Genomic DNA, 52,380 nt, shown 5'->3' on the forward strand with positions numbered 1-52,380 from the left:
CCCGGTGAGCACGAGCGGCAGACTCGGCTTACCTGCCATACCTCCATGACACCGCAGGTCCCATGAGATCGCAGATCTCCGGAACGGGACACTAGTTCTGGAACATCATGATCAACCGTGGCCCGCGGTGGCCGCGTCATCGACCCGACCCCGAACCCCTGCCCCGGGCCTGTCCCGGCGGGTGTCGTCGGGACGACGTCATCGTGTCCGTGTGGCCCGCTACGGGTGTCAAGCCGCGCCTACAGTGGACCAATGGCCGTTCGTGTAGTCCTCGCTGAGGACAACGCCCTGCTCCGGCATGGTCTGGCAACGCTGATCGAGCGTGCGGACGGCCTGGAGCTCGTCGGCACGGCGACCGATCGGCCGTCCCTGGAACAGGCGGTGCGCGACCACGATCCGGACGTGGTGGTGACCGACATCAGGATGCCGCCGTCCCGTTCGGACGAGGGCATCAAGGTCGCCGGGTGGCTGCGGCGGGAGCGCCCGGCGGTCGGCGTCGTCGTCCTCAGTCAGCACGCCGAGGCCACCTACGCCCTCGCGTTGCTCGAGGGCGGCTCGTCCGGGCGGGCGTACCTGCTCAAGGAGCGGGTGGCCGGCGTGGACGACCTGCTGCGGGCCATCCGCGCGGTCGCGGCCGGGGAGTCGGTGATCGACCCGGCGGTGGTGGAGGGGCTGGTCGCGGCGAACGCGCGCCGCCAGCACACCGAGCTGGACCGGCTGACCCCGCGCGAGCGGGAGGTGCTGAGCCACATGGCCCAGGGCTGGAGCAACGCGGCGATCGCCGGGACGCTCGTCCTGTCCGAACGGGCGGTGGAGAAGCACAGCAACTCGATCTTCGCGAAGCTCGGCCTGACCGACGAGCCCGACCTGAACCGGCGGGTGAAGGCCGTCCTGCTCTACCTGCACTCGGGGCATCGCCCCGCAAGCGGGTCGACGGGGAAGGTAGCCACACCGACCTGATGACATGGTCGCACCCTTGGGCACCGTGAGCCGCACGGCGAGACTGTGTCCATGAGCTCCCCTCCGGCGGTCTCCGTGCTGGTCGTTGACGACCAGCGGCCCTTCCGGCTCGCCGTGCGCGCGGTCCTGCGCCGTGCCGCCGGTTTCGTCCTCGCCGGTGAGGCCGAGACGGGCGAGGACGCGCTTACCGCCGCCGCCGAGCTGCGCCCTGACCTGGTGCTCATGGACGTCAACCTGCCCGGTATCGACGGCGTGGTCGCCGGCGCGCGCATCCGCGAGGACGCGCCCGACACGGTCGTCGTCCTGTGCTCGACGTACGGGCGGACGGACCTGCCGGCGGCCGTCGCGGCCAGCGGGCTGGACTACCTGTGCAAGGAGGACCTGGCGCCGAGCGTCCTACGCGAGATCTGGAGCCGGCGCACGCCGCCGTCCGATCCGCCCCGATAGCCGGGGCTGGCCCGTGCGGGGGGTGGTCACTCCCCGCGCAGGACGGCCCCCGGCAGCAGCCGCCACGCGCGCCAGGCGGGCAGGGCGGCGACGAGCAGGCCGACGGCGATCGCGGCCGGCGGGAGCACAGCGAGCACCCGCACGGGTATCGCCAGGTCGGCGGACACCCCGGTCGCGGTCGCGATCTCCCACCAGACCAGACGTCCGATCAACATGCCGGCCGGGATACCGACGGCGACGGCCAGCGCCGCGCTCACGCACGAGGTCGTCAGCGGGATGCGGGCCGTCTGGGACGGTGTGAAGCCGAGGGTGCGCAGGATCGCGAGCTCGCCGTGGCGGCGCCGCCAGGTGGTTCCGGCGGCGTGACCCGCGGCGGCCACGGCCAGCGCGGCGAGCACGGTCTGGAGCAGGGCCGGGAGCCGGCCGATGCCGCCCAGGTTGGCGATCTCGGTCGGCGGGCGGCCGACGTCCAGCTCGTACTCGGTGCCCAGCGCGGCGGCGAGGTTCACCGGGTTCACCGGGTCGACGGCGCGGACGAGCGCGCTGCGCAGCGGCTGCGTCCGCTGGACCCGGGCGAGCGTGGCCGGCTCGACGAGCATGCTCTCGCCGAGCCGCTCCCCGCCGGGGACGGGGCCGATCCCGATGCCGACGACGGTGAGCACGGCGTGCCCGCCGTCGTTCGCCGCCACGCTCACCGTGTTGCCCACCCCGAGGTCGAACCGCTGGGCGGCCCGCGGGCCGAGGACGACCTCGTTCGGGCCCCGCGGCACCACACCCTCGAAGATCGTCCATCCCACCGCCCCGGTGGACGTCACCGGGCCGGCGCGCGTGGTCGCCTTCGGCGCGAGGGAGTAGACGGCGACGTCCTCGCCGGGGCTGGTGTCCCCCCGCCCGATCGCCCCGGGGCCGGCGTCGCCCGGGCCGTCGCCCTGGATGGGGTCCGGCGCCCGCAACGCCCGGCCCTCGGCGTCGACCTCGATGGTCGCGGTCGATGCGTCGAGCATGCTGACGGCGGCGACCCGGGGGTCGGCCGCGAGCCGGTTGACGATCTCCGGGCGCGCGTCGGTGATCTCCAGATCCGCGTTCCATCCGTACCGCTGCGGCTCGTCGACCAGGCGGTTCATGCCGGCGGCGATCGTCGCGGCGGCGACCAGCCCGGTCACCCCGATGGCCGCGCCCGCGACGGCGGGCCGGCGGGTGGCCGGCGAGCGGTCCCGGCGGCGCCCGAGCGCGAACGCGGTTCCGATCCACAGCCAGACCGGGCCGCGCATGCAGGCCGCGCCGCGGGCCAGCGGGGATCCGGCCCCACCCTGGCCCGTCGCCGCCGATGCCGCCGCCGAGCCGACCGGTGACAGGGACGACGCGGCCGGCAGGGGTGACACGGCCGACGAGCCGAACCGGGCCGCCGGCCCGAAGGCCCCGGCCGCCAGGGCGGCCATGCCCAGGCGGGGCACGAGAGGTCCCGGGTCTGTCGGGCGACGTCCGGTTCGGGCCGCGGTGCCGCCGGCGAGCAGGAGGGTGATGAGCAGGCCCGCCGCTCCGGCGCCGCACACCAGCGCGACGTGCGGCGCGTAGCCCGGGTGGGGCTCCACCCAGGCGAGCGGCCCGAGCGGTTCCAGCAGGCCCGCGATGAGGGGGCCCGCGGCGGCGGTCACCCCGGCCAGCCCGGCGGCGGGCAGCGCCGCCAGCGTCCGCGCGCCGGCGCGGCCCAGCCCGGTCAGGCCGAGCACCGCCTCGATGCGCTGGGCGTGCGCGCTCGCCGCGTGGTGGCGGTAGAACGCCTGCCCGGCGGCGGCGAGGCCGGCGACGCCGACGACGGCGGCGAAGACGACCAGCCCGGTGACGAGGACGCGCTGGGTCGCGGCGATGCGGGCGTCGCCGTCGGTCGCCGGCCGGGACACCTGCAGCGCGGGGAACTCCCCGGCCAGCGGGTCGCGCGCCAGGCCGTCTCCCAGCCGCCACAGCGCCGTGCTGACGGCCGAGACGGTCCGCGGGCCGGGCTCGAGCCGCAGCATGACCGCGGTGGAGACGGGATCGAGCCGGCTTGCCAGCGCTGGGCTGACAGCCAGCGGCATCTGCCGGGCGTTCTCGCCGGCCATCCTGGTCAGGCCGGTGATCGTCAGTTTCAGGACGGGCCCGCCCGGGGTGCCGAAACCGGTGTCGAAGCTGAGGAAGTCCGACGGCGTCAGCAGCCGCAGCCGCAGCGTGTCGCCGACGCCCACCCCCCACCGGGCGGCCGCCCGCTCGTCGAGGACGGCCTCGTCCGGCTCGGCCGGGTCATACCCGTGCCCACGGACCACCACGGGCTCGTACAGGCCGCGGTGATCGGCCGGGCCGCCGATGATGCCGATGTAGGCCAGCGACGGCTGGTCCTCCAGCCGCCCGACCATCCCGACGCCCGCCCACGCCTGCGCGACCCCCGGGATGGCGGCCACCCTGCGGGCCAGCTCCGGGTCGTCGCTGAAGTAGCTCACCTGGAGGTCCGCGACCGAGGAGGCACGCTCGAGTCGGTCGTGCGCCGTGGCGGTGCGCCGGACGAGCGCCGCCGTCCCGGCGACCACGGCGACGACCATGCCGATGAGCACGCCGAGGGCGACCAGCGCCGCCCACCGCCGCCGCAGCTCACTGCGCGCGATCATCCCGATCGCGCCGAGGACGGCCATCAGCCGCCACCCACGGGCACGACGCCGATGACGCCCGTCCCGGAGCCGGGGGACGACTCCCAGCGCAGCGTGCCGCCGATCGCGCCGATGCGGTCCGCCATGTTCGTCATGCCGTGGCCACGTGCGGAGCTCTCCGGTTCGAAGCCGGCGCCGTCGTCCCACACGGCGAAGGTGAGCGACCCCTCCCGCTCGCCGAGCGTCACCTCCACCGAGCTGCCGGGGGCGTGCTTGGCCGCGTTCTGCAACGCCTCCAGGCAGCAGAAGTAGACGGCGGCCTCGACGTCCGGGGGGTAGCGGCCGATGTCGTCGGCCCGCACGGTCACGCCCACCGTGGAACGCTGCCCGGCGGCCCGCAGCGCCTCGGTCAGGCCCGAGGACCGCAGCAGCGGCGGGTAGATGCCGTGCGCGAGGTTGCGGACCTCGGTGATCGTCTCGGTCACCTGCTCGGCCATGGCGGTGAGCAGCTCGTCGGCGGCGGCCAGGTCCTCGTCGCGTTCCGGCGCGCCGGGCCCGGACCCGTCGCCGTCGTTCGAGCCGCTGTCGTGCGAGCTGCTGCCGTCCGAGTCACCGTCCGAGATGAGGTCGCGGACCAGCCGGAGGCCGACGGCGAGCGAGACCAGCTGCTGCTGCGCCCCGTCGTGGAGATCACGCTCGATCCGGCGCCGCTCGGCGTCCGCGGTGGCGACCAGGCGGGCCCTGGAGCCGCGCAGCTCTTCGTTGGCGTGCCGCAGGTCGGTGAGCGCGTCGCGCAGGTTGGCGTCGAGCTGGCGGTTGTGCAGGACGGTGCCGACCCGTGTCCCGAGTTCGGCGAGCATCCGGTCCTCGGCCTCGGAGAACCGGGGGGCCTCCGGTGGCCGCTGGGCGACGAGCATCCCGAGCAGGGCGCCGCCGGCGCGGGCGGGGACGACCCGTACCTGGGTGTCCAGGTACCGGCGGGCGAGCTGGGGGACCCACAGCGACAGCCACCCGGGCCCCGCCACCCTGGTCCGCGCGAGCACGATGAGATCACCGGCGGTGAGGGCGATCGTCGAGCCGACCTCGGCGGGCCCGTCGGCGGTGGCACCGGGACCGCCCGCAGTACCGGAACCGCCCGCAGTGGGCCTACCGGCGTCCTGCCCACCGGCGTCCGGAGCGGCCGGGGGTGGGCTCTCCGGCGTCACGACGGCGGCGGTGAGGCGCCCGGCCGCGCCGGTCCAGATCTCCACCCGCTGCAGGGAGAGGCTGCGCCGCAGGGCGTCACCCAGCCCGGCCAGCGCCTCGTCCAGGCTGGTCCCGCGGCTCGCGTCCTCGCCGAAGGTCCGCAGGACGTCGTCGGGCGCGTACCGGGCGCCCCGCACGGCGTGCCGGACGAGCGCCGCCGTCCGGGCCCGCGCCCCGGCGGCCAGGACGGCGGCGAGGGCCGCCGCGATCAGGACCGGGCCGGTGAAGCTCTCGCCGCCGTCCGGCGGGCGGTGCCCGAGGGTGGCCAGCGCGCCCGCGAGGCCCACCGCCGCGATCGCGGCGAGGCAGGCGAGGTCGGCGGCGATGGTCAGAACGCGTTCGGAACGGCGCCGCGCGCGGGGCGCCCAGCCGGCGGCCACCCCGGCGGTGAGCAGGACGGCGTCCACGGCCAGCGGGGCGGACCACGGCGGCGTTCCGGCGCCGAGCAGCCGTGGGGCGGCGCACGCGGCGGTCACCGCGGCCCCGGCCAGGGCCGCCGCGGTGAGGAGCTGGCGCCGCGGGTGGGTCACGCCGACACCTCGGCCCGCCCACGGCCGGCGCCGCCGCCCGCAACCGTGGCGCCGCCCGCACCGGCGACGCCGGCCGCAACCGTGGCGCCGCCGGCACCGGCGACGCCGGCCGCACCTGTGCCGGCACCGGCACCGCCGCTCGCGCTGGTGGAGACGCGACCGTCGCGCATGGTGACGATCCGCTGCGCGCCGGCCGCGACCTGCGGGTCGTGGGTGACCATCAGGATGGTCTGCCCGCGCTCGTGTAGCCGGGTGAACAGATCGAGGACCTCGGCGGCGCCGGCGGAGTCGAGCGCTCCGGTCGGCTCGTCGGCGAGCAGCACGGTCGGCTCGTTCGCGAGCGCGCGGGCGATCGCCAGGCGCTGGCGCTGGCCTCCGGAGAGCGTGCCCGGCATCGAGTCAGCCCGCTCGAGCAGCCCGAGCAGGTCGAGCAGGTCATGCCCACGCCGGACGGCGGCCCGCCGGCCCGCCCCCGACAGCCGGGCCGCCAGCACGACGTTGTCCGCCACGGACATCGCCTCGAGCAGGTGGAAGAACTGGAACACCATCCCGACGTGGTGGCGGCGCAGCCGGGCGAGGTCGGCCTCGGACAGCGCGGTCAGCGCGATGCCGGCGACGGTGACCGACCCGTCGTCGACCCGCTCGAGCCCGGCGACGACGTTCAGCAGAGTCGACTTGCCGCTGCCGGACGGCCCCATCACCGCGACGAACTCACCGCGGGCCACGGTCAGGCTGGCGCCCCGCAGCGCGTGCACCGGGGCGGTCTCGGCATCGAAGGTGCGGTACACCGACCGTAACCGGACGGCGGGCTCCTCCGAACCCGTGCCCGGCGACCCCGGCAACTCCGGCAACTCCGACGACCGGGGCGGTTCTGACGACCTGGACGGCTCCGGCGACCCCGGCGATTCCGACACGGCAACCGCGCTCCTTCACACCCCGCGCCCCGTGATCCGGACGCCCCGCCCCTGCTGCCCCGATGGCCCGGGGAACTGACCATTTCACCCGACGGCTGCGCCGCGCGGTAGGCGGGCACCCAGCCGGTGCGGGTGGTGGTGGCCTCACCCGTTCCCGCAGGGTGCCAGGCTCGCCGCGCGACGCTCCGCTCCCGGATCGTGACCGCGACCATCTGCCCCGTCTCGCGGCATTCCTGGCGAATGTGCCGCGGCCACGGGCGGTGCGGACCGACCGAGGAGCAGGAGACCCACGAATGCACACCTGGAACCCGTCCGATGTCGACCGGGACCGTGCCGACATCGAGGCCGCTGAGCCGCGTCGCTGAGTCGGGCGGCGGGTGGGCCGGATGGTGTCCTCACCCCGGTCCACCAGGTGGCATGTCGCATCTGGTGGTACTGGCATCCCTTGCACCGCAACGTGATCATATGCGTGCAGTGGGTGGGATGTGGTCTGTCGGCAGCCTGACCGGTAACTCGCTCGATTTGGTGGATTCATCTGCGCAGACTGGGTACGTGCACCCCATGGCCCGCCACCGCAGTCCTGCCTCGCCGCGCCGGTCCACCCGCCCCGGTGGCCACCGGCGTGCCGTGCGTCCCGCTGTCACCGCCGCCACGGTCGTGGCCGCCGGCGCCGTCACGGTCGGCACGGCGTTCGCGGTGTCGGGGTCCACCTCGGTCGCGCCGCCGGTGCCCGCGCAGCGGGTCGGCGTGGTCACGGCGAGCGTCGGCGGGCCCGGCACCGTGGTGCCCTCGGCGCAGGAGTCGTCGGTGATCGTGAACGCGGTCCGGAGCAGCGCCCTCACGTCCGCCGTCCCGCCGGAGAGCTACCGGGTCACGGGCACCGTCCTCGCCCGCAGCGACCAGAGCTGGGCCTGGGTCGAGCTCGTGCCCGTCACGGACGAGGTCGACCGGGCCGAGGGCGTCCTGCACCGTGGCGACTCGGGGTGGGAGCTGATCCAGATCGGCAGCTACGAGGTCGGCTGTGGCATCGTCCCGAGCGCCGTCGCCGCGGATCTCGACCTGGAGTGCCCGAGCGACCAGCCCGGCTTCGACGCCTGACCGGCGCCTTGGCTGAGGCGCCCGTCCGGCGCGTGGCGCCCGGGGTTCGAGTGACCGGCGACTGGAGCCCCGGGTCCGAGGCCGCCGGGCTGGGCCCACGGCGAGCCCGGCCCGGCGGGTCGACCGTCCGACCGCTGTCCGTCAGCCGTACTGCGGCGGCTGGCCGGCCAGCGGCGCGGCGGCGGGGTTGTTGTTCGCCGCGAGCAGGTCGCGGATCTCGGTGAGCAGCTTCGCCTCGTCGCTGATCGCCGGCTCCTCCTGCGGCTCCGGTTCCTCGCCACGCTGGCGCATCTCGTTCGCCTTGGCGAGCGGCAGGACGATCACGAAGTAGATCACCGCCGCGACAACGATGAACGCGATCACATCGTTGATGAACGTCCCGTACCCGAACTTGCTGCCGTTGATGGTGAACGTCAGGCTGGAGAAGTCCGGCTCGCCGCCGATCGCGGCGATCAACGGCGTGAGGATGTTCTTCACCAGCGACTGGACGACGGCCGTGAACGCCGTGCCGACGACCACCGCGATGGCCAGGTCGACGATGTTGCCCCGCATCAGGAACTGCTTGAAGCCCCGCAGCCCCGGAGTGATCAGCCGCGTCGGGGGCTCGACGACACCGCGACCACTACTGACGACCTTCCGCCACCCGAACACGCCTGTTCCTCCACAACCTCGGACCAAAACTGCCGAGGGGAGGCTATAGCCGGATGATCGGGAGTAAAACCCCAGGTCATCGGATGCGTGAGATCCGGGTGCGCAGCCCGGTCAGCGCGCCGAGTCCGGCGTGTAGGTGATGTCCCACAGCCGGGCGGTCTTGTCCGTGCTGGTGGTGGCCAGCAGCAGGCCGTAGGGCGCGAACGCGCAGGCCATGACGGTGCTGCTGTGACCGGTCAGCGTCGCCACCGCCGTCCCGGTGGCGACGTCCCACAGCCGGGCGGTGTCGTCGGTGCTCGCCGTCGCCAGCAGGACGCCGTCCGGGGAGAACGCGCAGCTCTGCGCCGAGCCGGGCAGGGTGAGTGTGGTCGTCCCGGTCGGGGTGTCGGTGAGACGGGTGCCGTCGTTGCTGGTCGTGGCCAGCAGCAGGCCGTCGGKGGAGAACGAGCAGCCGTTCGCGAAGTTGGTGTGCCCGGCCAGGCTCGTGATCGTCTCACCGATCGTGACGTCCCAGAGCAGGGTCGACTCGGCGCCCGCGGTGACGAGGAGCCGGCCGTCCGGGGAGAACGCGCACCCGTACACCGAGCCGCKGTGCCCGGTCAGCGTGGCGATGTTGGTTCCGGTCGAGACCCCCCACAGCTTGACCGTGCGGTCCGTGCTGACCGTCGCGAGCAGGCGGCCGTCCGGGGAGAACGCGCAGCCGTAGACGGGGCCCTTGTGGCCGGCCAGGGTGAGGGCCAGCCGCTCGGTCGCGATCTCCCAGATCCGCGCGGTCTTGTCGCTGCCGGTGGTCGCGAGCAGGTCGCCGTCCGGGGAGAACGCACAGCCGTGCACTGCGGAGATCTTGCGCCCGCTCAGCCGCCCGACGGTGCGGCCGGTGGTCGTGTCCCACAGCCGGGTGCCGTCCTTGCTGGTGGTGGCGAGCAGCCGGCCGTCGGGGGAGAACGCGGCGGAGGTGACGTCGCGTTCGTGGCCGGTCAGCGTCACCCGCGTCGTCACCTCGACGTTGCGGGACGGTCGGTTGCTGCGCTCGAATCCGCGCAGGTCGGCGGGCCGGGCCGAGCCGGCCGGCGCGGGGCCGGACGGCAGCGTCGTGGCCAGCCAGTCGACGTCGCGCACGGCCGAACCCGGCTCGGCGTGGGTCTCCACGAGGCTGCCCGGACCCTCGGCGGCCAGGTCGAACAGCGCGCCGTCGGTCAGCCGGACGCGGGCGAGCACCGCCCCGGCGTCGAAGCGGGCCCCGGGTTCGACCAGCCAGCGGACCATCGTGGCCCGCCCGCCGGGAATGTCCCAGCGGGCCGGGCGCACCACCGGGTCGGGCCGCGCGGCGACGGTGCGCCGGGTCGAGACCGTCGCCGCCCAGGAGGCCGCGCCGAGCACGACGGCCTGGTCCGGCTCCGGGGCGGTGAACACGTGCTGGTGCGGCCAGTCGGTGCCGACGCCGAGCCGGCCGGCGAGGATCTCGGTGACCACCGGCATCCGCGACGAGCCGCCGACCGGCAGCACGCCGTCGAGCTGCCCCTGGCTGATGCCGGTGCTCTCCAGCAGGTGCTGGCAGCAGGCCATCGTCCGGGCCAGGGTCGGGGAGGCGAGCTTGTCGAACCGGTCCCGTTCCAGACTGACGAGCAGGCCGGCGGGGCTGAAGACGTCCTCGACGAAGGCGACATCCGTGAGCTGGTGCTTCACCGCGCGGGCGAAGTCGAGCAGCTCGTGGCGGGTCCGGCTGGCGGCGGTCTGGAACACCTCGCCGACGCCGGTCGGGTTGAGCAGCGGCTCGAGGCCCGGCCCGTAGTGGCCGAGGATCTCGTCGAAAAGCAGCTGGTCGAAGTCGCGCCCGCCGCAGTCGTGCAGGCTGGCGTGCCCGAGCAGCTCGTGGCGGCCGTCCTCGCCGACCACCACCAGGGCCGCCTCGAACGTCCCGCCGCCGAGGTCGTAGACGAGGACGAGGTTGCCGGGCTGCGGGCCGGCGGGGCCCATCGGCGCCCAGGCTGCGGCGACTGGTTCGGCGAGCAGGTCGACGTCGACGAAGCCGGCCTCCTCGGCGGCCCGGATCATCGTCCGCCGCAGCGGCCCGGCCGGGTCGTAGCTGGCCGGCACGGTCACGACCGCCCGGCGCAGCGCCTCCCCGGCGAGCTGGACCTCGGCCTCGGCGCGCAGCGCCGCCAGCACCGCGGTGACCAGCGCGGCCGGCTGGTGGGCGCGGCCGTCCAGGGTGACGGCGGCGTTCCTGGTCAGGTCACGTTTGACCCCGCCGCGGTAGGCCGCGGGCCAGATCCGCTTGCGGCGCTCGGCGAGGGTGCCGACCACCAGCAGCTCGCCGTCGGCGAACACGGAGGCCGGCCAGCCGGCGGCGCCGCTCGCGGGTTCCCGGACCGTGGCCACCTTGCCGTCGACGACCAGCGCCGCGGACGCGCTGTAGGTGCCGTAGTCGATCGCGAGGATCGGCTCCACCACCGGCACCCTCCCCGTCGACGTCGCAGGCCTACGTAACCGGACAGAGGTGATCCCTCACCGCCGGTCGGGCGTCCGACCTGTTGATCAAGGTGAGTTGTCCGGAGATGGCCGAAGCATCCCGGGAATCGTAGCGACGGTCGCCCACGGGCCGCCGGGCGCGTCCCACCAGGGATGTCCGTGACCGCTGGGCGTGGCCGTCCGACGTCATGGCGCGACCGGTCGGGCCGGGGGAAGCCGCGGTGGCCGACCGGTGGCCGACCGGTGGCCGACGGGTGGCCGACGGGTGGCCGCGCGATCACGGACCGGCAGCGCGGGGGTGTGCCCCGCGGTGACGCGGGTAGGCGACGAGAGAGATCACCAGACGCCGGCGCACGGCGAGCGGGTCTGGGCCATGCGGAGACGAGGAGGTTCCGGCCATGTGGACCAGGAGCATGGGGTTGATCAACAGGGTGGACGTCGGACCGGATGACGGCGGGGGCGTAGCCGCGGGCGGAGCCCAAGGCGGCGCCGCCGGAGCCGCCACGGGTGGTGCCGGGGGTGGTGCCGTGGCAGCGGGTCCGGGGTTGATCTGGCGCGCGGTGACGCCGCCCGGCCCGGGGCCCGACCCCGTCCCGCCCAGCCCGGTTCCCGATCCGGTGCCGCCCGGCCCGGGCCCGGACCCGGTGCCGCCGGGCCCGGGGCCCGATCCGGTGCCGCCCGGCCCCGACCCGGATCCCGTCCCGCCCAGCCCGCTGCCCGATTCCGTCCCACCGGTGCCGGGGCCGGACCTGTTGCCCGGTGGTGCCCCGGCGTGAGCGCGAAGCGCGTCGGGGGAGTGGGAGATGCATCCGCACGGGGTAGTGGTCCTTCATGACCCACCGCCCCGAGGGAATTCCCGCGCCCGAACTCTCCGACTCCGACCTCGTCCGTGAAGTACGGCATCTGCACCTGACCAGGCACGACACGTTCCTGGCCGGGAGCGAGGACGCCTTCGAGACCCACACCCAGCGGATGCTGGAACTGGAGCGCGAGTACCTGCGCCGGTTCCCCGACGCGGGCAGCCCGGACCCGCGGCGGACGCGGGCCGGCCGCCGCCGCGCCGCGGGCGTCGCGGGTTAGTACCGCGACCACCGCCGCGATCCGGAGGCGTCACGCGGGGGAGAGGAGCCCGCGGACCTCGTCGTCCGTGGTGGCGCCGAAGTCGCGGTAGTACGGGCCGACGGCCATGAAGCCGTCGGGGACGGCCAGGCAGACGAGGGCGTCGACCTCTGGCCGCAGGGTCTGCGCCCCCTGACCCGAGGCGACCGGTACGGCGGCGGTCACCCGCGCCGCGCCGGCCGAGCGCATCGCCCGCACGGCCGCGACCATGGTCGCGCCGGTCGCGAGGCCGTCGTCGACGACGATCACCTCGCGGCCGGCGACCGCGGGTGGCGGCCGGTCACCGCGGTACGCGTGCTCGAGGCGCGCGAGCTCGTGCCCCTCACTGTCCGCGATGGCGTCGACGACGTCGGGGGCCAGCCCGAGCCGGAGCACCGCGGGCTCGTTCACGATGCGGATCCCGCCGCTCGCGATCGCCCCGATGGCGTACTCGGGCTGGCCGGGCGCGCCGAGCTTGCGCACGGTCAGCGCGTCCAGTTCGGCGCCGAGCCGGCTCGCGACCTCGGCGGCGACCGGCACGCCGCCCCGGGGCAGGCCCAGGACGAGTACGCCCGCGGCGGAGCCGGCGAGCCGGTCCGCCAGCAGCGCGCCGGCCTCGCGCCGGTCGGCGAACAGGTACACGGGGGTGGGCCTACCCCGCCGTGCCCGCCATGACCCGGGTGGTGCGATCCGTCGTCCGGTCCGTGGCGCGGCCCGCTCGGCGGCCGCGGCTCGGGTGGTCGCGGGTCAGGCGGTCGCGGGTCAGGACGCCGGCGTCGTGGATGCCGGCTTGTTCGGGCGCCACGAGGTCACAAGGAGGCCAGCCGAGCCGCCGACTCCCAGCACGAGGGCGATGATCGCGCCCACCCAGCCGTTGAGGTCGTCGTCGATCCCGATCGCGTGGTCGAGCGAGGCCTTGCCTGGGCCGAGGATGGCGATTCCCAGGCACAGGACCGCGATCATGAGCACGTACTCGTAGCCCTGGCCCGGCTTGAAGATGAAGAAGCCGTTCTTGCGGTGCGCGGTGATCCCGGCGACCACCATCGTCCCCATGATCGCACCGGCGCTGAACGAGTTCAGGAAGCCGAAGGCGAGCCCGAAGCCGGCCGCGATCTCCACCAGGCCGGACGTCCAGGCATGCACGATGCCGGGCCGCAGGCCCATGCTCGAGAACCAGCCCGCGGTGCCCTGGATCCCGCCGGGCCCGAAGACGTGGTTGTAGCCGTGGGCGACCAGCGTGAGGCCGACGATGATTCTGAATATGAGCGCCGCGGTGTCGGGCGAGGTCACGGGTACTGCCTCCCAGGAGGGGACCGGCCGGTCCGGACCGGTTCGGACCATCGGGTGTAGGTGATCGGTTGTGGGTGCCCGGCTTCGGGTGCCTGTGGAACCGGCGCCGTCGTGGGTCAGGTGGACGATGAGATCAGACGGTAGCGGTACTGCGGTCCAGATTCGACAGCTTGGAGGTCAAAGTAACTGCTCACTCCGATGTCGGGCCGGATGCGGAGGAAGTCGATCGACACCGGGCGTCAGGCACCGGCCCCGGGCTGGCGCGGCACCCGTTCCGGACGGACCCCGTCGACCTGTCCCAGCGAGGTCAGCGCGGCCACGGTGCGCAGCCAGGACACCGTCAGTTCGGCCCGTGCCGCCTCGGACGTGCCCGGGTCGTCGAGGGCGTCCGCTACCGGGCGGACGACGCCGTCCGGCCCCGTCCAGGTCGGGCTGTAGGTGAGACCGACGACCACCCAGCCGAGCGCCGTGCGCCGTACCCGGGCGTGCAGGAGCGCGCCGTCCCGCTCCCGGTCCCGCCCGGCGGCGTCCACGCCCGGTTCGGCGCCTGCTTCCCTGCCAGGGCCGCCGCCGGGGACGCCACCGGCACCGCCGCTGGGGCCGCCCGCTGCCGGGACGGTGATCGAGCCCGTCCCGTAGGCGACGTACTTGCCGTCGACGCGTTCGACCGGCCGCACCGTGCCGGTGCCGGTGCCCACGACCAGGTCAACGAGTGGGGAGTGGAGCAGCTCGCGCGCGGTCATCCGCTGCCGCTGCGTCGGCGCCGTTTCCGTCGGCGCGCTCCGCGCGGATTCGGCCTGGTCGGGGGCCCAGGACAGCGCGACCACGACGAGGTCGGCGCCGGCCTGGCGGGCGCGGGCGGCGTCCCGCAGGATCCGCGCCGGGTCCAGCTCGTTGACCGTCCAGCCGGGCGGGTCCGCTCCGGGCGAGCCGGGAGCGGGGTCGGTGCCGGCGTCCTCGGTGTAGGACAGCAGCGAGATCTGCGCGCCGCGCACGGGCAGCAGCGACAGGGTGGCGGCGTCCAGCGGCTCGCGGGCCGTGCCGCTGTGGTCGATCGCCGCGCCGTCGAGGGCGTCCAGCAGGCCGCGCACCCCGGCGCCGCCCAGCCGGGCCGCCCGGCCGGACGCGGTGGCGCACGCGCCGAAGCCCACCCGCCGCAGGGCCTCGGCGATGACCTCCGGGTGGGCGGTGGGAGCCGGCCCGCGGCAGATCGCGAGGTCGGCGGAGGACAACAGGCTGCCGAGCGGTGCCAGCGCCGCGCGGGCGCTGGACGGGCCGAGGACCAGGTCGCCGCTGAAGGTCAGGGTGAGTTCGGTCGTGTCCCCGGCATCGGACGGGCTGCCGGCCCGCGGTGGCCACACCGGCCCCGGCCGCTGACCGGCCGCAGCGCCCCAGGGGGGCTGTTCCGCCTCTTCCGCCGTGGCGCCCCGCGTGGGTGGTCCCCCGGCGCTGCCCGCGGGCGGCGGGCCACCGGCCCGGCCAGCGCCGAGGGTCAGGACGTGCCGGGTCAGGACATCGGAGAAGAGCCCGAGGCCCAGCGCCGCCATCGCCAGAACGCAGACCGCCGCCACCAGGAGCCGCGCCTGCGGCGGGTCGTGCCGTGCCTGAGGCGGGTCGTGCCGCGCCGACGGCGGGTCGTTGTGACCCGCCGCCGGCGGTGACTCGTGGCGTTCCGCGGCTCCCGCCGGCCCGGAACGGCCCGCCGGGCGAGGCGGGCCGCGGCGCGGGCCGCGTGCGGAGCGTCTGCGGGACATCATTCCCATCGCCTGGGCCTGATCGGAGGGGTGGACCCCTCTCAACCTAGGCGACGGGTGTTGGCCTCACTACTTTTAGTAGCTGGATCCGGTGCTGATCGGATCTTGTCGGTGGTGAGGCCGATCCTGCCGTCAGACGGCGGTGTTCCCCTCGGCCGCCGAGATCGCCGGCACGGACTCGACGATCCGCGTCAGCATGGAGAGCAGGGCGGTGCGTTCGTCCGCCGAGAGCGGGGAGAGCAGGAGGTCGTTCATCCGCTCCACCCGCCCAGCGACGTGGCTGTGCGTCGATTCGCCGCGCTGCGTGAGCCGCAGTACGTTGCGGCGGCCGTCACGGGGATCGCGCACGCGGCGGATCAGCCCCCGCTGCACCAGTCGCGCGACCACGTCGGCGACGGTGGAGCGGTCCAGCGACGCCCGTTCGCCCAGCGTGCGCTGGTCGATGTCGGGGTCGGCGAGCAGGCTGTTGAGAACCACGAACTGTGGCGGGGTTGTCTCGGTGGACACAGTGGCGGTCCACAGTTGATATGTGACCTGCTGCAGACGGCGGGCAAGCTGTCCGGGGTGTGTCGACAGGTCTGCTACGGGCCGCGCGCGGCCGGGGTCGGTCTCCTCGGCCGGCCGTCTCGGTCCCGGGTATCGCTGGTTCACGGCGTCCTCACCGGTTTCGATGGTCACATGCTCGGTTCGTGCGGGCGGGGTCAGGGCTTCGTTCCATTCCGGGCTGGAGGGCGGGGACGTTCGAGCGCGCGACGGCAGGGCTTCGCGTTGGTCATCATCTCGCATCTCTACGCCCGTTGCCGGCAAGCCGGAGGAATCGAGCCAGGACGACCCCCCGGAACGGGTAACTCATCCGGCATGCGTCAAAACATCACTACTCGCCGAAAGATATCCGCCGACCGGTCATCGGTCGCCGCGCCGCGTGTCTCTCGTGGTGTCCGTGGGGTCTCACCGCCCGCGTCGACCGCGCCGTCGCACGGGCCGAGCTATGCCGGATGGACAGTTTCCACTGGCCCGACAGTGTCATCGCCGACAGCTCGGCGTAGCCCGTCAGGGCCGTTGCCGAAGCGCGGGACCAGCGGCTTCAAAGCACGCTCCGGCGCAGCACGGCGGCGTGTGGCGACTGCGGGAGTGCATATGTCCGCGGGACCTATGTCGGGAAATGTCGTCGGCGGCTACCGGATGGTGCGTACACTCCTCGCTCTGAGGGATGCGTACGTCACGCCCGTCCCGCGCGGGAACAACAAGGCGCACTTCTTCGTCTCGGCCGTGAACAACGGCCCGGACGCGGGCGCCGGAGTGCCTTCCGACCGGCGTTCCGCGGAAGCGGTAGGCGGTGGAACGGCGTCGGCCGTGTGCAGTTGCCGCCGCCGGAAGACCGTGTGCGTACGTGTCGTGAACACGACATGGGGCCGGCTCTGTCACTGAGGTGCTGCCGCGCTGTTGTGTCCGAATTGGCGGTGATGCGCCCGCGCGCCGCCCGATGCGGGGGTCCCGGCACCGGATGCGGCCTTCGGGGAGTCAGGACGATCGGCGCGGGTACCCCGATGGTCATGGATGATGCGCCCCGCGGTCTGCGGGAAAGTCTCAAACGTGTCGCCGTGACGCTGAAAGAGGCGGAGATCCCCTTCGCGCTCGGCGGCAGCTACGCGTGCTGGGCCCGCGGCGGGCCGGAGCCCGTGCACGACGTGGACTTCATGCTCCGCGAGGCGGACGTCCCGCGTGCCGTGGAGGTTCTCTGCGCCGGTGGGCTGCGCCCGGTGGACCCGCCCGAGGACTGGCTGACCAAGGTCTTCGACGGTGACGTCCTGGTCGACCTGATCCATCACCCGGTCGGGCGGGCGGTCACCGACGAGATGCTGGCCCGCTCGAGCGAGATGTCCGTCGACTCGGTCCGGATGCCCGTCCTCGACGCCACCGACTGGTTCGAGATGACCCTGCTCGCCCTCGACGAGCGGTACTGCGACCTCGGTCGCGTGATCCCCATGATCCGCGCGATGCGCGAGCAGGTCGACTGGGAGCAGGTTCGCCGGGCCACCGCCGAGTCGCCGTTCGCCGAGGCCGCRCTGCTGGTCGCCACCCGGCTGAAGCTGATCCCACCGCACGTCGTCACCCCGCCGCGCGCCGCACGCGCCGTGGATGCCGTGGACGGGGTGGGTGCCGTGGGCGCCGCCGCGCCGGTCGCCGTCCTGGACGTCACCGAGCCGGCGGAGTACCTGGCCGGTGACCTGCACGAGCGCCTGGCGGAGGATCCGCGGGTCGCCGAGCTCGGCCTGGACGTCGCCGTCGGCCCGGAGGGGATCACCGTGCGCGGGGAGGTGGCCACCGAGGCCCGCCGCCGCGCGGTCGACGCGGTGCTGGCCGACGCCGTGCCCGGCCGGCCCGTCCGCAACGACGTCGTCGTGTCGAAGCGCGATTCACCATCGACGATGGAGAGTGTGTCGTGATCCGGATCGCCGCGGTCGGGGACATCCACCTGGGCACCGACTCGCGTGGGTCCTTCGCGCCCTGTCTGGCCGGGATCGGCGACCTGGCCGACGTCCTCCTCGTCGCCGGTGACCTGACCCAGCACGGACGGGTGTCCGAGGCCGAGGTCGCCGCGGGCGAGCTCGCGACGTCGGAGATCCCGGTGATCGCCGTCCTCGGCAACCACGACCACCACAGCGATCAGGCCGACGAGGTGGCCGCCGTACTGGGGCAGGCCGGTGTCGAGGTGCTCGAGGGCTCCGTGGCGCTGGTTCGGGCCGGCGGGTGCTGCCTCGGCGTCGCCGGGGTCAAGGGCTTCGGTGGAGGCTTCGCGGGCGCCAGCGGCAGCGACTTCGGGGAGCCGCAGATGAAGGCGTTCGTCCGGCACACCAAGGAGGTGAGCGCGGGTCTGCGAGCCGCCCTGGAGGGCCTGGAGTGCGACGTGCGGGTAGCTCTCACTCATTACGCGCCCGTCCCCGACACCCTCGCGGGCGAGCGGCCGGAGATCTTCCCCTTCCTCGGCAGCTACCACCTGGCGGAGGCGGTGGACGCCGGCGGCGCCCAGCTGGCACTGCACGGGCACGCCCACGGGGGGACGGAGAAGGGACGGACGGCCGGTGGTGTCCCGGTGCGCAACGTGGCCCGTCCGGTGATCGGGAAGGCGTTCGCGCTGTACGAGGTGAGCGCCCGGCTCGACCCGGCCGCGGCGGTTCCGGCCTCCGTCTAGGCACCTTCCCTCGCGTTTCGGGTACTAGGGGCCTGAGGGCTTCACGAGGAACGCGACGAAGGCATCACGAGGAAAGAGGACGCCGCATGTCGATGGATCGTGGCAGCGCCAAGCACGGGCCCAAGCGCGACGAGCTGATGGCCCACGAGGTCGCGGGCATCGTCCGCGCGCGCAGGGACACCCGAGCAGAGGAATGGAGGTCACCGGAACCGCCTGGCGAGGACGCCCCCGCGCTCGCTTCCCGCCCGGACAGCGCCGGCGTCCTCGGCAGTGCTCCGCCCGGGATGACGACGGTGGACGTCGAGGAACGTTCGGAGCTGGCCCGCTGGCTCGGGCGTGCGGTCTTCCCCGCCGAGCGGAACGAGGTGATGGACCACCTGCGCCACCAGCACGCGCCGGACCGGGTGGTCGACGAGGTCCGCGCGGCGCCCGAGGGGGTCCAGTTCACCTCGCTGGGCCAGCTCTGGCGCGCGTTGCGCGACGACGCACACGTCGAGTCGCACCGGTACTGAGCCCGCGCCGGACGGGGCACGCGGGCGAGCCGCGGGTGCGGGGCGCTGGTGCCGTAAACCGGGAACCGGGGTGAGGAACGTCGCGGGTGAGGGGGCACATCGGTGGGCGAGGCAGGCATGACGCTCCGGAGCACGGGCACAGACGCTGGCATGGATGGTCCTGTCCTGGAACGACGCTCCCGCCAGCGGCGCCGGCCCTTCGGCGGCCCGCAGGTACCCAGCCCGATCGGCGTGCGCCCCGACCCCGTCGACGCGGAGGGCGCGCGTGCGCCCGCACCGGCCCGTCAGGCTCCGGCTCGCCCCGCTTCGGCTGGTGGGGCACCGGTCCGTCAGGCACCGGCCCGACAAGCTTCGGCTCGCCCGGTCACGGCTCGCCCGGTCACGGCTGGCGCGGCTTCGGCTCGCCGGGTTTCGGGTCGCCCGGCTCCGGCCCGGTCCGCGGCCGTGCGGCGCGGGAACGGGGTGTCCGGGTGGGTGGGCGCGCATCCGATTGCCTTCGGGCTTGTCGGCGCGGGTGTTCTGCTCGTCGCCTCGGCACTGGTCGGCGCGCTGGACCTGTTCGCGGTGGGGGCCGTCTTCGGATTCTGGACGCTGATCGCCGCGACGGGGCTGGTGCTCGGCCGTCCAGGCGTCGACTGGCGGGTCCCGACCGAGGAGATCCGGGCCGGTGCCCGCCGCGCCGCCGCCGTCGGCCGACGGGAGGCCGCCCGGGCAGCCCGCGGGCTGGCACGGACGGGCGGTACGACAGCCCGCCGCGTCCAGCGCCGGGCACGGCGCGACCGGCCGGCCGGCGACTAGTGGGCCGCTGGCGGCTGGTCAGCGACCAGTGGCGAGCCGGTGACCAGCCGCCAGTGGCTGGCCATGGTCCACTCACCGGCGGGGCTGTTAATTACTTTCCGTAGTTGGGGTGGCGCGCAAACCGTCATGCCAAGGCGTGCCGGACCGCAGAGGTGGGTAGGGGACAGCCATGGCTGGGACCTTGGGCGGTGTGTGCGGGCCGGGATCCTCCGACCTGCTGGCAACATTGGCGGACGGCCTCGACGAGCGGGAGCGCGACGAGACCCTGCAGATCATCACCAGGCGGCTCAACGCGGAGCGCGCGGCCGCCGTCGGTGGTCAACGCGACCGCCAGGTGGATGTCGGCACCCGTAGCCGAGCCGCACGCACGCGCCGCGGCCCGCGGCCCGCCGTCCGCACGACCCGCCCGCGCGACGACGCTCATCCTTAGCCGGGACGGCGCTCACCCCTGGCGTGAGCGCCACCCACGGCCCTTCCAGCACAACCGTGGCGGCTGAGTGAGTCCATGAACACTCTCAGCCGCCACACATTGTTTCGGTCGGCCCGATCGGGGCCTGGCTCGCCTGCCGGGCCCCGATCCTGCTTGCGGTGGTGTGGCTGTCAGCCGCAGCAGCCGCCGCCGCAGCATGCTCCGCCGCCCCCGGTGGCCGGCGCCGTGGCCATCGCGGGCGCGGATGCGCCGCGGCTCACCGCGACCGCGGAGAAGACCCGTGAAGTCTCGGCGTGGCCGGCAGGGCAGGGCGCCGGTGCGGTCGTGTCACTGTTCATTCCGCGGCGGACCTCGAAGGACGCGTCGCAGACACGGCATCGGTACTCGTATGCGGGCACCGGCCAAGGATAGGCCGGCGATCGGCCGCGGCGCCGGCCGATCGCCCACCCGGAGCGTGCACCTGTCCGGGGTGCCTGATCAGAGGCGCTCGATGATGGTCGCGTTCGCGAGGCCGCCCGCCTCGCACATCGTCTGCAGCCCGAACCGGCCGCCGGTCTGGTGCAGCGCGTGCACGAGGGTCGTCATGATCCGGGCGCCGCTGGCGCCGAGCGGGTGGCCGAGCGCGATCGCGCCGCCCCGGGCGTTGACCTTATCCGCCGGTGCGCCGATCTCGGCGCGCCAGTCCAGCACGACCGCGGCGAAGGCCTCGTTCACCTCGAACAGGTCGATGTCGTCCAGGCTCAGGCCCGAGCGCTCCAGCACCCGGCGGGTGGCGGGGATGACGCCGCGCAGCATCAGGAACGGGTCGTCGCCGACGACGGCGAAGCTGTGCAGCCGGGCGAGCGGGCGCAGCCCCAGTTCGCGGGCCCGCTCCGAGGTGGTGATCAGCAGCGCGGCGGAGCCGTCGCTGATCTGCGAGGCGTTGCCGGCCGTCACGTTCCAGCCGATCTCCGGGAAACGCGCGGCGGTGGCCTCGTCGTAGAAGGCCGGGCGCAGACCCGCGAGGGCCTGCGTGCTCGATGCCGGGCGGATGCCCTCGTCGGCGGAGAACTCGACGACCGACCCATCCGGCCCGGTGACCTTCACCGGCGCGATCTCCGGGGCGAACAGGCCGTCCCGGGCCGCGGCGGCGGCGCGCTGGTGGCTGGCGAGGGCGAACTCGTCCATCTCGGCACGGCCGAGGCCCCGCCGCGCGCCGATCAGCTCGGCGCTGATGCCCTGTGAGATCAACCCGTCCGGGTAGCGGGCGTTGATCCGGGTGCCGTGGCTGTCTCCGGGGAGCGTCGCGGAGCCCATCGGGACCCGCCCCATCGACTCGACACCGCAGGCCAGAACCATGTCGTAGGCGCCGGCGATGACGCCCTGCGCGGCGAAGTGGACGGCCTGCTGGGACGAGCCGCACTGGCGGTCGACGGTGGTCCCGGGCACCGACTCGGGCAGTCCGGCGGCCAGGGTCGCCCAGCGGGCGATGTTCGCGGCCTGCTCCCCGCTCTGGGTCACGCAGCCGGCGATGACGTCGTCGATCAGCGCCGGATCGACGCCGGACCGCTCGACGGCCGCGGAGATGCTGTGCGCCAGCAGGTCGATGGGGTGGACGGGGGCGAGGCTGCCGCTGGCGCGTCCCCGCCCGATCGGGGACCGCACCGCTTCGACGACGACGGCGTCACGCATCGGAGGCTCCTTCTCCAGGAATGAGTTCGAAAACCAAACTCACTGGTGTTCCCAGTGTGCGCGTAGTTAGTTGGAAAAGGCAACTGATAGAGCTGTGACCGCCGGCCGGGTGGATCGCTCGGGTGCGGGTCCCGGGCGGCGGCGGGGAGCGCGCATACCCTGATGTGCATGACGGATTCGCGATCATGAACGATTTCGGATCATGAGCGAGTCCGGGGGAGGCGTGGCCCCGCCGGTGGTCGCGTGGATCGAGCGCGCCACCGCCACCGACCGCGACACCGACACCGGGATGACCACGGTTCTGGTCGAGAGCCGGATCAGGGGGACCGTCGTCGGGCTGGACCCGGCCGGCGCGGTGGTGCTGTCGGTCGGCGACCCGACCGCGGTGATCTCCCCGCGGTCCACGGTGAAGCCGATGCAGGCCGTCGGGATGCTGCTCGCCGGGCTCGACGCGGCGTTCGGCTCCGGTGCCGGCGCCGCTTCCCGCGCTGCCGCCGTTTCCGGTGCGGGCGATCCCGCCTCCGGCGTCGGCGATCCCGACTGCGGCGATCCCGACTGCGGGGCCGCCTCCGAGTGGGGCGGCGGAATCCCGTCCGAGCTGCTGGCGATCGTGTCCTCCTCGCACAGCGGTGAGCCCGAGCAGCTGGCGGCCGTGCGGGCCGTGCTCGCGGCGGCCGGGCACGGCGAGGACGCCCTGGCCTGCCCCGCCGACCTCCCCATCGGGCGGCTCGCCCACGAGCGGCACCTGGCCGCCGGCGGCGGGCCCGAACGGCTGTTGATGAACTGCTCCGGCAAGCACGCCGGGATGATCGCCACCTGCGTCGCGGCCGGGTGGCCGGTGGCCGGCTACACCGACCCGGCGCATCCGCTGCAGCGCCGGATCCGGGCCGTGATCGAGGAGCTCACCGGTGCCACGATCACGGCCACCGCGGTGGACGGCTGCGGTGCTCCGCTGTTCGGTATCCCGCTGCTCGGCCTCGCCCGCGGGATGCGCGAGATCGCGCTCGCCGCCGCCGGCCCGCGCTCGCCTCGGCAGCGCGTCGCGGCGGCGATGCGGGCCTTCCCGGCCCTCGTCGGCGGTCCGGGGCGACCGGACACGGAGCTGATGCTCGCCGCCCCGTGGATCATCGCGAAGGACGGCGCCGAGGGGGTCACCGTCGCGGCGACGGCGGCGGGGTACGCGGTGGCGGTCAAGATTGAGGACGGCTCCCAGCGCGCGGCTATGCCGGTCCTGGTCACCGCGCTGCGCCGCATCGGCGCGCTCGACCCCACCCCGGGCCCGGGCGCCGCCGTGGGCCTGGACGCCGGCAGGCTCGACGCCCTGGCCGCTCCCGCGGTGCTCGGTGGCGGGGTGCCGGTCGGTCGGCTGCGCCCGTTCCTGCCGTCCGCCTCCTGAGGCGTTCGGCCGTCCGGCTTGCCGGCCCCGGTCCCGTCGGGGCCCGGCCGTGGTGGTTCAGTGAATGCCGGTGAGCGCGGGCCGGTGAGCGGGTTTCGGGCCTCCGGCCGCGGTGCCCGTCCGGTGTTCGGGGGTTGGTGGGCGCTTGGTCGGGTGGTTTGACGTGCCTGAAAGCGGTGTCGCGTGCACGTGATGGCGTGGGTGTGCAATGCTGTCCGTCACATAAGCCTCACTCTGGGACATGGTCTGGGGGCGGGAGTAGCCCGGACGGTTCGTCCGGTGACACATCAGGCGACACGCGTGATCCGCTTTACAGGATGGGGATATGTCCGACAACTCGATGATCGCCGCCCAGGTCGCGACGCTCGTCGACGAACCGGGAGTCACCGAACGCCTGACCGTGACCGGCCCCCCGGACGTCCTGCCGAGCCTTTACCGGGTGACAACCATTGCGACGGCCAGCGTCGCCGCCGCGTCCGTCGGCGCGGGCCGGTTACTGGCCGCGCGCAACGGGAGCCCGTCCCAGCCGGCGGTCACCGTTGACACCCGGCACGCCAGCGCGGCCTTCCGTAGCGAGCGGTACCTGCGGCTCGACGGACGTCCGCTGCCCAACCCCTGGGACCCGATCTCGGGCTACTACCGGACGGCCGACGACCGGTGGATCCAGCTGCACTGCAACTTCCCGCATCATCGCAACGGCATTCTGGAACTGCTCGACACGCCGAACGACCGGGCGGCGGTCGAGCGGTCGGTGGCCCGTTTCGAGGCCGAGTCCCTCGAGCTCGAGCTCCAGGCGATGGGGATGTGCGCCACGATGGCGCGCGACGAGGACGAGTGGCGGGCGCACCGGCAGGCCAAGGCCGTCGCCGAGCTGCCCGTGCTGGAGACCGAGCGGATCGGGGACGCCCCCGCGCTGCGGCCCGAGCCGGCGGACCTGCCGGCCGAGGGCATCCGCGTGGTGGACATGACGCGGGTCATCGCCGGCCCGGTCTGCGGGCGGACGCTGGCCGCCCACGGCGCCGAGGTGTTGCGGGTCGGCGCCGCGCATCTGCCGGAGGTCCGGTCGGCGCTGATGGACACCGGGTTCGGCAAGCGCAACACCTTTCTGAACCTGCGCGTCGCCGCGGACGCCCGCCGACTGCAGGAGCTCGTCTCGACGGCGGACGTCGTGCTCCAGGCGTACCGCCCGCGCGCCCTGGACAGGCTGGGCTTCGGTCCGGACGCGCTGGCGCGCCTGCGCCCGGGGATCGTCGTCGCGACGATCAGCGCCTACGGCCGGAGCGGGCCGTGGAGCGGCCTGCGGGGCTTTGACAGCCTGGTCCAGACGGCGTCGGGCATCTCGTGGGCGGAGGCCGAGGCCAGCGGGGAGGAGGAGCCCCGTCCGCTGCCCGCCCAGGCTCTCGACCACGCGACCGGGTATCTGGCGGCGCACGGCGTGCTGTCGGCGCTGGCCCGGCGCGCGGTGGAGGGCGGCAGCTGGCAGGTGCGGGTCTCGCTGGCCCAGACCGGCCGGTGGTTGCAGAGCCTCGGCCACCATGACACCCTCGCAGCCCCGGACCCGACCCGGGCCGACGCGGAGGAGTTCTGCCGGCGCCTGCGCAGCGAGTTCGGGGAGCTCTCCTACGTGGCCCCACCGGGAACGGTCGACGGCCGGGCACCGGCCTGGACGATGGCGCCCGCCTCGCTGGGCACCAGCCCTCCCGGCTGGGAGCCCCGCCCGGCCTGACCACCCGGCCTGACCACCCGGCCCGGGCGTGCGGCCCGATCGGGCCGTTCGTGCCATGTAGCAGGTCGACGTCGCGTAGGACTGGGTCTGCGACATCTCGGCGGCGGGTGGGACGGGCTCCGTGGACTCCGGGCCGCGGCCGGACCTCCCCCTCGGCTCGCCGTCGAGAATCAGGTGCCGGACTGCCCGCGGGCGGCGGTGAAACCGGAGGAGAGACAGCATGATCAGGCGACCGGCCCTGGGTGCGATCGTCGCCGCCGCCATGACGGTGATGATCGTCGCGGCCTGCGGCGGTGACGGTGTCTCCTCGTCCGGCGACCGCCGCCGGACAGTCACCATCGGGTTCCAGGGCGTGCTGTCGGGCGACGACGAGCAGCTGGGCGTCAACGCCCTCTACGGGGTGCGCACGGCGATCGAGGAGATCAACGCGGACGCCAGCCTGCCGTTCCGGGTCGAGCTCGTCTCCTCCGACGACGGCGGGTCACCCGAGCGGGCGCCGGCCGCCGCGCGCAGGCTCATCGACGACTCCGACGCGGTGGCCGTCATCGGCCCGATGCTCTCGGACGCGACGGAGGCCAGCGAGCCGTTCTACAGCGAGGCCGGCCTGCTCTCGGTCAGCCCGTCCGCCACCGCCCCGGCGCTCACCGACCTCGGCTTCACCACCTTCTACCGGGTCGTCGCCCCCGACTCCGTGCAGGGCCGGGCCGCGGCCGACTACATCTCCACCGTCCTCGACGCGGGGAAGGTGTACTCGGTCGACGACCGCAGCGAGTACGGCATCGGCCTGTCCACCGCGCTGGAGGCGGAGCTGTTCTCCGACGGCGTCGACGTCGTCCACGGCGGCGTCGACCCGGCCCGGGACTACACCCGCGAGGCAGCGAAGATCATCGCCGAGGCGCCGGACGTACTCTTCTACTCCGGTCAGTACGCCGACTTCGCGCTGCTCAACAAGGCGCTCGAGGACGGTGGCTTCACGGGCACCGTCATGGGCGGGGACGCGACCCGCGACCCGGACTTCGTCACGCGGACGGGCGCGGCTGCCGCCGAGGGCGCCTACTTCTCGTGCGCCTGCAGCGACGTCGACACCGACCCGGCGGCGAAGGAGTTCGTGGCCTCCTACAAGGACGTCAACGGCGGGGCGTTGCCCGGGACCTACTCGGGGGAGGCCTACGACGCCACCTGGGCCGTCGTCGACGTCCTGAAGCGGCTCGGGAATGACATCAGCCGGGAGTCCGTCGCGCGGGCCTTCCGCACCGTCAGCTGGGACGGCCTCACCAGGAAGATCGAGTTCGAGGAGAACGGCGAGCTCAAGCGCTCGACCGTCTACCTGTACAAGGTGCAGGACGGCGAGATCACGGACCTCGGACGGATCTCGGACCTGATCGGCTCCTGACACTCGCCCGTCGGCGGTGCTCGTGTTTCGGTGCGTGGTCTCGTCTGGCCTAGTCGCTGTTGGCGAGGGACGATGTGCTCTCCGTGTCGCGTCCCGCGGAGAGAGGACAGGCCGCCGAATGACCGTGTCAGCCGGATGACGGTGTCCACCGAATGATCGTTCCTACCGAATGATCGCGTCCACGCCCACGGCGGTGCCCTCGGGCACGAGCCTCGGCCGGCTGGCCGAGCTGTCCATCGAGCGGACCGGCGGCACCGGTCCGCTGATCTTCGAGGAGCAGCGCTGGACGGCCGCGCAGCTCGCGGCCCGGGCCCGGCGCCTGGCCGGCGGGCTGCGCGCGGCCGGGCTCGCGCCGGGGGACAGGGTCGCGGTCTGCATGGCGAACTGTCCCGAGGTCGGCATCACCTACCAGGCGGCCTGGTGGGCCGGCGCGGCCGTCACGCCGGTGCTGTTCCTGCTCGGGGAGACGGACCTGCGTCACGTGCTGGCCGACAGCGCCGCCTCGTTCGTCGTGACCACCCCGGACTTCCTGGACAAGGTCCGCGCGGCGGCCCGAGGCCTGCCCGCGCTGCGTGCCGTCGTGCTGGCCGAGCAGGCCGAGCCCGCGCCCGCGCCCGCCGACCGCGCCGGGCCACCGGTGCTGCTGTTCGCCGAGCTGGAGTCCCCGGCCGAGTCCGACCTGGTGGACGTCGACCCGTCCGGTATGGCCGCGCTGCTCTACACCGGGGGGACGACGGGGCGCGCCCGGGGCGTGGTGCTCTCCCATGACAACGTCTCGGCGGCCGCGTGGGCGGTGCACTCGATGCGGCTGGGCGAGGGCCTGCCCGGCCTGCTGCCCCTGCCGATGTCGCACGTCTACGGGATGACCGTGAGCGTCATGGCCACCTACGCCGAGACGCCGGCGACGGCTGTCCTGATGCGCTGGTTCGAGCCCGTCCGGTTCCTGGAGCTGGTGGTGGAGCACCAGGTGGCGCAGACGGCGATCGTCCCCGCCATGGCCCGGATGATCCTGGACCAGGATCTCGACGGCTACGACCTGTCGGCGCTGCGCCAGGTGGTCTCCGGGAGCTCGGCGCTGCCGCGCGAGGTGGCCGACGAATGGGCGCGCCGGCTGCCCGGGGTCGAGCTCGTGGAGGGCTACGGCTGCACCGAGGCGTCGGCGATCGTCACGGTGATGCCACCGGGGCGGACCCGGCTGGGCAGCGTCGGCCGCCCGGCACCTGGCGTCGAGCTCCGGATCGAGGCCCTGAACGCCACCGACGGCGACCATGACGGCCCGCCCGGGGGAGCGGGTGGTTCGCCGGTCGGGGAGATCTGCGTGCGCGGACCGGGCGTCATGCTGGGCTACTGGCGTGATCCCGCGGCGACCGCGCAGGCGGTCCGCGCCGGATGGCTGCACACCGGCGACGTCGGCCACCTTGACCGGGACGGCTTCCTGTACCTCGTCGACCGGATGAAGGATCTGATCATCCGCGGCGGGTTCAACATCTACCCGCGGGACGTCGAGGACGCGCTGCGGGAGCACCCGGACGTCGCCGAGGTGGCCGTGGTGGGCCGCCCCGACCGCCGGCTCGGCGAGGAGATCGTCGCGTTCGTCCAGCTCGGCCCGGGCGCGGACGTCTCGGCGGAGGCACTTGTCCGGTTCGGGCGGGAGCGGCTCGGGCCGCTACGGTACCCGCGTGAGGTGCGGATCGTCCCAGCGATCCCGCTCACCAGCATGCTCAAGACAGACCGGGCGGCCCTGCGGACGATGCTCACGCCGTCAATTCCGCCGGCTCCGTCACCGGCTGCATCTCCGGCGGCTCCGCTGGAGCCGTCAGCGCACGGCTCGTCACCCTCGTCGCCCCTGTCGCCAGGGGATTCCGACTCCGTCGCGTGGCACGGCGGGCCTGTTGGACCAGCGCCGCGAGTTTCGTCGTAGGGTGAGGTTGGCTGAACCTTCCACTAACGTAAGGGTTGTTCGTCTCCCATGGTGCGGTTGCCGCTCAACGGAGTTTTCTCGCCCCCGGGTCGCCTGACGGGCCGGGCGGCCGTGGTGACCGGTGCCTCCAGCGGCATCGGTCACGCGATCGCGCTCGACCTCGCCGCCGCCGGGGCATCCGTCCTGGCCACGGGGCGGGACGGCGCGGCATTGTCCCAACTCGCGCGCACGGCCGCCGCCGGCCGGGTCGACCTGCGCGTCTTCGCCACCGAGATCACCGACGCCGACGGCCGGGAGCGGCTCGTCGAGACGGCCCGGGCGGAGCTCGGGGAGATCTCCGTGCTGGTCCACTCGGCCGGGGTCTACCACAGTGGTCCGATGACGATGGCGAGTCTCGCCGACCTTGACGATCAGTACGCGGTCAACCTGCGGGCCCCGTATGCGCTGACCCAGCTGCTGCTACCCGATCTCACTCGCACGCTGGGCGACATCATCTTCGTCAACTCCACCCAGGGCCTGTCGGCGAGCCCGGAGGTCGGCCAGTACGCCGCGACGAAGCACGCGCTGCGCGCGATCGCGGACAGCCTGCGCGGCGAGCTGGGGCCGAAGGGGCCGCGGGTCTGCACCATCCTGCCTGGTCGGACGGCCACCGCGATGCAACGGAAGATCTTCGAGACGGAGGGTCGGGACTGGGATCCCGAGGCCCTCATGCAGCCCGAGGACGTCGCGGCGATGGTGCTCTCGGTCGTGGAGCTGCCGCGTCGCGTCGAGGTGACCGACATCGTGATGCGACCGGCCCAAAAGGTCTCCTGATTCGGCGAGAGCATATTGTTCTCCGGGTTCGGTGCGAATTACGCGGGAATTCCACGAGGATTTCCGCGGCGGTGCCGCCTCAACGGCTGGTTGGCCGTGACGGCAACCGTTGGTGAACGTCCAACGGATTCAAAGGGAGCTCCCCGCGGGGGTGCGAGGCTTGCTGCGCTGACCCCGCAACGACAGGAGTTCCCATGTCCAGAGCAGCCAGGATCCTTGGCGCTCTCGCGGTCGCCGCCGCAGCTTTGCTGGGCACGTCGACCGCCGCCTCCGCGGCGACACATGAACCCGTCATCTTCGTCTACGGATTCAACGGATCGACATCCACCTGGACCGACATGGTCGCCGACTTCCAGGCCAACGGCTGGTCCTCGTCCGACCTGGTCGTGTTCACCTACGATTCGCACCAGTCGAACGTGACGACCGCGAACCAGCTGGCCGCCACAATCTCCTCCGTGCGCAGCGCGACCGGCGCGGCCAAGGTGGACCTCGTCACCCACTCCATGGGCGCGCTGTCCTCGCGCTATTACCTCAAGAACCTCGGCGGGACGTCCGTCGTCGACGACTTCGTGTCGCTGGGTGGCCCGAACCACGGGACCAGCACCGCGACCCTGTGCGGATGGCTCTACACGGCCTGCTCGGAGATGAGCCCTGGCTCGTCCTTCCTGAACACCCTGAACTCCGGTGACGAGACTCCGGGCGCGGTCAACTACCGTACGTGGTGGTCGTCCTGCGACGACGTCATCAATCCGGATTCCAGCGTCGCCCTCTCGGGTGCCACGAACACCGCCGCCGGCTGCCTCGGCCATTCCGAGCTGCACGACGACAACACCGTGGCCAGTCAGGTCAGAGCCTTCATCGGCTGAGCCGGGCTGAGCCGCCGAGCGGGCGGCTCACGAGCGATCCTGGTCCGGCCGCGGTCGGTTCCGTGCCGACCGCGGCCGGACGGGCGTTGGTCCGGTGTGTGCGAACGTCCCGGGAACGGGTACGCCGAGCGCACCATGAATGGTCACGATCCGGCACGCACCCGGTTGGCGGGCTGGTTGCGCCGTCTGCCGCTGCAACGCCGCAACCGCGATAGCCCCGCCCCGCCTCCCACGCCACCGCCTCCTCCCATGCCTGAGGAGGCGGTGGCGGCCGAGGCGGTGGTGGCGGACACCGCCCGCCCCGATCCGCCGCGGGACGACGAGGAACACCACGAACACCACGAGGAACACGAGGAGGAACACACAGAGCTGGACGACCTGCTGCGGGCGGTGGCCCGGGAGGGCTTCGGGTTCGCCGAGCTGCGCCCCGGCCAGCTCGAGGCGATGCGGGCCGTCACCGCCGGCCGGGACACGCTGTGCGTCCTGCCCACCGGCGGTGGCAAGTCGGCCGTTTACCAGATTCCGGCCCTGCTCACCGCGGGGCCGACCGTGGTCGTCTCGCCGCTCATCGCGCTGCAGCGTGACCAGGTGCGCGGGCTCACCGAACGCCTGGGCGGCCTGCTGGACGCGGTGCCCGCCGGCCCCGGGACCGCCGCCAGACCCGACGCCGGCCAGTCCGGTGCCGGTCAGCCTGACGCTGACGCGCCCGCGGTGGCGGCGAACTCGCAGAGCGGGCGCGGCGCGGCGCTCGCGGCGATCGACGCCGTCCGCCACGGCCGGGCCGAGTTCCTGTTCCTTGCTCCTGAGCAGCTCGCCCGCGACGACGTCCGGGAGGCGCTTCGCGAGGCGCGGCCCTCCCTGTTCGTCGTGGACGAGGCACACTGCATCTCCAGCTGGGGCCACGACTTCCGCCCCGACTACGCCCGCCTGGGCCAGGTGATCGACGACCTCGGCCATCCGGTGGTCGTCGCGCTGACGGCCACCGCGTCGCCGCCGGTGCGCCGGGAGATAGCCGAGCGCCTGCGGCTCGAGGATCCGGCGGAGATCGTCCGCGGCTTCGACCGCCCGGAGATCACCCTGAGTGTCGAGTCGTTCGTCGACGACGACGAGAAGAAGGCCCGGCTGGTCGAGCGGATCGCCGCCGAGACCAAGCCCGGCCTGGTCTACACGGCGACCCGGCGTGGCGCCGAGGATCTCGCCGCCGAGCTCGCGGACCTCGGGCTCACCGCGAGCGCGTACCACGCCGGGCTACGCGCGGCGCGCCGCCGTGAGGTCGAGGAGGACTTCATGGCCGACCGGTGCGACGTCGTCGTGGCGACGACCGCGTTCGGCATGGGCATCGACAAGCCCAACGTCAGGTTCGTGATCCACGCCGAGGTGGCCGACTCGATCGACTCCTACTACCAGGAGATCGGGCGCGCCGGCCGCGACGGCCAGCCGGCGGTCGCGGTCCTGTTCTACCGGCCCGAGGACCTGGGCCTGCGTCGCTTCTTCGCCTCGTCACGCCCGGACGAGACCGCCCTGCGCCGCGTCGCCGTGCTGCTCGGCCACGCCGAGGAACCGGTGAGCGCGCGCGCCCTGGCCGACGCCGCCGGGGTCGGCGACACCGCGCTGACCCGCATGGTGGACCTGCTMGAACGGGCCGACGCGGTCACCGTCCACGACGACGGCCGCATCGAGCGCAGTGCCGGTGCGCCGGAACCCGAGCAGGCCGCGCGCCGCGCCGTCGAACTGGCCGCGGCACGGGTCGAGTTCGAGCGGTCGCGGGTCGACATGATGCGCGGGTACGCGGAGACCCGCGACTGCCGGCGGCGTTACCTGCTCGCCTACTTCGGCGACACGTCCCCCGCGGCCTGCGGGAACTGTGACGTGTGCCGGTCCCGTCTGCCCGGACAGCGGGTGCCGGGCGGCGAGGGCGGGGCCGCGGCCGCCACCGGTTCCCCGGCGCCAGCGGGCGACAACGAGGCCACGGCGGAGGTCTCGCCGTTTCCGGCCGGGCTGGCCGTCCGCCATGTGCGGTGGGGGCCCGGCCAGGTGATGAAGGAGGACGGCGACCGCATCACCGTCCTGTTCGACGAGGTCGGATACCGCACGCTGTCGGTGGCGGCGGTGACCGAGCGGGGCCTGCTGGCCGTCGCCGACTAGCCCCGCTGTAACGTCACCGCCGGCCCGCGCTGGCCGGTCGTTTCGTCAGCGACCGCGGTGCCCCGCACCGTTGAGGTCAGGCGCGGCCAGTCCGTCCCCGCACGTCGCCGATTGCCGCCGACCTGAGGAGCACCGCTTTCGTGACCGACTTCCGGAACCGGACCGCGCTGGTCACGGGGGCCTCGTCGGGTATCGGGGCCGCGTTCACCGAGGCGCTCGCGGCCCGCGGGGCCGATCTCGTGCTCGCCGCGCCGTCCGAGGGGAAACTGCGGCCGGTGGCCGAGCGACTGCGCGCGCTGCACGGGGTGCGGGTGTGGACGGTCCCGGTCGACCTCGCCCGGGAGGACGGCCCGGACCTGCTCGTCGAACAGGTCCGGGCGACCGATCGCGAGATCGACGTCCTGGTGAACAACGCCGGGTTCGGCACCTACGGCCGGTACGAGGAGCTGCCCGCCGACCGTGACCACCGCGAGGTCATGGTGGACGTCGTCGCGGTCGAACGGGTGACGCACCTGCTCCTGCCGGCGATGGTCGAACGGGGCCACGGCACCGTCGTCAACGTGTCGTCGACGTCGGGGTTCCAGGCCGTCCCGTACATGGCTGTGTACGGGGCGTCGAAGGCGTTCGTGCTGTCCTTCTCGATCGCGCTGTGGGCGGAGTACCGGTCGCGGGGTATCCAGGTGCTGGCGGTGTGCCCTGGGCCGACCGACACGAACTTCTTCGAGGTCCTCGGGCGGCGGATGAGCGCCGGTGGACGGCTGCGCACCACCGACGAGGTCGTCTCGGCCGCCTTCCGCGGCCTCGACCGCGGCCTGCCCTACGTGATCGACGGCCGGCTCAACTACCTGACCTCGAACGCGTCCCGCCTGCTGGGCCGCGGGCTCGTCGCGGGGATCACGGCCCGGACACTCCGGCCGCGCGGGCGTCCCTGACCCGTCCGACCTCCGGTTCGTCCAGGGCCAGCCGGGCGACGAGCTCGTAGGCGCGGATCCGGTCGGCGTTGGAGTGCGTGTTCGTGACGATCATCAGCTCGTCGGCCCCGGTCGCCTCAAGTAGCGCGTTCAGGCCGTCCCGTACGGTTTCCGGTCCGCCCACGATGTACGAGGACGTCGCCGACTCCGCCAGATCGCGCTCCTGCGGCGTCCAGGGGTAGGCCGCGGCCTCCTCGGGCGTGGGGAAGGCGCCGGGCCGTCCCATCCGTAGGCGCAGCATCGTCAGGCGGGTGGGCCCGGCGAGCCACTGGGCCCGCTCGTCGTCCTCGGCGCACAGGACACCGGCGGCGACCATCGCGTACGGCCGCTCCCGCCCGGGCGACGGCCGGAACGAGTCGCGGTACAGCCGCAGCGCGGGCAGCGTGCCGGCGGAGCTGAAATGGTGCGCGAACGCGAACGGCAGGCCGAGGATTCCGGCGACCTGGGCGCTGTAGCCGCTCGAGCCGAGCAGCCAGATCGGCGGTGTCTCCGCCCGCGGGTACGCCTCCACACCGCGCAGTGGGTGCCCACCGGGGAACGACCCACCGGAGAGGAAGGTCGTCAGCTCGGCGAGCTGGTCGGGGAAGTCGTCCGCGGACATCGACCCCGGGCCGCGGCGCAGGGCACGCGCGGTGTTCTGGTCGGTGCCGGGCGCACGGCCGATGCCGAGGTCGATGCGGCCGGGGAAGAACGCGCCCAGGGTCCCGAACTGCTCGGCGATCGTGAGCGGGGCATGGTTGGGCAGCATCACCCCACCCGAGCCAACCCTGATGGTGGACGTCGCCGCGGCCACCTGGCCCATCAGGATGGTCGTCGCGGAACTGGCGATGCCCGGCATGCCGTGGTGCTCGGCCAGCCAGTAGCGGGTGAAGCCGAGATCCTCGGCCCGCCGGGCCAGCTCAAGGCTGCCCCGCACGGCCTCGCCGGCGGAGACACCCGTGCCCACCGGCACCAGGTCGAGGACGGACAGCGGCACCGGTCTCATCAGGCTCACCCTTGCGCCAACCGCCCCACCGGTGCCCGTCTTCCCACCAGGGCTCCGCTTTCCCCGTCGGGCTCGGCTCTCTCCGCCGGGGCTCGGCTCTCCCATCAAAGCTCGGCCGGCGACGGCGCCGTTGGCGCCGAAGTGCCTGGACGGCCCGCCGTGGAACGGGAGGATGGCAGGCATGGGCGCATACCGGCGGGCGTACGAGCAGGAGCGGACCGACCCCGAGGCCTTCTGGGCCGCGGCCGCGCGGGAGGTCGAGTGGACCCGTCCCCCGGAGCGGATTCTCGACGCGAGCGCACCGCCGTTCTACCGCTGGTTCCCCGACGCCGAGCTGAACACCTGCGCCAACGCCCTGGACCGGCACGTCGCCGCCGGTCGCGGGGACGCGCTCGCCCTGGTCTACGACTCACCGGTCACCGGGACGTCCCGCCGGTACACGTTCGCGCAGCTCACCGACGAGGTGGCCCGGGCCGCCGGCGCGCTCGCCTCGCTCGGAGTCGGCCGCGGCGACCGTGTCATCGTCTACCTGCCGATGATCCCCGAGGCGGTCGTGGCGATGCTGGCGTGCGCCCGCCTCGGCGCCGTCCACTCGGTGGTCTTCGGCGGGTTCGCCGCCCCGGAACTCGCCGCCCGCATGGACGACGCCCGCCCGAAGGTCGTGGTCAGCGCGTCCTGTGGCATCGAGCCGACGCGGCTCGTCCCCTACAAGCCGATGATGGACGCGGCGATCGAGCTGGCCGTCCACAAGCCGGCCGGGTGCCTCATCGTGCAGCGCGAACAGCACCGCTGTGATCTCGTGGCCGGCCGCGACCACGACTGGGACGCCCTCGTCGGCTCCGCGCCCCCGCTGGCCCCGGTGCCCGTCGCGGCCACCGACCCGCTGTACATCCTCTACACCTCCGGGACGACCGGGCGGCCGAAGGGCATCGTCCGGGACAACGGCGGCCACGCGGTGGCGATGTCCTGGTCGATGCGCAACGTGTACGGCATCGGGCCGGGGGACGTGATGTGGGCGGCCTCCGACATCGGCTGGGCGGTCGGCCACTCGTACACGGTCTACGCGCCGCTGCTGGTCGGCGCCACGACGGTGCTCTACGAGGGGAAACCGGTCGGCACCCCCGACGCCGGGGCCTTCTGGCGGGTGATCGCCGATCACGGGGTGAACGTGCTGTTCACCGCGCCCACCGCGATCCGCGCGATCAAGAAGGAGGACCCGGCGGCCGAGCTCGTCGGCCGGTACGACCGCACCACCCTGCGGGCGCTGTTCCTGGCCGGCGAGCGGCTGGACCCGGCCACCTACGAATGGGCCTCGGGCGCGCTCGGCCTGCCCGTCGTCGACAACTGGTGGCAGACCGAGACGGGATGGCCGATCTGCGCGGCGCCGCTCGGGCTGGAGCCGCTGCCGCTCAAGGCGGGGAGCCCGTCGGTGCCGATGCCGGGATACGACGTGCGGGTCCTGGACGCGGCGGGCGAGGAGGTCCCGCGCGGCACCGAGGGCGCCATCTGCATCCGCCTGCCGCTGCCGCCCGGCGCGCTGCCGACGCTGTGGGAGGACGACGAGCGTTACGTCGCCTCGTACCTCTCGGCCTTCGACGGGTACTACCTGACCGGCGACGGCGGCTACGTGGACGACGACGGCTACCTGTTCGTCCTGGGCCGCACCGACGACGTCATCAACGTGGCCGGGCACCGGCTCTCCACCGGATCGATGGAGGCGGTGCTGGCGGCCCACCCGGCGGTGGCGGAGTGCGCCGTCGTCGGCGTCGCCGACCCGTTCAAGGGCCAGGTGCCCCGCGGGCTCGTGGTGATGAAGAGCGGAACGGAGATCACGCCGGACGTACTGGCCGCCGAGCTCGTCGCGCGGGTCCGCGCCGAGATCGGGCCGGTCGCCTCGATGCGACGGGTGGACGTCGTCGCCGCCCTCCCGAAGACCCGCTCCGGCAAGATCCTGCGCCGCACCATGCGCGAACTGGCCGACGGCCGCTCACCGGCGATCCCCTCCACCATCGAGGACGCCGCGGTGCTCGACGCCCTGCGCCCCGTCCTCCTTCCGGACACCTGATCGAGCCCGGGGAAACTGCCAGACACCTGACCAGGTCGGGCGATGCTGTGGGAGGCCTGATCGGGTCAAGCGAGGTTGTCGGTGGCCTCCAGATGGTCGACGTAGGCGTCGGCGATCTCGTCCAGCTCGTCCGGCGGGAAGCCGAGGTTCCTGCGTATCGCGCGGCGCCCGATCAGCAGCAGGTGGAGCATGTAGACCGGGATATCCGCGTCCTGGCAGCGGTGGAAGCCCATCGTGAACCAGGTGAGCGCCTCCTGCTGCCGGCCGTGCTCCGCGAGTGTCTCCGCCACCGCCGCGTACACATCCGGATTCGTGGAGCGGCTCGACTTGATCTCGGCGCGCAGCGTCGTGGCCTCGGCCTCGTCGCCCTTGCGCACGAGCGCGTCATGCAGCCAGACCCGCGGGTCGATGTCCGCCACGCCGGCTGCCGCGTCATCCGTCGCGTCATCCGCCGCCGGGTCATCCGCCGCCATGGCGGCCGCTGCCGCGGCGGCCACCGAACCGGCGGCCGCTGTGTCGTTGGCGACCACGGCAGCGCGGTAGCAGCGCACCGCCTCGTCCCAGTCGTCGGCGAGGCCGTACTGGCCGCCGGCGTGGACCAGCAGCATCGACGCGCTGACCTGGCCGTGGAGCTCAGGCCGCGCGGCGAGATCCTCGAACTGTGCCGCGGCCTGCTGGTGGCGGCCGTCGCCCGCGGCCTCGATGACGATCTCGTCCAGGTCATCCTCGGTGAGGATGTCGTCCTCGGTGAGCGTGCGCATGACGGCCATTGTTCTCCGCCCGCCGCCCGTCCCGGACAACCGGGGATGAGGAGGCCACAGGGGGGCGCAGACGCCGCCGGACCATCGGGTTCCGGGCTGGTTCGGCGGGGTAGCAGGCTGCGGTGACCAGTATTCCGCCCGAGAAACAGCCGGGGCCGGTCGCGTTCGTGCTCGGCGGCGGCGGCGTCCTGGGCGCCGCCGAGGTGGGAATGCTCGACGCGCTCCTGGCCGCGGGCGTCCGCCCCGACCTGGTCGTCGGGACCTCCGTGGGCGCCATCAACGGTGCCGTGGTCGCCGCCGACCCGTCCAGAGCCGCGATCGGGCGGCTGACCGAGCTGTGGGCCGACCTGGGCAGCTCGGACGTCTTCGCCGGCGGGCCGGCCAAACGGTTGGCCACCGTCGTCCAGCACGGCTACCTGCACTCGAACGCGCCGCTGCGCCGGATACTGAAGGCGAACCTGCCGTCCTCCTTCGAGCGGCTGGCGGTGCCCTTCCAGTGCGTGGCGGCCAGCGTCGAACGTGCGGCCGCGCACTGGTTCGACCGCGGCCCGCTCGTCGACGCCGTCCTGGCGTCGTGCGCGGTGCCCGCGCTGCTACCCCCGGTCAAGATCGGGGACGAGCACTTCGTCGACGGCGGCCTCATCGACAGCACTCCCGTGGGCCGGGCGGTGACGCTGGGCGCGCGAACGGTCTACGTCCTGCACGTCGGGCGGATCGAGCGGCCGCTGCGCCCCGGCCGCTGGCCGTGGGAGGCCGGCCTCGTGGCCTTCGAGATCGCCCGCCGCCGCGGCTTCGCCGACGCGATGGCCGCCCTGCCGGCGGATGTCGCCGTCCACCTGCTGCCGATCGGTGACGCCACCGGAGTACCACTGGTCGGGCTGCGATACCGGTCCCCCTCCGGGGTCCGCCGCCGGATCGAACGCGCCCGCCAGGCCACAGCCGACTACCTCGACCTCCTGGCGGCCCCCGGCACCCGAGGCCTGGGCGCCGCGAAGACCCCGGCCACGCCGGGCCGCGCCCCCGACGGTGACCGCGGCCCTCGACCGGATCCCGGCCGCGGCCGAAGCGTCGCCCCCGAGCCTCGCCGTGGCCTTGTCGTGAACAGCGACGGCGATCGTTCGGGGCGTGAGGCGTGAGAGTGCCACCAAGGGCGATCCGCCGCCTCGTGATCGATCCCCTGTTCATCCCGGTCGCGGTGGGCGGCGCGGTGCTCGGTGTCCTGGTGACTCTGCTCGGCCTGCTCAGCGCGCCCGTCGACCGCCGGCTACGGCTGTCCCGGGTGGCGGCCCTGGTCGGGGCCTACCTCGCCGCCGAGGCCGTTGTGATCGTGAGCGGCTTCGGGTTGTGGCTGGCCCGGCCGCTGCTCCGCGCCAGGTGGGAGAAGGTCAACCTGCGGCTGCTGCGCGGCGTCCTGCGGTTTGTCGTCACTGCCGCCGGGCGGCTGGTCGCGTTCCGCCTGACCGTCCGCGAACCGCCGGCGGGCACTGTGGACTGCGCCGGCCGCCCCGTCCTGGTCGCCAGCAGGCACGCCGGGGTCGGTGACTCCTTCGCGCTGGTCCATCTGCTGCTCGACCGCTACCAGCGCACGCCGCGGGTCGTGCTCCTGGCGAGCCTTCAGCTCGACCCGGCGATCGACATCCTGCTCGGYCGGCTGGATGCCTGCTTCCTGCGCACGGAGGGCGCCGACCCGACGGCACCCGCTCGGGTTCACGACCTGGCCACCAGGCTGACGTCCCGCGATGCCCTCGTCATCTTTCCCGAGGGGGCGAACTTCACCGCGCGGCGCCGCCGGCGGGTGATCCGCGGGCTGCGGCTGCGCGGCCAGTCGAGCCGGGCCGCGGTGGCCGAGAACCTCGCCCACGTGCTGCCGCCCCGCCCCGCCGGCGTGCTCGCCGCGCTGGACGCGCGAACCGTGGGGGGAACGGCCGTGGTCGCCCACACGGGGCTGGACCTCCTGGTCACGCCGGGCCTCGTCTGGCAGGCGCTGCCGTTGACGGCCCCGATGGAGCTGCGCTGGTGGTGGTTCCCCGCGGACGAGCTGCCGCCCACCGGAACGGAGCGCGCGGACTGGTTGACCATGAACTGGGCAGTGGTGGACGCCTGGATCGACTCCCGCCGCTCCCCGAACCCCCTCCCTACGTCCTCGGACTCCTGACCGCCCTCTCGGTCAGGAGGAGCTCGGGAGGGCGCACGGCCTGCCGGTTCCGCGGCGCCAGGCACACCACGACCGCGGGAATCGTTCAGCTCGTCTCGATCGGCTCAGTCATACCGAGGCCCGCCAGTGGTGGGATGACATGGACCGCGGCAACAGCCTGCAGACCCGAGGCCTTCGCGTCCTGCGATTCCCCGGTTTCACTGTCCTGAATGATCCCTGCCGCGTAGCGGCAGCCATCGCCCAGGCCCTGCGCTCTCGCGGCTGGACCGCCCTCTACCACCCCTACCCCAGCTGCCAACCCCCCCGAACTCGAGGCTTTCAGGCCGTCCGAAAGAATGTGTGGCGGGTGGGTGAGTCCATGGACTCACCCACCCGCCACACATCTGGAGCGGTGGGGATATTGGGTCAGCTGGGAAGGGGGCGGCGGCCGGCGAAGCCAAGGTCGGCCCGGTGGTACCAGGCGAGATCCGGCTCGCCCTCGATCCAGCACAGCAGCACGTTCTCGCCCTCGAGGATGGCGGGGAAATCGATCAGTAGCGGGGCGGCGCCCTTGACCTGGATGCCGCGGGCGGGGAACCAGGCCAGCGCTTCGGACAGCCAGGCCTGCAGGGCTTTCATCTCGGCGAGTCCCCCTTTGGGGGACGACGCGCCATCCGCCAGCGCGGCGCTCAGCTCGGTGAGGTCCGCCCGCCGTGCGACGAACTCGGCGGCGCGTTCGTGGATTTCGGGCATGAGGGCACGGGCCTCGTCCACGGAGAACATCTGGTCCACGCAGTCCAGTCCATCATGCCTGGACGTCAACGGGCCCAGCCGGGTGGCACCGACCGGCACGCGCGTTCGTGGATCGCGGGAAACGGCCCCGGGCGGCTCCCGTCTCCGAGATCGTCGACCGGGGCCACCGGGCCTGGTGGGCCCGCCGGAGGAGGATGGATTCAGGAGCGGCGGGCCATCTTGATGGTCTTCTCGAGCTGATCCCGGTCGACTTCGGCGGAGCGGCCGTTCGTCGCGACGGTCGGGATCTGGTGACCGCCACCGAGGACCAGGTCGGTGGTGTGGCGCATGCCCATGTCGCGCTGCTCGACGTCGAGGATGGTCTCCTCCACCCGGTACAGCTTCTCGATTTTCGCGACCTTGGCCTCGACCTGCGCGGCGACGATCCGCAGCCGCCGTTCCGCCTTGGCGAGGCGTCGTTCCAGGCGACGGTCGACGACGTTGGGCATCGGCTCGTCGCGCTCGGTCGGGTCGTGCAGGTAGAGCTCCACGGCCACCGCCACCAGCGGGATCAGCGCGGTGAAGAGGATCGCCGGGCCGTYGCCGCCGTCGCCGGACGCGCCCTGGATCCGCACCAGCACACCCGCGATCGACAGGAGCAGGAAGATCGTCGAGGTMAGAGTGAGGGCGAGGGCCGACGTCCTGGTGGTGACGAGCTGTTCGCGGACCTCCTGGTCCATCTTGACCTCGCCGACGTCCGCGGCCTTCAGGAGCTGGATCTGGGCCCGGGCCAGGATCGCGCTTTTGATCGCGTGGGCGAGCACCATCCCGGCGATGAAGACCGCGATGCCCAGGATGCCGCCCAGGAACCAGCTGACGCCGTAGTCCGCGGCGTCGGTGAGCACGCCGTAGGCGTCGGCGAAGACGAAGAAGTCGAGGGAGGCGAGCACCAGCAGGATGAGGTGGCGGACGGCCGGCGCGAACTGCATCTGCGGGATGCGTTCCTGGATGCCGACGCTGCGCCAGAGCCGGCCCTGCTCGACCTTGTTCTTGATCAGTTCGGTCCGGCGTTCCCGTCGCTCGGCCCTGGAGTCGATCTCCATGCGGAGCTCGGCGATCAGCTCCTCCAGAGTCCGGGCGTCCGCGCGGACGGCCGCGCGGACCTCCTGGATCTCCGCTTCTTCCAGGCTCTTCAGGACCTTGGGGCGGGTCTCGGCCCCCGCCAGCGCGATGTCGGCGTCCCCGACCTGACGGATGAGCTGCTTGGCTAGACGGCCCGGCCGATTTCCCCTGCGCAGCACCTGAGGGTCCCTCTTTCCGTGTCTTCGTTCGGGCGGCCTCTTCGTTCGGATGGCCTCGATGGTCTGGACGGCCTCGTCGAGTCCGGTCAGCCTCAGAATTCAGAAAACAGGACGGCCTTGAAACCTGGGACGGACGTGAAGCCGGGGCGGTCGGGTATCCGGGGATGTCGGGTATCCGGGGATGTCGTGAGCCGATTAGGGCGGGCCGTGAAGGCGACCCGCGAAGGCGGGCGGCCAAGCGTACCCGCCAGCGAAGGAGCAAGCGTGAGCGCGGGTGGTGAGGACAGGCGGCCGACCGGCGAAAACGAACATCCGAGGTGCGGAAGATGGCCGGGCGGAGAACAGCCCTTTCCGCGGGCGACGATTGCGGCGGTCGGCGGCGGGAAAACGTCAGTCGATCGGGCGGGCAAAGGTTCCCCCCACGAAACAGAGCATCGCGCAGACGATCCCGAGCACCGAGGCGACCATGGCCTCGCGGGCGCCCTCCGTCTCGTCACCGGCGAAGACCATGGTCAGGACGAGGGTGCCGACACCGACGACGGCGCCGATCGCGCCGAGCAGGAAGCGGCGGGCGATGGTCTCCCGCGGCGGCAGGCTTGACAGCGCGTCGATGGGGGCGATCCGGCCGGCGCGGGCGCGGTTGCCGACCCGGCGACGGATGTCGCGCAGGCGGAAGGTGTTGCCGGCGATGAAGAAGCTGACCGCGGTCACGATCATCGACCCGGTGACGGACACCCGGGCGAACGGCGACGACAGGGTCAGCCAGACCCAGGTCTCCAGGACGGCGAGCAGGGCGAGGCAGGTCACGATCACTACGGTCGACCGCATGAGAGCCGGGCTGAAATGTTGGTCCTCGGGCTCGAACAGCAGGCCCATGGGTCGTCTCCTCGCGGTTGCGTCGGCCACGGGCATTCGCGGCACCGCGGTGTGCGTTCCGCCGGTATGTGGTCCGGCGGTGTGCGTCCCGGTGGAGGGCGTGGCTACGATCCCCGGGCTCGGCGCACCCCCCAGTTGGGCGATGGGGGCGGCTTCAGCCGCAGTCACTGCTGATCCGTCGGCACAGCTCGCCCTTGAGATAGCGGGCGATGTCCTGCTGAGGCCTGGTCGCCGCTCCCTCGTTCACGCCGATGAAGCGGACCTTGCTGTTCGCGATCGGTGTGAGCTGCTGGGTCTCCGGGGAGAAGCAGCGGCGCACCATGGCCTCCGCGATCTGGACGGACGCCTTCTTCCCGTCCACGTTGAGGCAGTCGGAGGCCTGACCGGTACCGAGCAGATCGCTCCAGACCACGACGGTGACCGCGCCGATCTCGACGCCGGGCGCCGCCCGCAGCGTGGCGATCTCGTCGTTGACGCCGGAGAGCAGGCCGGTGACGCTGCCGGTGGGGCGGACCTGCTCGCCCTGCACGATGTGGTCGACCTCCTCGGTGAGCGCGTCGGTCGCCGCGGTGCGGTCCTTCGCCTCCCGGGTGTCGTTGTTCCGGTCGATCCTGAAGACGGCTCCGCCGTCGAGGCAGTCCGAAGAGGTCAGTCCGGCGTCCCCGCCGCCACTGGCGACGAGGCGGATGTACTGGCCCTCCCGCAGCGCGGCGTCGAAATAGGGGCGCAGGCCCTCGGAGATACGGCTGGCGTTCTCCGGTGAGTTGTCGGAGACGTCCAGGTAGAGCATCAGCAGCGGGGCGCCGCCCTTGGGCGCGTCCTCCTGGTAGCGGGTGCAGTCGAGCGCGCCGTCGGCCGCTTTCCCGAGCATCGTGTCCATCGCGTCGCAGGACGTCAGCAGCGGCAGGGTGAGCAGCGCGGCGGCGAGCAGACCGGCTCCGCGGGCGCGCGGGCGTCCCGCCCTGGCCCGGCGACGGGACGTCCCCGGCGGTGGCCCCGCGGTGTCCCCAGCGTTCCCTGCCGCGGTGTTCCCCGACCGGGACGCCGGTGTCGTGGTCGTGGTCGCTGTCGTCACGGTCATCGCAGCACGATCTCCACTCGGCGCCGGCTGGCGTCCGCGACCCCGTCGGTGGCGCCCTGTTCGCCCTTGGCCACGACCTCGAGCAGCGAGGCCGGGATGTCCTGGCTCGTCAGGTAGGCCTGGACGGCCACCGCGCGCCGGCGGGAGAGGTCGAGGTTGTGTTCCGTGGACCCGAGACCGTCGCTGTGCCCGACGACCTCGACGCGGCCGTCGTGCTCGCGGATCTGGGGAACGATCCCGGCGAGCGCGGTGGCGGCCTCGGGCCGCAGGTCGGCGCTGTTGGCGTCGAAGAGGTAGTCCGCGCTGACGGTCGAGACCCGGCTGCCGTCCGCCTGGGTGATGAAGCTGCTCAGCGGCGGGAGCGGGTCCGGAGCGACTGACGGTGGCACTCTTGTGGCATGCGGCGCGGGGGTGAAGCTGGACGCGGCCGCGTCACTTGAGCAAGCTGAGGCGAGACCGAGGACGGCGGTGAGCGCGAGTGCCGCGCACGCCGGAACCCCGGACCGCCGACGTCGCCTGGACGCGGCACGTCCGGCGGTGCGAAACGCGTGATACACGGTCGGCCCCCAACGGCAAGTGCGGGGCCAACCATAACCGTGCCGAAAAGCACCCTGTCGCCCAGGCTTGGGCGTTGTGTCGACCGTGGGATTAATCCGTGTTGCGTTGATGTATGACGTGTATCGATCATGTTTGTCGCGGATCGGTCTGGTGGGTGCCGGTCGCGGATGATTGCGGTGCCGTGCGCGTTACCAGCCGAACAGGGTGGGGCGCGACACCGGACGTCCGGTGTCGCGCCCCACCCTGTTATTGCGTATTTCTGTTCCGGGGCGGCCGATCAATAGCTGGTGGTGGTCGTCCCGTGGCTGCGCGAGCGCCGGCGGAGCCGCCGAAGCCCGCGGGCTCCCGCACGGTCGGCCTTGTTGACGTCGCGTCGGGCCTCGCGGCGAATCCTGGGCAGCAACCTCATCGCCTTCTCCTTCGGCTCGTTCCCGGGTGTTCTCCTGTGTGGGGTCGCATTGTCCGTTCGTCGACCTGTTGCAGGGATTCCCCGAACCATGCCGATAACACCTGCGATTTCGGCACCGTCCGACGAGGGGTGCCGATGTGGGAGTCCAGGGCGGGAGTGCGGGCGGGGGCACGGGGTGAGAGCACGAGGTTGGATCGGGGAGGGCTGGCCACCGCTGGTCTCCAGCCTGAAGACCCTGCTGGAGACCGGTGATGTCCTCCCGGTCGGCGTGGGCGAGCCGCACCCGGCTTCCGGAGACGAGCGTCGAGCCGAGTCCGGCACGGAGGCAGGAGCCGAGCCCGGCGCCCGACTCCGCGCCGGACTCGGCTCCCGAGCCGGTGAGCGGCCGCTGACGGGGAATCGTGTCAGCGGCGGCGTGCGGCGTTGACCGCGAGGACCGCCACCGGCGGGATCACCATCGAGGCCAGCATCATGCCCATCGCCACCGGGACGGAGTAGAGCCGCACCACCGCGCCCGCCAGCACGAACAGGGCCAGGCACAGCGCCATCGAGACCAGGTACCTGCGCCGTGCCCGCCGGCCGGGACCCCGCGTGGGGTAGTCCTCGTCCGGCCAGGTGGCCCAGGTCTCGGCCCCGCCGGGCGCCTCGTGCGGGGGCGGCCCGGCTGGGCCGCCGTCCGGTGTCATGGCCTGGTCGGGCCCCACGACCCACTCGGCGGCGTCGGCTGGTGGGCGCCGGCGCGAGCGTCGCCGCCCGCCGGACGCCCCGCGCGGCCCCGGATGCGCCCGCCGGTCCGGGTTGCCCCGCCCGCCGGACGCCCGGCCATCCTCGGGTAGGGGAGCGGCAGTGGCATCGCCCCAGCCACCGGTGGCGGCCCAGCCACCGGCCTCGCCCCATCCGCTGGCGGAGTCCGTGCCCTTGCCGGGCCCCCTCTGATCGGAGGCCCGGCCGGACGCTCCCCGCCGGCCCGGGGCGGCACCCCCCGAGGGGGAAGCCGGGTCATCCGAGGTGCCCCGATTGCCGGAAGCCCCCCGTCCGGGGTTGTCCACCTGCCCGCCGGGCGACGTGCGCCCGCCCGGGTTCGTTCGTCCGTCGGATCCGGGACGCCCGTCGGCGGGGTGGCGCCCGCCGGGCGCGGCCCGCCCGCCGGGCGGGCGCGCGCCGCCGGAGCGTCCCGGCTGGTCATATGCGTCGAGCAGATGGGCGAGCCACAGATCGTGGGCTCGCCGCATACCGGGGTCGCTCAACACCCGGTACGCCGCGTTCACCCGGAGGAACGCGCGTTGGGATCCGCCGGCGTCCGGATGGGCGCGTTTCACCACGCGCCGATAGGCGGCATGGACCTCCTCGTCCGAAGCCGTGGGTGCGATCCCGAGCACCTCGTACATCGAGGCCCGCAAGTACTGGGCCGACTGGCTTTTTGGCGTATCACGCATGGCGATCACCTCCCGGCGCCCGTGCAGTGGGGCGTCGCGTCGACCTGTTCCCACCGTAGGCGGGATCTCGCGGGTCGACCGCCGGCGGTCGCGGTGAGCGAGACCACGGATGGCCCGAAGGTCGGTCGCCGTCAGCCCGGCTTGGCCGTGACGAAGATCGACGTCGACGGAACGAACTGCCCCCGAAGGGGTCCCCACTGGCCCCACACCCGGTTGTGACCCTCAGGCCATTCCGGCTCGATGACGTCGAGTAGTACCAGGCCGGCAGCGATGATCTCGCGTACGCGGTCGCCCATCGTCCGGTGTGCCTCTATGTAGGTCGGCTCGCCGGTCTCGGAGTGCTCCGTGTACGCCCGGCGGTCGAAGTAACTGTGGAAGACGACTAGCCCGTTGGCGTCGGGGGCGTCCGGCAGGCACCACACGAAGGGGTGGGTGGTCGAGAAGACCCAGCGGCCCCCGGGCCGCAGGGCCCGGGCGACCTCCCGCATCAGTGCCGCGCTGTCGGTGACGAACGGGACGGCGCCGAACGCCGAACAGGCGATGTCGACGCTCTCCGAGCGCACCGGCAGCGTGATCGCGTCGGCCTGGAACAGCGGAACCGACACTCCGGTGCGGTCGTTCAGCGCGCGCGCCTGCGCGAGCTGGCCCGCCGACAGGTCGGTGGCGACGACGGTCGCGCCCTGCCCGGCCAGCCACCGCGAGCACTGCGCCCCGCCGCAGCCGACCTCCAGGACCACCCGGCCGGCCACGTCCCCGAGCAGCCGCGCCTCGGACTCGCGCAGCCCCTCCGGGCTCCAGCAGAAGTCGACGTCGCCCAGGAAGTCGCCGTGCTCGGCGTAGTAGGAGGGGGCTTCGGAATCCCAGTAGTGCCGGTTCGCGGCGCGGGCGCCGGCGGAGTCGATCTCGGTGTACCCGTACGCGGGCCGGGCGCCCTGCTCGTCGGTCGAGGGCTCGTCGCCGCCAAGGCCATCGCCGTCAAGGCCATCGCCGTCAAGGCCATGGCTGCCAAGGCCGTCGCTGTCGAGCCTGTCGCTGTCGCTGCCCTGCTCGCCGTGCTCGGCGCTGTCGTTCTCGCGGGCGTCGATCTCGGAGGTGGAGATGTTCACGGCGGCCATGCTCGCATCGCGCCCCGACAGCTCACGGGGCGGTGTGGGTGACGGCGGCGCCGATCACCGCCCGGTTCTCCGCGATGCTCACCGGGGTGTAGACCACGGTGCCGGTGCCGGTGCCGGTGCCGTCGCGGTCGACCAGCCGGCCCCGCCGGCTCTCGCCGACGAGGCGGGCCCGGCCCTCCAGGGAACCAAGGCCGACCTCGCGGTCCACCGGCCCGAACGGGCCGGTCCCGGCCAGGCCCGCCTGCTCGGGAGCCTGGGTCGCGTACACGCGGACCACCGATCCGGGCACGGTCGTCCAGCGCAGCACGGTGCCGCCGAGAGTCTCGCGCGCTTCGAGGTCGACGACGGCGCGCGGCCTGGCGATCACGCGGGCGGTGACCTCGGCGCAGGCCGACGGGCGCAGCCCGTCCGACTCCTCGCCCGCCGCCACCCACACGCGGTAGCGGTAGACCGCGCCCGCCTGTACGTCGCTGTCGACGAAGGCCCCGCCGAAGCCGCGGTACCGGCGCATCGCCCCGCGCATCGAGGACGTCTCGTCGTGCGTCCGCTCGATGATCACCTCGTCGCGGCCGGGCACGGGACGCCAGGACAGCGCGACGGCGTCGTCCGTCATGTCGGCGCGCAGCGCGGTCACCGGCGGCAGCACCACCCGGGCGGCGCTTCGGGCGGGCGCCGACCGGGCACCGCCGCCGGCGCTCGGCCCGATCGCGACGACCTCGTGCCACACCTGGACACCCTTGGGTACCCCGGCGTCGAACAGCTCGGTCGCGGTGGTGTTGCCGAGACTGCGCTCCCGCCGCCCGCCGTCGGAGGAGTGATCCGGGACGACCCGGATCACCCGGTAGGTCTCGGCGCCCGGCGAGGGCTCCCAGGTGATCAGCAGCGCGCCGTCCTGCTCGACGACGGAGACCCCAACCGGCGGCGGCGGCGCGCCGACCGGCCCGTCCGCGCCGCCGTGGCCCGCTGCGTCATCGTGGCCCGCCGCCTCGTCGTTCCCGTCGTGCCAGTCGGTCTCGGAGGCGGCGGGTCCGCCGGGATGGACGGGCGGAAGGCCGGCGAGGGTCGTCGGGGCCTCGGGATCGACGCGGGGCACTTCCCCGGCCGGGCCGGTCGGTCGGAACTGACCGCTGCCGAACTCCGGCTCGCCCTCCAGCGTGCCCGGCACCCGCCAGGATCCGACGCCGCCCTGGCCGCCCGCATCGCCCGCGCGGGCCTGCCAGCCCAGCCCGTCCGCGCGCACGACCGGACGGCCGCCCCGGTTCCCGAGGACGGCGGTACCGGTCGCGGTCGCGCTGCCGGCGGGCGAGCCGCCTCCGCCACCGCCGCCACCACCGCCGCCCGCGGCCAGCCCGCTCCTGATCAGTGTGTCGAGCATCGACCGGGCGGCTCCGGCCGGCAGCCGTCGCTCCGGCTCCTTCTCCAGCAGTCCGGTCAGGACGTCCGCCAGCGGACCGGCGAGCCGCATCGGCGTCGGCGGGTGCAGCAGCACCGAGGCGAGCATCGCGCCGAAACTCTCCCGCTCGAACGGCGGGCGGCCCTCGACGGCGAAGTACAGCGTCCCCCCGAGACTGAACATGTCGGCCTCGAAGGTGGCCGGAGCGTTGTTCAGCCGCTCGGGCGCCATATACAGCGGGGTGCCGAGTACTCCGGTCACGGTGAGAGTCGGATCGCCGTCGCCGGTGGCGATTCCGAAGTCGGTGAGCACCACGCGTCCGTCCGTGCCGATCAGAACGTTGGACGGTTTCACGTCCCGGTGCACGATTCCCTGGGCGCGGGCGGCGAGCAGCGCGTCGATCATCGCGATGCCGATCCGGGCGACCTCCGGCACCGGCATCGGCCCGTCGTCGCGCACCACCTCGAACAGCGACCGGGACGGGACGAGCTCCATCACGATCCACGGCAGGCCGTCCTCGAGGACGACGTCCAGGATGGTCACCACATGCGGGTGGCCGCGCAGCTTGGCGGCGTGCCGCGCCTCGCGCAGCGCCCGCTCGACCCGTTCGGCGCGCTCGTAGTCGGGCACGCCACCGGCGAACTCGATCTCCTTGAGCGCCGCCTCGGTCTCCAGGACCTGGTCGAAGGCGCGCCAGACGGTTCCCATCGCACCGGCTCCGAGCCGTGCCACCAGCCGGTAACGACCGGCCACGACCCGTGCGCCATCCGGACCGACCGCCACCTGACCCCCTCGGCCGCACCCATCGCCCGGAGTCAGCATCTCAGGCCGGCGCCCGGACCGGGACGCGAGGACACATCGTAGACATCTCGCGGCCTTGACATCGCGGCGGCGGACCACAGCGGCCGGTGGCCACGGCCGGCACGCGGGTCGCTCGTCAGCTGGTGTACGGATTTCGCAACGTCATGGGCGTGCCCGCGATGTCAAGCGCCGACTGAGGGAAGCGGGAGCCCGCCCGGTAATAGCGGGCCCGGGTTCGGCCGACCGGTTCCAGGACCTGGGCGGTCGTGAGGTCGCGCAGGTCGCGTTGCGCCTGCTGCAGGCTCAGGCCCTCGGCCTGCTCGTAGCGTGAGCGGCGGACCCGCCCGGCCATGGCCACATCGTGCAGGGCACTCACCACACGCTCGTCCAGACCGGTGCTCTCGGTGAATTCCGCGAGCGCCCCCCATACCCGCCCGGAGCGGTCGAGCCGGCCCTGAACGGTCTGGGCCTGCTGGTGGTAGGCGGTCAGATTGAACCGGATCCAGCTGGAGACGTCCTGGTCGGGAAGGTAGGTCGCGCCCCGGTCGCTGAGTTCGCGGTAGTACTCCCAGGTGTTACCGGGCCGGCCGAGCCACGCCTCGACGGACGAGAACTCCGGGGCCAGGACACCTTCGCGGGCGATCATGAGCGTCTGCAGCGAACGGGACATCCGGCCGTTCCCGTCAGCCCAGGGGTGGATGGACACCAGGTGCAGGTGAGCCATTGCTGCCCGTACCAGCGGATGGGCGCCGTCGGCGGCGTTGAGCCAGCCGATGAGCTCGTTCATCAGCGCGGGGACGCCCTCGGCGCCCGGGGCTGTATAGGCCGCGATGCTGGGGTCGCGGGCGTCGGTGACGTAGACCGGGCCCCGGCGCCACTGCCCGGCCGGCTTGCGCACGGTGTGCCGGTGACCCTGCAGCATCCAGTGCAGCGCGTTGAGCAGCCCTTTGCTGTAGCTGAAGTCCTCGGCGTCGTGGAGCGTCTGGATATACGTCATCATCCGCTGATAGGCGAGAGTCTCCTCGCGGTTCTCGTCCGAGACTTCGACATCCCGCTCGCCGGTCATCAGATCCTGGACGTCGATCGTGGACACCTTGAAACCCTCGATGGAGTTCGAGGCCGCGACGGCGTCGGCGGTCAGGAACTTCCGGAGCCCGTCAGTCCGTTTCGGCGATGTGGTCTGGATCTGGTGCCGCAGCGCATCCCGCAGGCCGTCGATCTCGCCGAGCACCTGATCGTCGGCGGGCCCGAGGGTCGGAGCGGGATAAAGCATGCATTAACGATAGATTGATACAGTCATCACGTCGAGCGGGTTGACCTGTGTGGCGTGGCCTGCCGCTCAGCTGTCAGACGGCGCGGGGCAGCGTGATCCGGCCGTGCGCGGTGAGCGTCTCCAGCGCTTGCAGCGTGACGAGACCGCGCCACTCGACGGACTGTCCCGGTGACCAGCCGAGCCAGTCGAACGTCCAGCCGCCGTCGTCGCGCTGTCCCTTTTCCAGGAGGTCGAGATCAGCCTGGATCTGGTCGTCCGTGAAGAGAGCACGGCTGCGCCCGCCTGGCTTCGGTGACAGGGCGAGAGGGGTGATCCGCTCGTTCTCGGTTCCGCCGGGAACAGAGATGGAGCCGTCAGGCTCGATCCGGGGGCGCAGATCCTCGATCACCGCGGCGGCGCGGGCCGGCTCGGGAACCTGGTCGAGAAAGCCGAGGGCGAACTTCAGCAGGTAGCCGCTCAGCTCGTCCGGGCTCTTCAACGTCGCCCAGCACCACTCGGTCGCGCGCCGCAGCCAGGGTTCGTGGGAACCCGCCTGCCACAGCGCACCCGCGATCCCGAACGTGAGCTGCGACCCGCCCTCGGTGGGCACCATCCAGGGCGCGTGCGGATACGCCGCGGCGGCGGGCAGGACGAACGGAACGCCACCATCTGGATCCGCGATGGTCGCGATCCAGGCGGCGGCCTCGGCGACCATCGGATGGGCGAGCTCACCGAGCGCGGTGATCACCTCCAGCGCGTGCAGCGTGGCGGCCGGTTCGCTGCCGGGGGCGCGGACGTCGGGCTCGAGCGCGTGACCGAAGCCGCCGTCGGGGTTTCGGTAGGCACGCAACGCGTCGAGGACGGGCGTCACGGGAGCGTCGTGCAGCAGCACGGCCAGCAGGTGACGATCCAGCAGGCGGGCGTTGGCCAGCATGAACCGCTCGGCGGACTCGACGTCAACAGGCATGGCCGCCACGCTAGGCAGCGCTCAGCGCGGCGTCTTTCAGAAATCGGACCGGTGTGCTGCCCGTCAGCCGACGTACCTCGTCGTTCATGTGCGCCTGGCTCGCGTAGCCGGCCCGCAACGCGCGGGACGACAGCGAATCGTCGCGGAGCCCCACCAGACGGCGCAGCCGGGCGACCCGGGCGAGCATCTTGGGCCCGTAGCCCACAGCGGCGAGAGTGCGGCGGTGGAGCTGGCGCTCGCTGACCCCCAGCTCGGCGGCGACGCCCGCGACGCGGGCGCCTGGCAGGGCGAGCCCGCGTGCGGCCGCGGACACCAGAACATCCGGTTGTGCGTCGCGTCGGCCGACCGCGTCGGCCAGCAGCTCCAGCCGCCGCGCGGGTGCGGCGACGGGGAGAGCCTGCTGTAGTCCCACAGCCTGCTCACCCCACACGGACGCCGCGTCGACCTGCCGGTCGCGCAGCTCCGACGCCGGCACCCCCACAACCGCGCCGGCCGCGGAGCAGCGCAGGCGAATGCCCGACGACCGGGCGTGCCCCGGCAGGCTCACCCCGCGAGGACCCGTGTCGGCGCCGACGATCACCAGCTCCCGCTCGGACAACCAGATCAGGTCCATGCAACCGTCGGGCACCACCAGCTGTGTGTGGTCCTCGTCCGACTCGTGCTCCCACGTGCAGGCCGCCACAGGCCTCAGACCGGCCGGCGGCTGGTACTCGCGATAGGTAGCCGACATCCCCAGCACCGTACCAACGAAGGCCCGGCGGGCTGCCGCGCGCGGGCCGGCCGGATTCTGAGGTGCTGCCGGTCGGCCCGCGAGTGGGCGCTATCCCTTGCGGGTCAGGCCGTTGTTGGTCCAGGCGTTCACCACGCCGGCGTTGTCGACGGTGAGGTAGTCGTCGCGGTGGTCCCCGTTGAGGTCGGCGAAGCGCACCTCGTCCCGTGACGCGGCTCCTGTGGCGACCTGACCGAGGTAGGTCCACGGGGAGCCGCTGCCACCGCGGTTGTTCAGCCAGGCCCGCACGACATCGTCCGTCACACAGTTCTTGCACAGGCGCAAGAACAGGACATTTCTCCCGCGATTTCCCGGTCGGTGCGGGCGCGTCCTCCGGCGTTAGTGGTGAATCCCCGAACCTGGGGATGATCGGTATGTATGGTGGAAGTGGGATATTCCTCGGTCAGTCGTGACACCGGCGAATGGCCGATTTCTACTCAAAGCGCTCGCTGGGCTCTGTGCTGCTGGGTGATCCGGTCATCTGGGATTCCGGGCGGTCAAGCACCCCCGACGGGGCGGCGAAGCGCTCCACTCCGAGTGTGTCCGTCCTCCACCGCCCGCCGAGATGAGCGCTGCTCACACCGCACCAGAGTTTCATCCGCGGCGAATCCGTTCCTGACCCCGATCGGCCGAGGTGATTGAGTCGTGGGCGAGTTCAAGCATGACCGCGGTCACATCGCGATGAGCCGCGCACCTCGGGAGGGGAGGGAGCGGCGGCGCGATGAACTTGGAAGCGGACTAGTAGACTGTAAACCAAAATTCTTTCCGATGACACATAACTAAAGTCGTCACAAGTTGTTGGCGAGCAGCTTCCTGAATTCCCGGTGGAGTAC

47 protein-coding genes are annotated in these 52,380 nt (G+C 73.1%); 21 read left to right on the forward strand and 26 right to left on the reverse strand.

Annotation, left to right across the window (positions count from 1 at the left end):
- Positions 1–252 precede the first annotated feature (252 nt).
- On the forward strand, positions 253–960 hold the full coding sequence (locus BBK14_RS26405; RefSeq protein WP_018500389.1) for a response regulator transcription factor: 708 nt from the start codon (positions 253–255) through the stop codon (positions 958–960).
- Between the two features lie 51 nt (positions 961–1,011).
- Entirely contained in the window at positions 1,012–1,407 is a 396-nt protein-coding gene (locus tag BBK14_RS26410; RefSeq protein WP_020463902.1) for a response regulator transcription factor, read from the forward strand.
- Positions 1,408–1,433: 26 nt separating this feature from the next.
- On the opposite strand, the gene BBK14_RS26415 is transcribed toward BBK14_RS26410, so the two are convergent.
- From BBK14_RS26415 to BBK14_RS26425, 3 genes are read right to left on the reverse strand one after another with little or no spacing between them, the layout of a single operon-like run.
- Entirely contained in the window at positions 1,434–4,070 is a 2,637-nt protein-coding gene (locus BBK14_RS26415) for an ABC transporter permease (protein WP_071065951.1), read from the reverse strand.
- Positions 4,070–5,800 (reverse strand): sensor histidine kinase, encoded by a 1,731-nt coding sequence (locus BBK14_RS26420; protein ID WP_071065952.1) that lies wholly within the window; start codon positions 5,798–5,800, stop codon positions 4,070–4,072. Before BBK14_RS26420 ends, BBK14_RS26415 begins: the two co-directional genes overlap by 1 nt.
- The gene (locus BBK14_RS26425; protein ID WP_241831864.1) at positions 5,797–6,588 is read right to left on the reverse strand and encodes an ABC transporter ATP-binding protein; all 792 of its coding nucleotides are present in this window, start codon (positions 6,586–6,588) and stop codon (positions 5,797–5,799) included. The genes BBK14_RS26420 and BBK14_RS26425 overlap by 4 nt, the downstream gene beginning before the upstream one ends.
- Positions 6,589–7,341: 753 nt before the next feature.
- Here BBK14_RS26425 and BBK14_RS26430 point away from each other — a divergent pair.
- Positions 7,342–7,812 carry a hypothetical protein gene (locus BBK14_RS26430; protein ID WP_235013597.1) on the forward strand — a complete coding sequence of 157 codons (471 nt, stop codon included), beginning with the start codon at positions 7,342–7,344 and terminating at the stop codon, positions 7,810–7,812.
- A 141-nt stretch (positions 7,813–7,953) separates the two neighbouring features.
- Here the strand turns inward: BBK14_RS26430 and mscL are convergent, their stop codons facing one another.
- A complete protein-coding gene (gene mscL / locus BBK14_RS26435) occupies positions 7,954–8,463 on the reverse strand; it encodes a large conductance mechanosensitive channel protein MscL (protein ID WP_198541446.1) in 510 nt (169 codons plus the stop codon).
- Between the two features lie 111 nt (positions 8,464–8,574).
- Complete coding sequence (locus tag BBK14_RS26440; RefSeq protein ID WP_071065984.1) at positions 8,575–10,917, reverse strand: Hsp70 family protein; 2,343 nt, start codon at positions 10,915–10,917, stop codon at positions 8,575–8,577.
- Positions 10,918–11,462: 545 nt separating this feature from the next.
- On the opposite strand from BBK14_RS26440, the gene BBK14_RS35950 reads away from it, so the two are divergent.
- Positions 11,463–11,711: a hypothetical protein gene (locus BBK14_RS35950; RefSeq protein WP_083391273.1), complete on the forward strand. Its 249-nt coding sequence runs from the start codon at positions 11,463–11,465 to the stop codon at positions 11,709–11,711.
- A 55-nt stretch (positions 11,712–11,766) separates the two neighbouring features.
- Positions 11,767–12,015 (forward strand): DUF6158 family protein, encoded by a 249-nt coding sequence (locus tag BBK14_RS26445; protein ID WP_071065954.1) that lies wholly within the window; start codon positions 11,767–11,769, stop codon positions 12,013–12,015.
- Between the two features lie 30 nt (positions 12,016–12,045).
- Here the strand turns inward: BBK14_RS26445 and BBK14_RS26450 are convergent, their stop codons facing one another.
- The 4 genes from BBK14_RS26450 to BBK14_RS26465 all read right to left on the reverse strand — a co-directional run bounded on the left by BBK14_RS26450 (position 12,046) and on the right by BBK14_RS26465 (position 15,755).
- Positions 12,046–12,675 carry a phosphoribosyltransferase gene (locus tag BBK14_RS26450; protein WP_071065955.1) on the reverse strand — a complete coding sequence of 210 codons (630 nt, stop codon included), beginning with the start codon at positions 12,673–12,675 and terminating at the stop codon, positions 12,046–12,048.
- Positions 12,676–12,795: 120 nt separating this feature from the next.
- On the reverse strand, positions 12,796–13,323 hold the full coding sequence (locus tag BBK14_RS26455) for a DoxX family protein (RefSeq protein ID WP_020463893.1): 528 nt from the start codon (positions 13,321–13,323) through the stop codon (positions 12,796–12,798).
- A 239-nt stretch (positions 13,324–13,562) separates the two neighbouring features.
- Positions 13,563–15,080 carry a CapA family protein gene (locus tag BBK14_RS26460; RefSeq protein ID WP_241831865.1) on the reverse strand — a complete coding sequence of 506 codons (1,518 nt, stop codon included), beginning with the start codon at positions 15,078–15,080 and terminating at the stop codon, positions 13,563–13,565.
- Between the two features lie 129 nt (positions 15,081–15,209).
- Positions 15,210–15,755, reverse strand: coding sequence for a MarR family winged helix-turn-helix transcriptional regulator (locus tag BBK14_RS26465; RefSeq protein WP_198541447.1), 546 nt, complete (start codon positions 15,753–15,755; stop codon positions 15,210–15,212).
- Between the two features lie 923 nt (positions 15,756–16,678).
- Between BBK14_RS26465 and BBK14_RS26470 the strand changes: the two genes are divergently transcribed.
- The 5 genes from BBK14_RS26470 (at position 16,679) to BBK14_RS26490 (ending at position 20,010) form a co-directional block, all read left to right on the forward strand.
- Positions 16,679–17,524, forward strand: a complete 846-nt coding sequence (locus tag BBK14_RS26470) for a nucleotidyltransferase family protein (protein ID WP_338045502.1) — start codon at positions 16,679–16,681, stop codon at positions 17,522–17,524.
- Positions 17,521–18,270: a metallophosphoesterase family protein gene (locus BBK14_RS26475; RefSeq protein ID WP_071065958.1), complete on the forward strand. Its 750-nt coding sequence runs from the start codon at positions 17,521–17,523 to the stop codon at positions 18,268–18,270. Before BBK14_RS26470 ends, BBK14_RS26475 begins: the two co-directional genes overlap by 4 nt.
- An 86-nt stretch (positions 18,271–18,356) precedes the next feature.
- Positions 18,357–18,782, forward strand: coding sequence for a DUF2795 domain-containing protein (locus BBK14_RS26480; protein WP_071065959.1), 426 nt, complete (start codon positions 18,357–18,359; stop codon positions 18,780–18,782).
- Between the two features lie 474 nt (positions 18,783–19,256).
- A complete protein-coding gene (locus tag BBK14_RS40670) occupies positions 19,257–19,580 on the forward strand; it encodes a hypothetical protein (RefSeq protein WP_241831866.1) in 324 nt (107 codons plus the stop codon).
- Between the two features lie 169 nt (positions 19,581–19,749).
- A complete protein-coding gene (locus BBK14_RS26490; RefSeq protein ID WP_071065961.1) occupies positions 19,750–20,010 on the forward strand; it encodes a hypothetical protein in 261 nt (86 codons plus the stop codon).
- A 170-nt stretch (positions 20,011–20,180) separates the two neighbouring features.
- Here the strand turns inward: BBK14_RS26490 and BBK14_RS35955 are convergent, their stop codons facing one another.
- Together BBK14_RS35955 and BBK14_RS26500 are read right to left on the reverse strand one after the other, a co-directional pair.
- Entirely contained in the window at positions 20,181–20,408 is a 228-nt protein-coding gene (locus BBK14_RS35955) for an FmdB family zinc ribbon protein (protein WP_083391270.1), read from the reverse strand.
- Between the two features lie 79 nt (positions 20,409–20,487).
- Positions 20,488–21,681, reverse strand: coding sequence for a thiolase family protein (locus tag BBK14_RS26500; RefSeq protein WP_071065963.1), 1,194 nt, complete (start codon positions 21,679–21,681; stop codon positions 20,488–20,490).
- Between the two features lie 202 nt (positions 21,682–21,883).
- On the opposite strand from BBK14_RS26500, the gene BBK14_RS26505 reads away from it, so the two are divergent.
- The 8 genes from BBK14_RS26505 to BBK14_RS26540 all read left to right on the forward strand — a co-directional run bounded on the left by BBK14_RS26505 (position 21,884) and on the right by BBK14_RS26540 (position 32,873).
- The gene (locus BBK14_RS26505) at positions 21,884–23,077 is read left to right on the forward strand and encodes an asparaginase (protein ID WP_071065964.1); all 1,194 of its coding nucleotides are present in this window, start codon (positions 21,884–21,886) and stop codon (positions 23,075–23,077) included.
- Between the two features lie 325 nt (positions 23,078–23,402).
- Positions 23,403–24,803 (forward strand): CoA transferase, encoded by a 1,401-nt coding sequence (locus tag BBK14_RS26510; protein WP_071065965.1) that lies wholly within the window; start codon positions 23,403–23,405, stop codon positions 24,801–24,803.
- 220 nt (positions 24,804–25,023) lie between these two features.
- Entirely contained in the window at positions 25,024–26,196 is a 1,173-nt protein-coding gene (locus BBK14_RS26515; protein WP_071065966.1) for a branched-chain amino acid ABC transporter substrate-binding protein, read from the forward strand.
- Positions 26,197–26,365: 169 nt separating this feature from the next.
- A complete protein-coding gene (locus BBK14_RS26520; RefSeq protein WP_071065967.1) occupies positions 26,366–28,117 on the forward strand; it encodes a class I adenylate-forming enzyme family protein in 1,752 nt (583 codons plus the stop codon).
- 48 nt (positions 28,118–28,165) lie between these two features.
- Positions 28,166–28,930 (forward strand): SDR family oxidoreductase, encoded by a 765-nt coding sequence (locus BBK14_RS26525; RefSeq protein ID WP_020463881.1) that lies wholly within the window; start codon positions 28,166–28,168, stop codon positions 28,928–28,930.
- Positions 28,931–29,124: 194 nt separating this feature from the next.
- The gene (locus BBK14_RS26530; protein WP_071065968.1) at positions 29,125–29,796 is read left to right on the forward strand and encodes an esterase/lipase family protein; all 672 of its coding nucleotides are present in this window, start codon (positions 29,125–29,127) and stop codon (positions 29,794–29,796) included.
- 264 nt (positions 29,797–30,060) lie between these two features.
- Entirely contained in the window at positions 30,061–31,941 is a 1,881-nt protein-coding gene (locus BBK14_RS26535; RefSeq protein WP_338045503.1) for a RecQ family ATP-dependent DNA helicase, read from the forward strand.
- A 140-nt stretch (positions 31,942–32,081) separates the two neighbouring features.
- Positions 32,082–32,873, forward strand: coding sequence for an SDR family NAD(P)-dependent oxidoreductase (locus BBK14_RS26540; protein ID WP_071065969.1), 792 nt, complete (start codon positions 32,082–32,084; stop codon positions 32,871–32,873).
- Here BBK14_RS26540 and BBK14_RS26545 read toward each other — a convergent pair.
- Positions 32,836–33,897, reverse strand: a complete 1,062-nt coding sequence (locus BBK14_RS26545) for an LLM class flavin-dependent oxidoreductase (protein ID WP_071065987.1) — start codon at positions 33,895–33,897, stop codon at positions 32,836–32,838. The two genes, BBK14_RS26540 and BBK14_RS26545, sit on opposite strands and share 38 nt — an antisense overlap.
- A 181-nt stretch (positions 33,898–34,078) precedes the next feature.
- Between BBK14_RS26545 and BBK14_RS26550 the strand changes: the two genes are divergently transcribed.
- Complete coding sequence (locus BBK14_RS26550; protein ID WP_071065970.1) at positions 34,079–35,962, forward strand: AMP-binding protein; 1,884 nt, start codon at positions 34,079–34,081, stop codon at positions 35,960–35,962.
- A 65-nt stretch (positions 35,963–36,027) separates the two neighbouring features.
- On the opposite strand, the gene BBK14_RS26555 is transcribed toward BBK14_RS26550, so the two are convergent.
- Positions 36,028–36,732, reverse strand: a complete 705-nt coding sequence (locus BBK14_RS26555; protein ID WP_071065971.1) for a hypothetical protein — start codon at positions 36,730–36,732, stop codon at positions 36,028–36,030.
- Positions 36,733–36,932: 200 nt separating this feature from the next.
- Between BBK14_RS26555 and BBK14_RS26560 the strand changes: the two genes are divergently transcribed.
- Together BBK14_RS26560 and BBK14_RS26565 are read left to right on the forward strand one after the other, a co-directional pair.
- The gene (locus BBK14_RS26560; RefSeq protein ID WP_241831868.1) at positions 36,933–37,859 is read left to right on the forward strand and encodes a patatin-like phospholipase family protein; all 927 of its coding nucleotides are present in this window, start codon (positions 36,933–36,935) and stop codon (positions 37,857–37,859) included.
- Positions 37,856–38,878: a 1-acyl-sn-glycerol-3-phosphate acyltransferase gene (locus BBK14_RS26565; protein WP_071065972.1), complete on the forward strand. Its 1,023-nt coding sequence runs from the start codon at positions 37,856–37,858 to the stop codon at positions 38,876–38,878. The genes BBK14_RS26560 and BBK14_RS26565 overlap by 4 nt, the downstream gene beginning before the upstream one ends.
- 405 nt (positions 38,879–39,283) lie before the next feature.
- Here BBK14_RS26565 and BBK14_RS26570 read toward each other — a convergent pair whose 3' ends face one another.
- The 13 genes from BBK14_RS26570 to BBK14_RS26625 form a co-directional block, all read right to left on the reverse strand.
- Positions 39,284–39,640, reverse strand: a complete 357-nt coding sequence (locus BBK14_RS26570; protein ID WP_235013850.1) for a DUF2203 domain-containing protein — start codon at positions 39,638–39,640, stop codon at positions 39,284–39,286.
- A gap of 170 nt (positions 39,641–39,810) precedes the next feature.
- Positions 39,811–40,890 (reverse strand): hypothetical protein, encoded by a 1,080-nt coding sequence (locus BBK14_RS26575; RefSeq protein ID WP_071065974.1) that lies wholly within the window; start codon positions 40,888–40,890, stop codon positions 39,811–39,813.
- Between the two features lie 390 nt (positions 40,891–41,280).
- A complete protein-coding gene (locus BBK14_RS26580; protein WP_071065975.1) occupies positions 41,281–41,766 on the reverse strand; it encodes a hypothetical protein in 486 nt (161 codons plus the stop codon).
- Between the two features lie 154 nt (positions 41,767–41,920).
- Entirely contained in the window at positions 41,921–42,847 is a 927-nt protein-coding gene (locus BBK14_RS26585; protein ID WP_071065976.1) for a hypothetical protein, read from the reverse strand.
- Positions 42,844–43,236 (reverse strand): OmpA family protein, encoded by a 393-nt coding sequence (locus BBK14_RS26590; RefSeq protein ID WP_241831867.1) that lies wholly within the window; start codon positions 43,234–43,236, stop codon positions 42,844–42,846. Before BBK14_RS26590 ends, BBK14_RS26585 begins: the two co-directional genes overlap by 4 nt.
- A 446-nt stretch (positions 43,237–43,682) precedes the next feature.
- The gene (locus BBK14_RS41425; protein WP_275078515.1) at positions 43,683–43,814 is read right to left on the reverse strand and encodes a hypothetical protein; all 132 of its coding nucleotides are present in this window, start codon (positions 43,812–43,814) and stop codon (positions 43,683–43,685) included.
- Positions 43,815–44,218: 404 nt separating this feature from the next.
- Entirely contained in the window at positions 44,219–45,250 is a 1,032-nt protein-coding gene (locus tag BBK14_RS41430) for a DnaJ domain-containing protein (RefSeq protein ID WP_071065988.1), read from the reverse strand.
- 131 nt (positions 45,251–45,381) lie between these two features.
- Positions 45,382–46,365: a class I SAM-dependent methyltransferase gene (locus BBK14_RS26600; protein WP_071065978.1), complete on the reverse strand. Its 984-nt coding sequence runs from the start codon at positions 46,363–46,365 to the stop codon at positions 45,382–45,384.
- A gap of 22 nt (positions 46,366–46,387) precedes the next feature.
- Positions 46,388–48,541 carry a serine/threonine-protein kinase gene (locus BBK14_RS26605; protein WP_071065979.1) on the reverse strand — a complete coding sequence of 718 codons (2,154 nt, stop codon included), beginning with the start codon at positions 48,539–48,541 and terminating at the stop codon, positions 46,388–46,390.
- A 154-nt stretch (positions 48,542–48,695) separates the two neighbouring features.
- Positions 48,696–49,832, reverse strand: a complete 1,137-nt coding sequence (locus BBK14_RS26610; protein WP_071065980.1) for a Fic family protein — start codon at positions 49,830–49,832, stop codon at positions 48,696–48,698.
- Between the two features lie 73 nt (positions 49,833–49,905).
- Positions 49,906–50,778, reverse strand: a complete 873-nt coding sequence (locus tag BBK14_RS26615) for a prenyltransferase/squalene oxidase repeat-containing protein (protein WP_071065989.1) — start codon at positions 50,776–50,778, stop codon at positions 49,906–49,908.
- A gap of 10 nt (positions 50,779–50,788) precedes the next feature.
- A complete protein-coding gene (locus tag BBK14_RS26620; protein WP_071065981.1) occupies positions 50,789–51,508 on the reverse strand; it encodes an AraC family transcriptional regulator in 720 nt (239 codons plus the stop codon).
- 90 nt (positions 51,509–51,598) lie between these two features.
- Positions 51,599–51,811: a hypothetical protein gene (locus BBK14_RS26625; protein ID WP_071065982.1), complete on the reverse strand. Its 213-nt coding sequence runs from the start codon at positions 51,809–51,811 to the stop codon at positions 51,599–51,601.
- Positions 51,812–52,380 lie beyond the last annotated feature (569 nt).

This window comes from Parafrankia soli, from assembly GCF_001854695.1.
In the GTDB taxonomy this organism is placed as follows: Bacteria; Actinomycetota; Actinomycetes; order Frankiales; family Frankiaceae; genus Parafrankia; species Parafrankia soli.

What these genes read in the sequence shown, in the direction of transcription:
- BBK14_RS26560 (WP_241831868.1), top strand. Translation starts at nt 36,933, where the DNA reads ATGCTCGACGCGCTCCTGGCCGCGGGCGTCCGCCCCGACCTGGTCGTC.
- BBK14_RS26505 (WP_071065964.1), top strand. Translation starts at nt 21,884, where the DNA reads ATGAGCGAGTCCGGGGGAGGCGTGGCCCCGCCGGTGGTCGCGTGGATC.
- BBK14_RS26620 (WP_071065981.1), bottom strand. Translation starts at nt 51,508, where the DNA reads ATGTCGGCTACCTATCGCGAGTACCAGCCGCCGGCCGGTCTGAGGCCT.
- BBK14_RS26490 (WP_071065961.1), top strand. Translation starts at nt 19,750, where the DNA reads ATGGCTGGGACCTTGGGCGGTGTGTGCGGGCCGGGATCCTCCGACCTG.
- BBK14_RS26460 (WP_241831865.1), bottom strand. Translation starts at nt 15,080, where the DNA reads ATGATGTCCCGCAGACGCTCCGCACGCGGCCCGCGCCGCGGCCCGCCT.
- BBK14_RS26410 (WP_020463902.1), top strand. Translation starts at nt 1,012, where the DNA reads ATGAGCTCCCCTCCGGCGGTCTCCGTGCTGGTCGTTGACGACCAGCGG.
- BBK14_RS26555 (WP_071065971.1), bottom strand. Translation starts at nt 36,732, where the DNA reads ATGGCCGTCATGCGCACGCTCACCGAGGACGACATCCTCACCGAGGAT.
- BBK14_RS26585 (WP_071065976.1), bottom strand. Translation starts at nt 42,847, where the DNA reads ATGACCGTGACGACAGCGACCACGACCACGACACCGGCGTCCCGGTCG.
- BBK14_RS41430 (WP_071065988.1), bottom strand. Translation starts at nt 45,250, where the DNA reads ATGCGTGATACGCCAAAAAGCCAGTCGGCCCAGTACTTGCGGGCCTCG.
- BBK14_RS26525 (WP_020463881.1), top strand. Translation starts at nt 28,166, where the DNA reads ATGGTGCGGTTGCCGCTCAACGGAGTTTTCTCGCCCCCGGGTCGCCTG.
- BBK14_RS26550 (WP_071065970.1), top strand. Translation starts at nt 34,079, where the DNA reads ATGGGCGCATACCGGCGGGCGTACGAGCAGGAGCGGACCGACCCCGAG.
- BBK14_RS26510 (WP_071065965.1), top strand. Translation starts at nt 23,403, where the DNA reads ATGTCCGACAACTCGATGATCGCCGCCCAGGTCGCGACGCTCGTCGAC.
- BBK14_RS26520 (WP_071065967.1), top strand. Translation starts at nt 26,366, where the DNA reads ATGATCGCGTCCACGCCCACGGCGGTGCCCTCGGGCACGAGCCTCGGC.
- BBK14_RS41425 (WP_275078515.1), bottom strand. Translation starts at nt 43,814, where the DNA reads ATGAGGTTGCTGCCCAGGATTCGCCGCGAGGCCCGACGCGACGTCAAC.
- BBK14_RS26480 (WP_071065959.1), top strand. Translation starts at nt 18,357, where the DNA reads ATGTCGATGGATCGTGGCAGCGCCAAGCACGGGCCCAAGCGCGACGAG.
- BBK14_RS26570 (WP_235013850.1), bottom strand. Translation starts at nt 39,640, where the DNA reads ATGTTCTCCGTGGACGAGGCCCGTGCCCTCATGCCCGAAATCCACGAA.
- BBK14_RS26530 (WP_071065968.1), top strand. Translation starts at nt 29,125, where the DNA reads ATGTCCAGAGCAGCCAGGATCCTTGGCGCTCTCGCGGTCGCCGCCGCA.
- BBK14_RS26515 (WP_071065966.1), top strand. Translation starts at nt 25,024, where the DNA reads ATGATCAGGCGACCGGCCCTGGGTGCGATCGTCGCCGCCGCCATGACG.
- BBK14_RS26545 (WP_071065987.1), bottom strand. Translation starts at nt 33,897, where the DNA reads ATGAGACCGGTGCCGCTGTCCGTCCTCGACCTGGTGCCGGTGGGCACG.
- BBK14_RS26405 (WP_018500389.1), top strand. Translation starts at nt 253, where the DNA reads ATGGCCGTTCGTGTAGTCCTCGCTGAGGACAACGCCCTGCTCCGGCAT.
- BBK14_RS26500 (WP_071065963.1), bottom strand. Translation starts at nt 21,681, where the DNA reads ATGCGTGACGCCGTCGTCGTCGAAGCGGTGCGGTCCCCGATCGGGCGG.
- BBK14_RS26415 (WP_071065951.1), bottom strand. Translation starts at nt 4,070, where the DNA reads ATGGCCGTCCTCGGCGCGATCGGGATGATCGCGCGCAGTGAGCTGCGG.
- BBK14_RS26445 (WP_071065954.1), top strand. Translation starts at nt 11,767, where the DNA reads ATGACCCACCGCCCCGAGGGAATTCCCGCGCCCGAACTCTCCGACTCC.
- BBK14_RS26615 (WP_071065989.1), bottom strand. Translation starts at nt 50,778, where the DNA reads ATGCCTGTTGACGTCGAGTCCGCCGAGCGGTTCATGCTGGCCAACGCC.
- BBK14_RS26610 (WP_071065980.1), bottom strand. Translation starts at nt 49,832, where the DNA reads ATGCTTTATCCCGCTCCGACCCTCGGGCCCGCCGACGATCAGGTGCTC.
- BBK14_RS26580 (WP_071065975.1), bottom strand. Translation starts at nt 41,766, where the DNA reads ATGGGCCTGCTGTTCGAGCCCGAGGACCAACATTTCAGCCCGGCTCTC.
- BBK14_RS26600 (WP_071065978.1), bottom strand. Translation starts at nt 46,365, where the DNA reads ATGGCCGCCGTGAACATCTCCACCTCCGAGATCGACGCCCGCGAGAAC.